We start from the raw sequence: 56790 nt of genomic DNA, 5'->3' as shown, positions 1-56790 counted from the left end.
CCGTCACCACCGCGTTCTGGCTGGGGAACAGGTCCCGGACACGGTCCGGGCCGCCCGGACCGGTCAGGTCGGCGACCACGACCAGCAGCACCAGCGGCACGGCCGCCCCGACCGTGCCCACCACGCCGAGCAGGTCGGCCCGCCAGGGCCGGTACCGCCGGGCCACCACCGCCGCCACCACCGCCACCGCGGCGATCAGCACCCAGCCGCGCAGCACCGACACCGCGGCCAGCGCCGCTTCGGCCACCCCGGGGGTACGCCGGGCGGCGAACCAGTCGGCGGCCAGCCCGTCGAGCACCCCGAGCCCGCTGTGCCGGACCACCGCCTCCAGCAACGCGGCCACCGCCAGCCCCACGCCGAACAGCAGCGCCAGCCCGAGCGCCAGGTTGATCAGCAGTGTCCAGACCGGGCCGACCCGCATGCCGACCAGGAAGAACAGCACCCCGTAGCGGGACCGCAGCCAGCGCAGCGGCGGCAACGCGGCGGCGCGCGCCGCCAGCGCCCGGACCGGATCCGGGTTACGGCCCAGCCAGCGACCGCCCAGCACCACGCCGAGCAGGCACACCAGCAGCGCCAGCACCGCCCCGGTGGCGCGGCCCAGCAGCTCCGACACCCGCTCGTACGACTCGCCGGCCAGGTAGCCGGCCAGCACCGAGCCGCCGACCCAACTCGCCACGCCGGCCAGGTTCCACGGCGCGAACCGCCGGTACGGCATCCCGGCCCCGCCGGCCAGCCGGGGCGCCAGCGTGCGGGCAAAGGCGATCCAGCGGGCGGCCATCATGCCGCGCCCACCCAGCCGCTCCAGCAACTCCTCGGCACGCCGCCAGCGGTGCGGCCCGATCCGGGCGCCGAGCCCGGAGGCGCGCAACCGGGGCCCGTACCGCCGCCCGGCACGGTAGGCGAGTGTGTCTCCGATCACGGCGGCGGCCATCATGGCCACCAGCGCGGGGGCGAGCCGCAGCGTCCCCGCGTACGCTAGGAAGCCGACCAGCAGCAGGGTCGCCTCGCCCGGCACCAGCAGCCCGAAGATCACCGCGGTCTCTCCCGCGACGATCGTCGCGGCGACCAGGTAGATCAGCAGCGGCGGCAGCTCCTGCAGCCAGTTCAGCAGGTCAGGCATTCGGCACCCCGCACGGGAGCCAGCATGCCAGTCGCTGGAACGGTCGGCACAGCACTTTCGACACAGATCCGGGCCATCTCGGGGTGACCCCGAGGCGTGCCCCGGCAACCGCAGACAGGAGTATGGAGGGTATGCAGCTTCGCACCGACCTCCGCAACGTCGCCATCATCGCCCACGTAGACCACGGCAAGACGACCCTGGTCGACGCCATGTTGCGGCAGGCCGGCGCCTACGGCGCCCGCGGCGAGGACACCGAGCGGGTCATGGACTCGGGGGACCTCGAGCGGGAAAAGGGCATCACCATCCTGGCCAAGAACACCGGCGTGCGATACCTCCCGGCGGACGGCTCCGACCCGGTGACGATCAACATCATCGACACCCCCGGCCACGCCGACTTCGGCGGCGAGGTGGAGCGCGGCCTGACCATGGTCGACGGCGTGGTGCTCCTGGTCGACGCCAGTGAGGGCCCGCTGCCACAGACCCGGTTCGTGCTCCGCAAGGCGCTGCGCGCCCGGCTGCCGATCATCCTGGTGATCAACAAGGTGGACCGGCCGGACTCCCGGATCAAGGAGGTCGTGGACGACACCTACGAGCTCTTCCTCGACCTGGACGCCGACGAGGAGCAGATCGACTTCCCGATCGTCTACGCCTGCGCCCGCGACGGCATCGCCTCGCTCACCCAGCCGGCCGACGGCTCGGTGCCCGGCGACAGCACCTCGCTGGAGCCGCTGTTCCGCACCCTGCTCGACACCATCCCGCCGCCCTCCTACGACGAGGACGCGCCGTTGCAGGCGCACGTCACCAACCTGGACGCCTCGCCGTTCCTCGGCCGGCTGGCGCTGTGCCGGGTCCGCCAGGGCACGATCAGCAAGGGGCAGACCGTGGCCTGGTGCCGCACCGACGGCAGCAGCCAGCGGGTCCGCATCTCCGAGCTGCTGATGACCGAGGGCCTGGAGCGCAAGCCGGCCGACTCCGCCGGGCCGGGCGACATCATCGCCGTCGCCGGCATCCCGGAGATCATGATCGGTGAGACGCTCGCCGACGCCGAGAACCCGGTCCCACTGCCGTTGATCACGGTGGACGAGCCGGCCATCTCGATGACCATCGGCACCAACACCTCGCCGCTGGTCGGCCGGGTCAAGGGCGCCAAGGTCACCGCCCGGATGGTCAAGGACCGGCTCGACAAGGAGCTGGTCGGCAACGTCTCGCTGCGGGTGCTGCCCACCGAGCGGCCGGACGCCTGGGAGGTGCAGGGCCGTGGCGAGCTGGCCCTGGCCATCCTGGTCGAGCAGATGCGCCGCGAGTCCTACGAGCTGACCGTCGGCAAGCCGCAGGTGGTCACCCGGGAGATCGACGGCAAGACCTGCGAGCCGGTCGAGCGGCTGACCATCGACGCCCCGGAGGAATACCTCGGCGCGATCACCCAGCTGCTGGCCACCCGCAAGGGCCGGATGGAGCAGCTGGTCAACCACGGCACCGGCTGGATCCGGATGGAGTGGCTGGTCCCGGCGCGCGGCCTGATCGGCTTCCGCACCGAGTTCCTCACCGACACCCGGGGCACCGGCATCCTGCACCACGTCTTCGAGTCGTACGAGCCGTGGTTCGGCGAGCTGCGCACCCGCCAGAACGGTTCGCTGGTCGCCGACCGGGCCGGGGCGGTCACCTCGTTCGCCATGATCAACCTTCAGGAGCGGGGCCAGCTCTTCGTCGAGCCGACCACCGAGGTGTACGAGGGCATGATCGTCGGGGAGAACTCCCGCTCCGACGACATGGACGTCAACATCACCAAGGAGAAGAAGCTCACCAACATGCGGGCCTCGACCTCCGACGAGACCGAGAAGCTGATCCCGCCGCGCAAGCTGTCGCTGGAGCAGGCCCTCGAGTTCTGCCGCGAGGACGAGTGCGTCGAGGTCACCCCGGTCGCGGTGCGCATCCGCAAGGTGGTGCTGGACCAGCAGCAGCGCGGCCGGGCCGCCGCCCGCCGCAAGCACGCCGGCTGACCCACCCGCACTACCCCGCAGTCGCACGTCCACGGAAAGAGTGGCTGTTCCGCGCGGAACAGCCACTCTTTCCGTGAATCAGTGCTCCCTGACGGGGTGGGGTTTGGTGGCGGAGAGGGCCAGGACGTCGGGGATGGGGGTCGAGCCGGACTCGACCACCCGGTCGAGGAGCAGGCCGGCGGCGGTGACGGCGGTGAGCAGGTCGGCCAGGGGCAGGTGCCAGGCGCCCACCCGGGCCCGCACCCCGGTGGGGTTCCACGACCGGACCGTGCGCTCCCGCTCGGCGTACCCGCCGTCGATCACGATGTGCTCCGGGTCGGTCCGGTCGGCGAACGCGCCGCAGAAGCACGGATGCACCCCGACGTGCACCAGCCGGCCGCCCGGCGCCAGCACCCGGGCCGCCTCGGCGATCGCCGCCGGATAGTCCGGCATGTCGGTGTGCGCCAGCACGCAGACCGCGGCCGGCACCGCGCCGCCGGCCAGCGGCAGCGCGGTGGCGTCGCCCCGGGCCACCGGCAGCCGGGCCCGGGCGTGCCGCAACTGCCCGGCCGACAGGTCGACGCCCACCGGCGTCCAGCCGAGCCGACGCAGCTCGGCGGCGTGCGCCCCGGTGCCGCAGCACAGGTCCAGGCACCGACCCGGGCCGGCGCCCAACAGCTCCGCCAGCACCGACCGGACCCGGTCCATGTACGGGGCCGAGGTGTCGGTGGCGTACTCCTCGTACCAGTCCGCGATCTCGTCGTACCGGGCGGTCGTCATTCCCGCACGCTAGCCCCGGGCAGGGTGGCGGCGCAGCCCCGCGCCCACCACGAAGATCCGCTACGGTCACCTGCATGACCTGGGACGAGCTCGACGCCCACCTGGACAAGGTGCCCGGCACCGTCTCCGCGTACGTGGGGCGTCCCGGAGCCCGCCCCACCTGGACCCGGCGGGCCGACGCCACCCACTACGCGGCGAGCACCATGAAGGTCGCCGTGCTGGTGGCGCTGCACCGGGCCGCCGAGTCCGGCCGGCTCGACCTGGACGCGCCGGTGCCGGTGCGCAACGCGTTCGACTCCGCGCTGCCCGGCGCGCCCCGCTTCGCCAACAACCGCGACTACGACAACGACGAGGCGGTCTGGGACCGGGTCGGCGGCGTCGCGCCGCTGCGCTGGCTCGCCGAACGGATGATCGTCCGCTCCAGCAACCTGGCCACCAACCTCTGCGTCGGCCGGGTCGGGCTGCCGGCCGTGGCGCAGGCGTGGTCGCTGGCCGGCGCGCGGCACAGCGTCACCGGCCGCGGCATCGAGGACTTCGCCGCCCGCGACGCCGGCATCGACAACCTGGTCACCGCCGCCGACCTGGCCGCGCTGCTCGGCGAGCTGGCGCTCGGCGCCACCCGGCCCGGCCCGCTCGCCTCGCCGGCCGGCTGCGCCGCCATGCTCGACGTGCTCACCGCCCAGGAACACCGCGAGGACCTGGCCGCCGGGCTGCCCGACGGCACCCGCGTCGCGCACAAGAACGGCTGGGTACGCGGCGTCCGCCACGGCGCCGGCGTGGTGTTCCCGGACGACGCGCCGCCGTACCAGATCGTGGTCTGCACGACCACCGACCTGGCCGACGGCGGCGCGGACGGCGAGCAGGTCGAGGACGACGCCTGCCGGCTCATCGCGCACGTCTCCGCGCAGGTCTGGGCGGCCCGGCACGACCTCGCCGGCTGACGCCGGCCGCTACTCCAGCAACTGCTCCCGCAACGCGGCCCGCACGTCGTCGGTCACCCCCAGACCGTCGCGCAGGTACGCCTCGAACGACCCGTGCACCCGGCGCACCTCGTCGTAGGCGGCGTCCAGGTACTCCGGGCGCACCTCCAGCAGCGTGCGCGCCGCCGCCGGGTCGAGGTCCGGCCGGCGCCGCGTCATCGCCGCCAACAGCACCTCCCGCAGGCTCTCGGTCAGCTCGTTGTGCCGCAGGTAGTCGGCCCGGATCGCCGGCTCCGCCACCCCCAGCGCGGTCAGCAGCACCACCGACAGCCAGCCGGTGCGGTCCTTGCCGGCGGAGCAGTGGAACAGCAGCGGCAGGTTCGCGCCGTCCGCGGCCAGCCGCACCGCCGCGCCGAACCCGGCCCGCGCCGGCTCTCCGGTGACGAACCACCGGTAGATCGCCGTCATCGCCCCCGGCATGCCCTCGCGGGCCAGTTCCGCGTACGCGTCCAGGTCGTGGCCCTGCAACACCGCCGAGACGTAGGTGAACACCGGGTGGGCCGCGTCGTACACCGGCAGGTGCACGACCCGGGGCTCGCCCGCCAGCCGGTCCGGTGGGGCCACCTCCTGCTCCTGCGCCGCGCGCAGGTCCACCACACACGCCGGGCCGAGCTTGCCCAGCACCGGCAGGTCGTCATCGGTGAGCCGGCCCAGCGCCGCGGTGCGGACGAGCCGCCCGGCGCGTACCCGCCGTCCGTCGGTGGTCGGCAACCCGCCCAGGTCACGGGCGTTCGGCGCGCCCACCAGCTCCCAGTCCCGCCCGGTCATCGGCCCTCCCCTGCTCGCCGCCAGTTGCCTATAGGGTGCCCCACATGACGATCGCGGCGGTACGCACCCACCGGCTCTCGGCGCCCTTACACACGCCCTTCGTCACCGCGCTGCGCAGCACCACCACGGTGGAGACCCTGATCGTCGAGGTCGTGGACAGCGACGGTCGCTCGGGGTTCGGCGAGGCCCCGCAGGTGTGGCAGGTCACCGGCGCGTCGATCGGCGGCGCCGAGGCGTGCGTACGCGAACTGCTCGCGCCGCTGCTGACCGGCCGGAACGCCGACGACCTCCAGGCCCGCTGCGCGCAGGTGCGCCGTGCGGTGGTGGGCAACGAGTCCGCGAAGGCGGCCGTCGACGTGGCGCTGCACGACCTGGCCGCGCGGCGGCTCGGCGTACCCCTGGTGCGCCTGCTCGGCGGCACCGCGCTGCGCGTGCCGACGGACGTCACGCTGGCCGCGGGCGACGCGGTCGACCTGGCCGCGGCGGCCGGCCGGCGGCGCGCCGAGGGATTCACGACGCTCAAGCTCAAGGTCGGCACCGACGCCCGCGGCGACCTGGAGCGGGTCCGCTCGGTGCGCGCCGCCGTCGGCCCGGACGTGCGGATCCGGCTGGACGCCAACCAGGGCTGGACGCCGCGCGAGGCGGTCCGGGTGATCCGGGGCATCTCCGACGCCGGGCTCGACGTCGAGCTGGTCGAGCAGCCGGTGCACCGCCGCGACCTGGACGGGCTGGCGTGGGTCAGCGACCGGGTGGACGTGCCGATCCTCGCCGACGAGTCGGTGTTCGACGTGCGCGACCTGGTCGAGGTGATCCGGCGCCGGGCGGCCGACATGGTCAACGTCAAGCTGGCCAAGTGCGGTGGCCTGCAGGCGGCCCGCACCCTGCTCGACCTGGCCGCCGCGCACGGCATGGGCACGATCGTCGGCTCGATGATGGAGGGACCGATCGGCGTGGGCGCGGCCGCCAGCCTGGTCGCCGCCTCCGGCACCACGGCCGTGTCGGACCTCGACGCCGCCTGGTGGCTCGCCTGGTCGCCGGTCACCGGCGGGATCCGGTACGAGGGCGCGAACGTGCTGCTGCCGGACGCTCCGGGGCTCGGCATCACCGACGTGAGTGAAGCTAACGTTCAGCGCCGCAGTTGAGTGTCGTTGGTTTTTTTCATAGGGTCGCCCACAGGAGCGTGGGAGGAGGGGTGCGGATGGCGCCTCAACCGGGCCACCAGGCCGTCGTCCGGGTCCCGGTGGCGACCCTGTGGAAATCCGCCGATGCGGTCCGCCCGATCGACGAGCCCGCCCTGCGCGACTCCCCCGACGTGGCCGCCTGGGTCGCCGGGATGGACCATGAACAGCAGGTCGGCGACTGCGTCCTGACCCAGTTGCTGCTCGGCGAGGCGGTGCTGGTCACCGACGCCGGGCCGGACGGCTGGGTCCGGGTGGTCGCCCTCGGGCAGCCCGCCGCCAAGCTGGACCCCCGCGGCTACCCGGGCTGGATGCGGGCCGCCCACCTCAGCGCGCCCGCCGACGCCGAGCCGACCGCGCCCGCGCTGGTGGTCGACGTCCGCCGCACCACCCTGCACGAGGCCGCGGACGGACCGCCGGCGCTCGCCGGGGTGGTCCTGGGCACCCGCCTCACCTCCGCCGGAAGGCCGACCGACGGCTGGCGGCCGGTCCGGGCACCCGGCCGGACGGACGCGCTCTGGGCCCCGGAGGGCGACCTCGTGCCGCTGCCCGCCGAGCGGCCCGAGGCCAAGGAGGTGCTCGCGGTCGCCGAGCGGCTGCGTGACCTGGTCTACGTCTGGGGCGGGCGGTCCACCGACGGCATCGACTGCTCCGGACTGGTCCACCTGGCCTGGCGGCGGTACGGCGTCACGCTGCCCCGCGACGCCGACGACCAGGCCGAGGCGACCATCCCGCTGGCGCTCGACGACGAGCGCCCCGGCGACCTCTACTTCTTCGCCCGCCCCGGCCGGCGGATCCACCACGTGGGCATCGTCTCGGCCGAGCCGCACGGCGGCCGGCGCCGGATGCTGCACGCCTGCTACCGCACCCGCCGCGTGGTCGAGGAGGAACTGCCCCCGGCCCGGGTCGACACGCTGGTCGGCGCGCACCGGATCTGACCGCCGAACGGCCGCGGGGGCGTTCCCGACCGGCGGAAACGCCCCCGACGAAGCCGGTCGGTCAGCGGCGCGCCTCGGCCAACTCCCGGCGCCGGTCCCGCGACGACTTCATCAGGCTCGCCGCCGTGGCCACGGCCAGGGTGCCGAGGATGACGGTCAGCGACAGCCAGATCGGGATGTGCGGGGCCCAGCCGACGTGCTCGCCGCCGTTGATGAACGGCAGGTTGTTGTCGGCCAGCGCCTCCAGCACCAGCTTGACCCCGATGAAGCCGAGCACCACGGCCAGCCCGTAGCTGAGGTAGATGAGCCGGTCCAGCAGACCGCCCAGCAGGAAGTAGAGCTGCCGGAGCCCCATCAGCGCGAACACGTTCGCGGTGAAGACCAGGTAGGGCTCCTGGGTGATGCCGAAGATCGCCGGGATCGAGTCGAGCGCGAAGATGAGGTCGGTGGTGCCGATCGCGATCATCACGATCAGCATCGGGGTGAACAGCCGGCGGCCGTCCTGGTGGGTGGTCATCCGCGCCCCGTCGAAGTCCCGGGACAGCGGCAGCGCCTTGCGGCTCCACCGGATCAGCAGGTTCTCGCTGAACTCGTCCTCGTCCGGCTCGCCCTGTCGGGCCAGGTTCACCGCCGTGTAGATCAGGAACGCGCCGAAGATGTAGAAAACCCAGGAGAACTGGGAGATCAGCGCCGCGCCGGCCGCGATGAACCCACCCCGCATGACCAGCGCCAGGATGATGCCGACGAGCAGCACCTTCTGCTGGTACTGCCGGGGCACCCCGAAGCGCGCCATGATGATGACGAAGACGAAGAGGTTGTCCACCGAGAGGCTGTACTCGGTGAGCCATCCGGTGTAGAACTGCCCGGCCACGCTCGGCCCGGCGGTCAGCCAGAGCACCACGCCGAAGAGCAGCGCCAGCCCGACGTAGAAGCCGACCCACAGGCTTGACTCACGGACGCTGGGCTCGTGCGGGCGGCGGCCGATGATGAACAGGTCGGCCAACAGGACCGCGATCATCGCGGTCAGGGTTACCGCCCACACCAATGCGGACACGTTCAAATCCATCCTCCGGCAGACACGCAGCGTCGGGCACACCGTACGCCGGGTGTGGGGCCGGGGTGCGTCGACGCTGACTGTGGTGACTGTCGGAGGTCTCTTCCGCCGGGACCCGTGGGCTCCGACCGACGGAGCCGGGTCGAGCGACCGGTGGGGTGCTGGCGCTCTTCCGTGCTGACGACTCCGTCGCGGGGGAATACTCCCCTCCTCGGCCGCCATTGTTCACCATCGCACCCGGGTGGCGCATCTCCGGGCGCCGATCGTTCGCTGTCACGTGCCACGCCTCACGTCACACCGCGCAGCGCATCCTAGGAGGCTAGCTCCATTCCCCTCGTTGGCCGACTCCGTTTCGGCGAGGTGGCTACCTCAGGGCCAGGTCGACGGCACCACCTCGCCGACCTGGTGTTGATCATGCGGGAATCTGCCATCACGGCGAGACAGACCGGCGGCCACGGCGGTCAGCGACCCGGACAGGTGGTTCCCATCAGCAGCGAGGCATCGGGGTGGCGGGCAGCACCGGGTCGGCGAAGGACCAGCCGGCGGCGAGCAGGGCGTCGCAGGCGGCGATCGCGGCGGCCAGCCGTTCCTCGTGCGTACCGCGTAACTCGACGACCGGCACCCCGCTACCGGACAGCTCCGCGCGGAACCGGCCGGTCATCCACGCCCGCAGGTGCTCACCGTCGCGCAGGCCGTCGTCGGCGAAGGGCACCCCCTCGTGGTCGGTGAGCAGATAGAGCGCCGGACGGCGGGCGGCCGCGCGTACCGCGGCAGCGGACGACCCGAGGTAGCGCTCCTCCCAGACCGCGGTGGCCCGGGCGTCGGTGTCACCGAACAGCAGCGGGCCGCTCACCCGCGCCGCCGCGTCCTCGGTGGCCTGCTGCTCGCGTACGACCTCGACGAAGTCGGCCCGGTCCCAGGTGACGTCGAAGACCGTCGCGTCCGGCCGGCACCGGCGCAACGCGGCGAGCTTGCGTTCGGTCAGCTCGCGGCCGTACTCGGGCACCCAGGCGGTGCGGTAGTGCGCGGCGAGCGCCCGCGCCATGGTCGTGGTGCCGGTGGACTCGGCGCCGACCACCACCACCCGCCGGACCAGCCACGCCCGTACCGGCGGGCTCAGCCACCGCCAGTGCGCCGCCGGGTCCGCGCGCACCGCGGTGCCGGAGACCGGCACGGCCAGCCGCCGCGGATCCACGTCGACCGCGACCGCCCCGAACCGGCGGGCCAACTCCTCGCCGTACGCCTCGGAGGAGAAGACGGCATCCACCGGCGCGCCGCCGAGCGCGTCGGCGAACACCGCACAGTGCAGCTCCCATACCGCCGGGTCGGCGTAGTCGACCGGGTGGTCGTCGTACCGACCGACGAACCGCACCCACGGGGTGCCGGCATGGACCTCGCGCAGCCAGTCCAGCCGCAGGTCCAGCGGAATCGACTCCCGTCGGGACGGCGCCACCACCACGGTCACCGCCGCGCACCGGGCCGCGGCGGCCTCGACGAGCGCGTGGTGCCCGGCGTGCGGCGGGTAGAACTTGCCGACCACCAGGCCGTGCCGGAACCGCCGGTTCGTCCCGGTCGCGCTCACGCGACCACCTGAGTTCGCGACTGCGGGGCTCGCAAACCCGCGCGCCGGCGCAGGTCCGCGCGCCAGGCCCGCAACCCGATCACGCAGAGGGCCAGGAAGATCAGGTAGAGGCCGCCGGTCAGCCAGAGTCCCTTGTACGCGTAGAGCGGGATGTAGATCAGGTCGGCGGCGATCCAGAGCCACCAGCTCTCCACCAGCTTGCGGGTCTGGCCGTAGGTGGCCAGCAGCGACAGCGCGGTGGTGACCGCGTCGGCCAGCGGGACGGTGGAGTCGGTGGCCCGGTCCAGGAACACCCACAGGCCGCCGGTGAGCAGCAGACCGGCCACACCCAGCGCCCACCACTCCCGCCGTCCGGTGCGGGCCACCGTGAGCCGGCTGCGCCGGTCACCGCCGAAGAGCCAGTGCCACCAGCCGTAGACCCCGAGCGCCACGTAGACGATCTGCAGCCCGGCGTCGGCGTACAGGCCGGCGGTCCAGAACAGCAGCATCAGCAGCAGCACGTTGGCGATGCCGATCGGCCAGTTCGCGATGTGCTGGCGGGCGACCAGCCAGACGTTGACCACGCCGGTGACGAAGCCGAGCAGCTCGGCCCAGGTGGTGCCGGCGCCCCACACGCTGAACGCGGTGCCGGTGAGCCAGTCGAGCATGGTGTCCTCCCCCGCCGCCGGTGCCACGGTGGAGGCCGGTGCCTTGGTGGAGGGACGTGGCCCGCCCGAGCGCACCCGGAGCGTACCGGTGGACCCGGGCATGGGAGGCTTCGGGAATGGTTCTTGAGGTCGCGCTGATCGACGTGACGCCCGGACAAGAGGACGACTTCGCCGCCGCCTACGCGCAGGCGCGTCCGATCCTCGCCGGCAGCGAGGGATGCCGCTCGGTGCGGATGACCCGCGGGGTGGAGTCACCCACCCGGTTCGTGCTGTTGGTCGAGTGGGACTCGGTCGAGGCGCACGACGTCAACTTCCGGCAGACCGAGCGCTTCGGGCAGTGGCGCGGGCTGATCGGGCCCTACTTCGCCGGCCCGCCGCTGGTCGAGCACTTCGTCGACGTGCCGGCCTGAACTGTCGTACGCCTCACGTAGCCTGCGCGCGACGCGCGGTCACCGGTCCCGACGGGCATCGGGGGCGCCGGGCCCGGTGGGCGCGCGGCGACCTCACTCCAGCTCGTGCGGGTCACGCTGCCGGGGCACCGGTGGGGTGCCGAGTCGCCGGGTCAGCAGCTCGACCGTGGCGTCCTCCGGCAGCGCCACGGCGAGCAGCCGCTCGATCACCTGCTCGTAGCGGGCCACGTCGGCCTCGGCGACCAGGCGCAGGTCGGTGGTGAGCGTCTCCACCAGCACGGTGCGCGGGTCGTCCGGGTCGGGGTAGGCGTAGTAGGAGAACGGCGCCAGCGGGTGCAGGTCGTCACCGGACGAGGCGCCGCCGGGCAGCACCCGGACCGTGACGTGCGACCGCTCGGCCAGCACCAGCAGGTGGCGCACCTGCTCCCGCCACACCTCGGTCGGCAGGCCGGCCGGCTCGCAGGCCCGCTCGTCGAGCAGCGCGGTGTAGTGCGGGGGCTCCGGCCGGACCAGCAGCTCCTGGCGCACGGCCCGGGCGCGGACGTCGGCCTCCACGTCCACCTCGCTGGCGAGCGACGCGCCGGCCGCCACCCGCAGCCGGGCGTACGCCGGGGTCTGCAGCAGGCCGGGCACGAGCGCCGGCTGGTATTCCACGATGCGTTCGGCGCCCGCCTCCAGCTCCGCGTACGCCCGCTGCCGCTCGCCCATCTCGCCCAGCGCCTTGGACCAGCCGCGCCCGGTGGCGGCGTCGCGGGCGATGACGATCAGGTCGTCGCGTTGGTGCGGCGGCACCTCGTAGACGTCGAGCAGATCGAGGATGTCGGCCAGGTCGGGGCGGCTCTGGCCCAGCTCGATGCGGGACAGCTTGGACGTGGACGCCCAGCCGAGCCGAACACAGACCTGCTCGAGCGTGAGCGACTCACGGCGGCGCAGCCGGCGCAGCTCGACGCCGAGCCGCACCCGCCGGACGACAGGACTTGCTGACAACGGCATGCGCGCCTCCCGGTGGGAGCGTACGCATGACCATCACGCACGGCAATACCTCGCTCGCGCAGAGCGACAAACGGTCGTCACCGCACCCCGGCGGCGTCCATCCCCCGCAGCTCCTTCTTGAGGTCGGAGACCTCGTCGCGGATGCGCGCCGCCAGCTCGAACTGGAGCTCCCGCGCGGCGGCCAGCATCTGGTCGTTGAGCTCCTGGATGAGGTTGGCCAGGTCGGCCCGGGCCATCCCCTCGCGGGACGGAGTCGCCGCGCCACCCCGGCCGCCCCGGCTACGGGTCTCCTTGACCGGCGCCTTGCCCCGGGACAGCTGCCTCGCGGCGCCGCCGACGGTGGTGTTCTCGGTGTCCTCCGCCTCGCGGTAGATGTCGTCGAGGATGTCGTGGATCTTCTTGCGCAGCGGCTCGGGGCTGATCCCGTGGGCCTCGTTGTGCGCGATCTGCTTGGCCCGACGCCTGTCGGTCTCGTCGATCGCGGACGCCATCGACGGGGTGATCTTGTCGGCGTACATGTGGACCTGGCCGGAGACGTTACGGGCCGCGCGGCCGATGGTCTGGATCAGCGACCGCCCGCTGCGCAGGAACCCCTCCTTGTCGGCGTCGAGGATCGCCACCAGGGAGACCTCGGGCAGGTCGAGGCCCTCCCGGAGCAGGTTGATGCCGACCAGCACGTCGTAGTCGCCCTTGCGCAGCTCGCGCAGCAGCTCGACCCGGCGCAGCGTGTCCACCTCGGAGTGCAGGTAGCGCACCCGGATGCCGTTCTCCAGGAGGTAGTCGGAGAGATCCTCGGCCATCTTCTTGGTCAGCGTGGTGACCAGCACCCGCTCGTTGCGCTCGGTGCGCAGCTTGATCTCGTGCATGAGGTCGTCGATCTGCCCCTTGGTCGGCTTCACCACCACCTCGGGGTCGATCAGGCCGGTCGGCCGGATCACCTGCTCGACGAACTCGCCCTGGGCCTGCTCCAGCTCCCAGGGGCCGGGAGTCGCGGAGAGGAAGACCGACTGGCCCACCCGCTCCAGGTATTCGTCGAAGCGAAGCGGCCGGTTGTCGGCGGCGCTTGGCAGCCGGAAGCCGTGGTCGATCAGCATCCGCTTGCGGGAGGCGTCGCCCTCGTACATGCCGCCGATCTGCGGGATGGTCACGTGCGACTCGTCGACCACAGTGAGGAAGTCGTCGGGGAAGTAGTCGAGCAGGCAGTGCGGCGGGCTGCCGGGCAGCCGGCCGTCCATGTGCATCGAGTAGTTCTCGATGCCGGAGCAGAAGCCGACCTGCCGCATCATCTCGATGTCGTAGGTGGTGCGCATGCGCAGCCGCTGCGCCTCCAGCAGCTTGCCCTGCCGGTCCAGCTCGGCCAGCCGGTCGGCCAGCTCGACCTCGATGTCGCGGATCGCCCGCTCCATCCGCTCCGGGCCGGCCGCGTAGTGCGTCGCCGGGAAGATCACCAGGCTGTCGACCTCACGGACCACGTCGCCGGTCAGCGGGTTGAGGTAGTAGAGCTTCTCGATCTCGTCACCGAACAGCTCGATCCGGACGGCCAGTTCCTCGTAGGCCGGGATGATCTCCAGCGTGTCGCCGCGGACCCGGAAGGTGCCGCGCTGGAAGGCCATGTCGTTGCGGGTGTACTGGATGTCGACCAGCCGGCGCAGCAACTGGTCGCGGTCGAGCTCCTGCCCCACCTTGGCCCGCACCGCGCGGTCGAGGTATTCCTCCGGTGTGCCCAGGCCGTAGATCGCCGACACGGTGGCGACGACGATGACGTCGCGCCGGGTGAGCAGCGACATGGTCGCCGAGTGTCGCAGCCGCTCGACCTCCTCGTTGATCGAGGAGTCCTTCTCGATGTAGGTGTCGGTCTGCGGGATGTAGGCCTCGGGCTGGTAGTAGTCGTAGTAGGAGACGAAGTATTCGACCGCGTTGTGCGGCAGCAGCTCAGCGAACTCCTTGGCCAGCTGCGCGGCGAGGGTCTTGTTGGGCGCGAGCACCAGGGTGGGCCGCTGCAACCGCTCGACCAGCCACGCCGTGGTGGCGCTCTTGCCGGTGCCGGTCGCGCCGAGCAGCACCGTGTTGCGGTCGCCACGCCGCACACGACGCTCAAGGTCGTCGATGGCCGCCGGCTGGTCACCGGCCGGCTGGAACTCGCTGACGACCTGGAAGCGGCCGTCGAGCCGGGGAATGTCGAGCGCCATGACACCAACCGTACGCCCGCGGTCCGACACTTCCTCCGCGACCACGGACCGTCCCTGATCGGCTTCGATATTCCCATTGTGTGGCTCATCTCACCGGACTACCCTCGTACCGTAGGCCGCTCGCGGCGGCCGACCGGGCAGGTGGCCGCCCCCTCGCGGGGCCCGGCCGCCCCCGGCGCCAGGGGCCGCAGCACCCGGGACGACCGGCGTGCGCGCCCACGGTGGTCGCGCTGACGCGCTCACCGGCCGCCGCGAGCGCCCCTGCACGTCACCCGAAACCCCATTCTCGCGTTCTCCACTCGTGGGGACCTCTCCCGATCGCCGGCCGCGACGCGACCGCGCGCCCGGCGGCGGCGCGCCCACCCCGGCCCAGGAGCCGGGCCGGCAGCGCGCCGCGGGACGCCCCCACCGGCTCACCGCCCGTGGCGGTAGCGACCAACCGGTGCCGCGCGAGCCGGGTCGGGGTCACCGCCGGGCCCGCTCCAACACCCCGGACCGACCCGCCACCGGCCGCCGCCGGCGGACCGATCCCACCGCCGGCCGTCCGCCGGCCGCCACCGCCCGACCGGGTGACGACCCCGCGCTGGACGGCGCGGACGACCCGCCGGAGCGCCCGACCCGACGGCGGGCCACCCTCGCCGCGCTCGTGGTGGCCGCCGCCGCCTCGGCGGCCGTCCTGGTCGCCGGTCTGCCGGGCCGATCGCCGGAGCGGCCCACCCCGGCCGGCGAGGAGCGCCCGCTGAGCGCGGCCGAGGCGGAACGGGTGGCCGCGCTGCGGGTCACCAACCTGCGTGACGTCCGCGCCGGCGTCCGGGTCACCGTCGGCGCCGGCCGGGACCGGACCGACGTGCTCGGCTGGGTCGACTGGGCCCGGCCGCTGGTCTACCTGGACGTCGGCGGTCCCGGCGCGGGGGCCGACCGGGGTCTCGTCCAGGCCACCGCGTCAGCCCTGCTGGTACGCCCCGACCCGGCCGCGCTCCCCACCCCCGCGCGTCCCCCGCTGGTGCCGCCGGGCGACCGGTGGCGGCTCCGGGAACCCTCCGCCGGGCACGGCCTCTCCGCCGTCCGGGACCTGTTGCTCGGACTCGGCGCGGACCGGGTCGACCCGGCCGGGCGGGAGGGCCGCTGGCTGCGCCGGGAAAGCCTCGCGGGCGTACCGGTGGACGTGCTCCGAGCCCCGCTGGCGACCCCGGCCGGCGACCCCCGGCCGACGCTCTGGGTCGACCGGGACGCCCGGCTGCACCGGCTGAGCGGCCGGCTGCCCGACGGCACGGCGGTCACGGTCGACCTGGTCCGCGCGGACCGACCCACACCGCACCCGGTGGACGCGCTCGGCGGCCGCCCCGGCCAGCCCCGGGCGCTGACCGACGACGAGGCCGGCCGGCTGGCCCGGCTGCCCGCCCGGCTGCGGGCCACCGGCAGCGCGACCGTGTCCGCGGCGGCCCCGCTCGGCCCGTCCGCCAACCTGGCCGGCGCCGGCACGCTGAGCTGGACGACGGCCTCGGCGTCGGTCACGGTGACCGACGAGGACACCGGCCGACGCACCCGGCGGCACGTCGGGACCGGCCCGGTGGCTCACCCGCAGACCTCCCCCGACCATCCCGGGGCACCGTCGCCCCCGGCGCCCGCCGACGAGCTGGACCGGCTGCTCGCCGCCGCGCTGCGGGCCGGCCTGCACCCCCCGGGCGAGCCGGCGGTGCGGATCCGGGAGGACCAGACCGCCGACCGCACGGTCGACGTCGTCGAGGTGGCGGACGGCATGCGCTGGTGGCTCGACCGGACCGGGCTGGCGCACCGGCTGGAACTGCGCACCAGCCGAGGCGTCTGGATCCACCTCGACCTCTTCCCCGTCCCCTGAGGCTCGCTGACGGGCGGGGGCGCGTCAGGGCCGCCAGCCGGTCCGGGTGGCCCACTCCTCGGCCCGCAGGTGCTCCTCGTCGAACCAGGGATCGGCGAGCGTGCCCTGCTCGGCGCTCTCCGGGGCGGCGGCCACCAGGTCGCGCTTGACCTGGAGGTACGCGGACCGCCGCGCCGGGTCGGCACGGAGGTGGTCGCGCATCAGCAACGCGTGGCGCCAGCCGGCCGAGCCGGCCGCCCGCAGGTGCAGGAGCACCGGACGGCCCGGGTCGGCGCCGGCGTGCATCCGCTTCGCCCAGTGCACGCGGTCGGCGCGGCGCGGCGCGTCCCACCACTCGCCGGGCAGCCGGGGGAAGCCCGCCTCGGCCAACCGGTCGGCGAGCGGGCCGTCCGCCTCCGCAAGCGAGGGCACGGTCAGCTGGATGTCGATGACGTCCGGGGCGGCCAGGCCGGGCACGGCGGTGGAGCCGACGTGGTCCACCCGGAGGTCGGCGCCGGCGACGTGGCGGATCCGGGCGGCCAGCCGGGCGTACTGCTCGGGCCAGGTCGGGTCGGGCTCGGCGAGCGTCGACCGGTCGGGCCGGACCGGGTGCCGCTCGCGGACGTTGCGTTCGTAGGGCAGCAGCCGGTCCCGCCAGAGGTCGTCCACCGCGCCGTGCAGGTCGGCCAGCGTGCCGTCGTTGGTGAGCAGCACGTCCGCGGCCGCCTGCCGACGGGCGTCGTCGGCCTGCGCGGCGATCCGCCGCTCGGCCTCGGCCGGATCCATGCCCCGGTCGCGCGACAGCCGCGCCAACCGGATGGGCACCGCCGTCTGCACCACCAGCACCAGGTGGTACGTCGGGGCGAGCCCCACCTCGACCAGCAGCGGCACGTCGTTGACCACCACCGCGTCGGCGGGCGCGGCGGCGACCAGCTCGGCCGCCCGCGCGCGCACCCGTGGGTGGGTGATCGCCTCCAGCCGGCGGCGTGCCGCCTCGTCGCCGAAGACCAGGGCGCCCAGCGCGGCCCGGTCCAGCGCGCCGTCGCCGCCGAGAACCCGGTCGGAGAACGCGGCGACCACCTCGGCCAGCCCGTCGGTGCCGGGGGCGACGACCTCGCGGGCGATCCGGTCCGAGTCGACGACCACCGCGCCGAGCGCCGCGAGACGGCTCGCCACCGCGCTCTTGCCGGACCCGATGCCGCCCGTCAGCCCCACCTTCAGCATCCGGACAGTCAACCCGATCGCACTGCCCGTGCCAAACCGGCCGCACCGGCCCGGAACGACCGCGGGCCCCGCCCCCGGCGCTCCGCTGGTGCGGAACGCGGGGACGGGGCCCGTCGTCAGAGCTGGTCCGTCCGTACGGACGGGACCGGCGTCAGCGACCGGTCACTTGCCGCCGGCGAGCTTCTCCCGCAGCGCGGCGAGCGCCTCGTCGGTGGCCAGCGTGCCGGCCGGCTCCTCGGCCTGCCGGCTCGGGGCCGACGAGGTCGAGGAGGTCGAGGAGGTCGAGGAGGTGGCGGGCGGAGCCGGGTTGGCAGCGGCCTCGGCGTCGGCGGCGCGGGAGGTCTGCACCTGCTTGGTGTGGGCCTCCCAACGCTGACGCGCCTCGGCGTACTGGTTCTCCCAGGTTTCCCGCTGCTTGTCGTAGCCCTCGAGCCACTCGCCCGTCTCCGGGTCGAAGCCCTCGGGGTAGATGTAGTTGCCCTCGTTGTCGTAGGTGGCAGCCATGCCGTAGAGGGTCGGGTCGAAGTGCTCCTCGCCCTCGACGAAGCCCTCGTTGGCCTGCTTGAGCGACAGCGAGATCCGGCGGCGCTCCAGGTCGATGTCGATGACCTTGACCATGACCTCGGAGCCGACCTGCACGACCTGCTCCGGGATCTCCACGTGGCGCTCGGCCAGCTCGGAGATGTGGACCAGGCCCTCGATGCCGTCGTCCACCCGGACGAACGCGCCGAACGGCACCAGCTTGGTGACCTTACCCGGCACGATCTGCTGGATCGCGTGGGTGCGGGCGAACTGACGCCACGGGTCCTCCTGCGTCGCCTTCAGCGACAGCGAGACCCGCTCGCGGTCCAGGTCGACGTCCAGGACCTCGACCTCGACCTCCTGGCCCACCTCGACGACCTCGGACGGGTGGTCGATGTGCTTCCAGGACAGCTCGGAGACGTGCACGAGGCCGTCCACGCCGCCCAGGTCGACGAACGCGCCGAAGTTGACGATCGACGAGACGACGCCCTTGCGGACCTGGCCCTTCTGCAGCTTGTTGAGGAACTCGGTGCGCACCTCGGACTGCGTCTGCTCCAGCCACGCCCGGCGGGACAGGACCACGTTGTTGCGGTTCTTGTCCAGCTCGATGATCTTGGCCTCGAGCTCCCGGCCGACGTACGGCTGCAGGTCACGCACCCGCCGCATCTCGACGAGCGACGCGGGCAGGAAGCCACGGAGGCCGATGTCGAGGATGAGACCACCCTTGACGACCTCGATGACCGAGCCGCGGACGACACCGTCCTCGTCCTTGATCTTCTCGATCGTGCCCCAGGCCCGCTCGTACTGCGCCCGCTTCTTGGAGAGGATCAGCCGACCCTCCTTGTCCTCCTTCTGGAGGACGAGGGCCTCGATGTGGTCGCCGACCGAAACCACCTCGGCCGGGTCCACGTCGTGCTTGATCGACAGCTCCCGAGAGGGGATCACGCCCTCGGTCTTGTAGCCGATGTCGAGCAGGACCTCGTCCCGATCGACCTTGACGACGGTGCCTTCGACAATGTCGCCGTCGTTGAAGTACTTGATGGTCTCGTCGATAGCGGCGAGGAAAGCTTCCTCAGAGCCGAGATCGTCGTGCGTGACCTTGTTGGCGCTCGAGGTGGCCTCGATGCTGCTCGTCATGTGGGCGGTTGCTCCGGTCGGATGGGTTGTCACAGCGGGCATGGGTGTCGCGGTGACTCTTCCGCGCCAGCGGATCCGTCGCCGGGCACACCGAACGATCGACGCGAGAAGATCATTAGTGGCTCCGGTGACCGAGCACCTGCTCCCTGCCGAGGCACACGATCCGCGAGCGCATCGTCTAGCCTACCCGCTGCATTACCACAGCGTGCAAGCCCTCCCGGGTCGGTGCGAGCTCATCGGCTGCGAAAGCGGAGATTTCGCGCGGTAAGGTGCCACCGAAGTCTCGTCCGTCACATCCGTCCCGGCCGCAACACGCCGGACCCGGTCGCGCCACCCACCCGCACCGGCCCTAGCGTGGACGGGTGGACGACGACAGGGTGACCCGCCGGCGGGTCGACGCCGCCGAGATCCGCCGCGCCAACCGCGGCTGGTGGGACACCGACGCCGACGCCTACCAGGCCGAGCACGGCACGTTCCTCGGCGAGGTCGACTTCGTCTGGTGCCCGGAGGGCCTGCGCGAGGCCGACGCCCGGCTGCTCGGCGACGTCACCGGCCGGCGGATCCTCGAACTCGGCGCCGGCGCGGCCGCCGCCGCCCGCTGGCTCGCCGCCGAGGGCGCCCGACCGGTCGCCGTGGACCTGTCCGCCGGCATGTTGCGGCACGCCGCCGAGGCCGCCGACCGGACCGGGGTACGCGTGCCGCTGGTCCAGGCCGACGCGCTGGCCCTGCCCTTCGCCGACGCCGCCTTCGACACCGTCTGCACCGCGTTCGGCGCGATCCCGTTCGTGGACGACTCCGCGGCGGCGATGCGCGAGGTGGCCCGGGTGCTGCGCCCCGGCGGCCGCTGGGTCTTCTCGGTCACCCACCCGATGCGCTGGATCTTCCTCGACGACCCGGGCCAGGGCGGGCTGACCGCCGTGCACTCGTACTTCGACCGCTCCCCCTATGTCGAGCAGGACGCGCACGGCGTGGCCACCTACGTGGAGCAGCACCGCACGCTCGGCGACCGGGTCCGGGAGCTGGTCGGCGCCGGCTTCCGCCTGCTGGACCTGGTGGAGCCGGAGTGGCCGGCCGGGCACGAGGGGATCTGGGGCCAGTGGAGCCCGCTGCGCGGCCGGCTCTTCCCCGGCACCGCGATCTTCGTGGCGGAGAAGCCCGCGGCCTGAGCGCGCGTCGCACCTCCGGTGCGGCACGGACGCCGCCACCCGGCGGTACGCTCGCCGCATGAGCGCCGAGCCCATCCCGACATCACCTGGCCCCTGGTGTCCGGACCCGATGCGGCAGCAGCGTGCGGACTACACGCTGGAGGACCTGCTCACCCTGCCGGACGACGCCCCCCGCGTCGAACTCGTCGACGGAGTAATCCAGGTGACACCCTCCCCCACCCTGGGCCACCAGACCATCGCCAGCCTGCTCTGGCTCTGGCTCCGGTCCCACGCACCGACGCACCTTCAAGCATCCCTCGCTGTCGGCGTCGGGCTCAGCCCGAACACCAGCCGACAGCCGGACGTGCTGCTCCACCACGCCGGGCTGCCGAACGACCGGTCCCGGTTGCGGCCGGCCGACGTCGTGCTGGCCGTGGAGATCGTCTCGCCCGGCACCCGGCGGGTGGACCGGTTCGCCAAGCCCGGTGAGTACGCCGCCGCCGGCATCCCGTTCTACTGGCGGATCGAGCAGGACCCGGTGCACCTCTACGCGTACCGCCTCGGTGACCGGATCGGCCCGGGCGGCGAGCGCCAGTACGAGCTGGTCGCCGACGGCAGCGAGGTCATCGAGCTGACCGAGCCCTTCGTGCTCAAGCTGCCGATCGCCGAGATCCGGCCCTGACCGCCGGCGGCCGTTACTCGACGTCGACGGCGGGTAACCGGGCGGCATGGCCGAGAAGGAGTTCCGCGCCGGCGACCACGTCTCCTGGGCCAGCCACAGCGGCCGGGCGTACGGCGTGGTCAAGGAGAAGCTGACCGAACGCACCCACGTCCGTGGTCACCCGGTGAACGCCTCGCCGGAGCAGCCGCAGTACCGGATCACCAACGACGACTCCGGCCGCGACGTCGCCCACCGACCGGAGGTGCTGCGCGATGAGCCGCAGTGAGGACCCGCAGCAGACGTACCGGGAGTTCACCGACGCGGTGAACATGAAGCCGGCCGAGCTGACCCGCTGGCTGGAGACCGACGAGTCCAAGCACGTCGGCTGGCACAAGCCGGGCACGAAGGGCGGCGAATCGGTCGGGCACGACTCCGGCCGCCGGATCGTGGACCTGCTGCGCCGCAAGCGCGACCAGCTCACCGACGCCGACTACAAGCACATGCGCAAGGTGATCGGGTACGTGCACCGGCACCTCGCCCAGCGGCCCTCCGGTGACGTCCGGGACACCCGCTGGCGCTGGTCGCTGATGAACTGGGGGCACGACCCGCTCAAGGGTTGACGTCGCGCGTCTATCGCTGAACGGACACGGCGGTGGTCAGTGGTCGGCGCTGTTCCAGTCGCGGCCCTCGCCCACCGACACCTCCATCGGCACCGACAGCGGGTGGGCCGCGCCCATCTCCCTGCGCACCAACGCCTCCAGCGCCTCCCGCTCCCCCGGCGCGACCTCGAAGACCAGCTCGTCGTGCACCTGCAACAGCATCCGGGAGCGCAGCCCCGCGTCGCGCAGCGCGGCGTCGACGCGCAGCATGGCGACCTTGATGATGTCGGCCGCCGAGCCCTGGATCGGGGCGTTCAGCGCCATCCGCTCGGCCATCTCCCGGCGCTGCCGGTTGTCGCTGACCAGGTCGGGCAGGTAGCGGCGGCGGCCCAGGATGGTGGAGGTGTAGCCGTCCTGCCGCGCCCGGGCCACCACCTCCTGGAGGTAGTCGCGGACCCCGCCGAACCCGGCGAAGTAGTTCTCCATCAGCCCGCGCGCCTCCTCGGCGGTGATGCCGAGCTGCTGGGACAGGCCGAACGCGCTCAGCCCGTAGGCCAGGCCGTAGTTCATCGCCTTGATCTTGCGGCGTTGGTCGGCGGTGACCGCGCCGACCTCGACGGTGAAGACCGAGGACGCGGTGGCGGCGTGGAAGTCGTGCCCGGAGTTGAACGCCTCGACCAGCGCCTCGTCGGCGGACAGGTGCGCCATGATCCGCATCTCGATCTGGCTGTAGTCGGCGGTGAGCAGGCATTCGTAGCCCTCGCCGACGACGAACGCGCGGCGGATCCGACGCCCCTCCTCGGTGCGGATCGGGATGTTCTGCAGGTTGGGCTCGGTGGACGAGAGCCGCCCCGTCGCGGCCACCGTCTGGTTGAACGTGGTGTGGATCCGGCCGTCGTCGGAAACCGACTTGAGCAGCCCGTCGACTGTCGACTTGAGCTTGGCCACGTCGCGGTGGCGCAGCAGGTGGTGCAGCAGCGGGTGCTCGGTCTGGGCGTACAGCCACTGCAGGGCGTCCGCGTCGGTGGTGTAGCCGGTCTTGATCCGCTTGGTCTTGGGCAGCGCCAGCTCGGTGAAGAGGATCTCCTGCAACTGCTTGGGCGAGCCCAGGTTGAACTCCCGGCCGACCACCCCGTAGGCGCTCTGCGCGGCGGCCTTCACCTCGGCGGCGAAGTGCGCCTCCAACTCGGAGAGGTAGTCGGTGTCGGCGGCGATGCCGGTGCGCTCCATGTCGGCGAGCACCCGCATCAGCGGCAGCTCCACCTCGGCCATCAGCCGGGCGGACTGCTCGCCGTCGCGGGACAGCTCGGCGTCGATCGCGTCGGCCAGGTCGAGCGTGGCCCGGGCCTGGAGCATCAGGTTCTGCTCGGCCGCGCCCTCGTCGCCGAACCCGTCCAGGGTGAGCTGGCCGGTCTCCGGCGCGTCGACCCGCAGCTCCCGGTGCAGGTAACGCAGGGCCAGGTCGGTGAGGTCGTAGGAGCGCTGGTCGGGGCGGGCCAGGTAGGCGGCGATCTGGGTGTCGCGGGCGATGCCCTGCAGATCCCAGCCGTGCGCGGCGAACGCCAGCACCGCCGGCTTGCTGTCGTGCAGCACCTTCGGGCGCTCGGCGTCGGCCAGCCAGCCGGCCAGGGCGGACTCGTCGCCGGCGTCCAGCCGGCTCGGGTCGAACCAGGCGGCCGCGCCGCCGGCGGTGGCCAGCGCCATGCCGGTCACGGCCGCGGTGTGCCGCCGGTTGGGGCCGGTGTCGAGGGTGGCGGCCAGGCCGACCGGCGCGCCGGTCGGGGCGTGCGTGTCCAGCCAGCCGGCGAGCGCGCCCGGCTCGGTCAGCACCTCGCCGGCCAGCTCGAAGCCGGCCTCGGCCTCCGGCTCGACGGCCTCGAGGTATTGGTAGAGCCGGTCGCGCAGGATGCGGAACTGCAGCGTGTCGAAGACCTGGTGCACGGCCTCCCGGTCCCAGCCCTGCCAGCGGGCGTCTTCCGGGCGCACCGGCAGCTCCAGGTCGGTGACCAGGCAGTTGATCTCGTAGTTGCGGATCACGTCGGAGAGGCGCTCGCGCAGGCTGTCGCCGGCCTTGCCCTTGATCTCGTCGGCGCGGGCCACCACGCCCTCGACCCCGTCGTACAGGTTGATCCACTTGGCCGCGGTCTTCGGGCCGACGCCGGGGACACCGGGCAGGTTGTCGCTGGTCTCGCCGACAAGCGCGGCCAGGTCGCGGTAGCGGCCGGGGGTGACGCCGTACTTCGCCTCGATCGCCGCCGGGTCCATCCGGGCCAGGTCGGAGACGCCCTTGCGGGGGTAGAGCACGGTGACCTGGTCGCCGACGAGCTGGAACGCGTCCCGGTCGCCGGAGGTGATCAGCACGTCCATGCCCTGGTCACGGGCCTGGCAGGCGAGCGTGGCGATGACGTCGTCGGCCTCGTAGCCCTCCTTCTCCACCACCGGCACCCGCAGCGCCGCGAGGACCTCCTTGACCAGGCTCACCTGGCCCTTGAAGTCGGTCGGGGTCTCGCTGCGGCCGGCCTTGTACTCGGCATATCTGTCGGTGCGGAAGGAGCGGCGGGAGACGTCGAACGCGACCACGATGTGGGTCGGCTGCTCGTCACGCAACACGTTGATCAACATCGAGGTGAAGCCGTAGACGGCGTTCGTCGGCTGCCCCGTGGTGGTGGAGAAGTTTTCCACCGGCAGGGCGAAGAAGGCCCGGTATGCCAGGGAGTGTCCGTCGACGAGGAGCAGGCGCGGCGTCGTAGCTGTCACGGCAGCGACTCTAGTCCGTACGCCCGACAAGCTCGGCCTCCGGTGCGGCGCGTGCCGCACCGGAGGCCGAGGTCAGAGCACCTTGGCCAGGAACGCCTTGGTCCGCTCGTGCCGCGGCGCCGCGATCACCTCGCGCGGGTCGCCCTGCTCGACGACCACGCCGCCGTCCATGAAGACCAGGTGGTCGCCGACCTCGCGGGCGAAGCCGATCTCGTGGGTCACCACGATCATCGTCATGCCGTCGCGGGCCAGGTCCTTCATCGTGTCCAGCACCTCACCCACCAGCTCCGGGTCGAGCGCGCTGGTCGGCTCGTCGAAGAGCATCAGCTTCGGCTGCATCGCCAGCGCCCGGGCGATCGCCACCCGCTGCTGCTGGCCGCCGGAGAGCTGACCCGGGTACGCGCCGAGCTTGTCGCCCAGTCCCACCCGCTCCAGCAGCTGCGCGGCCCGCTCCCGGGCCTGCGCCTTCTTCGACTGGCGCAGCAGCACCGGCGCCTCGCAGACGTTGCCCAGCGCGGTCATGTGCGGGAAGAGGTTGAACCGCTGGAACACCATGCCGATCACCCGGCGCTGCGCGGCCACCTCCTTGTCCCGCATCTCGTGCAGCTTCCCGCCGCGCTCCCGGTAGCCGATCAGGTCGCCGTCCACCCAGATCCGGCCGGCGTCGATCTTCTCCAGGTGGTTGATGCAGCGTAGGAACGTGGACTTGCCGGAGCCGGAGGGCCCGAGCAGGCAGGACACCTCGCCGGCGCGGACCTCCAGGTCGATGCCCTTGAGCACCTCCAGCGGCCCGAACGACTTGTGCACCTGCTCGGCCCGCACCATCAGCTCGGACTCGGCGGCCGGCGCGGTCGGCTGCGTGGGCACGATCAGCTCGGTCACGGTGCCCCCACCCCTCCGCCGCCGCCTCCACCGGTCTCCGCGGCCAGCGTCCGCAGCCGCGCCCTGGCCCGTTGCGTGGGCCCGTAGCCCTTGCCGAAGTGGCGCTCCAGGAAATACTGGCCGACCAGCAGGATGCTGGTCAGGAACAGGTACCAGAGGCAGGCCGCGACGTACATCGGGAAGATCTGGAAGGTGCGCTTGCCGACGGCGTCGAGCTGGAAGAACAGCTCCACGCTCACCGGCACGTAGAGCAGCAACGACGTGTCCTTGAGCATGGCGATGGTCTCGTTGCCGGTCGGCGGGATGATCACCCGCATCGCCTGCGGCAGCACCACCCGCCGCAGCAACTGGCCCCGGCTCAGACCGAGCGCCTGGGCCGCCTCGGTCTGCCCCTCGTCCACCGACTGGATGCCGGCCCGCACGATCTCCGCCATGTAGGCGGCCTCGGAGAGCGCGAGCCCGAGCAGGCCGGCCATGAAGCCGGTGAGGATGTCGCGGGACGAGAACCCGAACAACCGCAGTTGCAGGTTGTCGATGCCGAACAACTGACCGAGCTGGGTGTCGAACGGCACGCCGAACTCGACCCGGCTCCACAGGATCCCGATGTTGCCGAAGACGGCCAGCAGCACCAGCCGTGGCACGGCCCGGAAGAACCAGGTGTAGAGCCAGGCCACGCCGCGCAGGATCGGGTTGTCGGAGAGTCGCATCACCGCGATCACCACGCCGAGCGTGACGCCGATCAGCATCGCGCTGACCGTCATCAGCACGGTGCCGCGCAGCAGTCCCTCGATGATCGGTGGCCGGAACATCTTGTCGACCATGAAGGACCAGTTGAAGGCCTGGTTGGTCACCAACAGGTGGACGAACATCGCGGTCAGCACGGCGAGCACCGCCACCGCGACCCATCGTCCCGGGTGCCGTACGGGCACGGCCTTGATCGGTTCCGGCCGTGCCCGCGCGGTTGTCGCTTCCTCGGTGGTCATGTCGTCACGGGTTGATCGCGGGATCCGTGATCGCGCCGTCCCCCACCTTCCACTTGTCCAGCACCTGCTTGTAGGAGCCGTCGGTGACCAGCGCCTTGGTGGCGTCGCGCACCGCCTCGGCGAACTGCGCCTGCTCCTTGGCCACCACGTAGCCGTACGGGGCCGCCTCGTACTGCTTGTCCAGCAGTTCCAGGGCGTCGTTGGACTGGGTCACCGCGTACACCCCGACCGGGTAGTCGGCGAGCATCGCGTCGTCCTTGCCGGACACGACCGCGGCGGTGGCCGCGTCCTGGCCCGGGAACTGGTCGACGCTGATCGCCGGCTTGCCGGCGTCGGTGCAGGTCTTGGAGCGCTTCTGGATGTCCTCGACCTGGACCGTGTCCTTCTGCACCGCGATCTTCTTGCCGCAGGCGTTGTCCAGGCTGATCCCGGCCGGGTTGCCCTTCTTGGTCACCCACTGGGTGCCGACCTGGAAGTAGCTGACCATGTTGGCCTGGCCCTTGCGTTCGTCGTTGATGGTGAACGACGAGACGCCGACCTCGTACTTGCCCGAGTTGACGCCGTTGATGATGTCGCCGAACGGCGCCGAGACGAACTCCGCCTTCAGGCCGAGCTTGGCCGCCACGGCGGTGAACAGCTCGACGTCGAAGCCGATGACGGTCTTGCCGTCGGAGTCGAGGAACTCGGCCGGGGCGTACGTGGAGTCGGTGCCGACCACGATCTTGCCGTCCGACTTGATCGCGTCCGGCACCTTGGCGGCCAGCGCGGCGTCGACGGACGACGAGGCGCTGGGTCCGCCGCCGGGCTGCTCGGTGCTCTCCTCCTCACCGCAGGCGGCGAGGGAGAGCAGGAGGACAGCCGCGCCGGCGACGCCGAGCGCCGCCCGCCGGCCGGGGTTGGGGTGGAACATGGGGTACTCCTTTACGAGGGGGGCGTCGGTCAGGCCACGCCGAGATAGGCCTCTTTGACCGAGGGGTCGTGCAGCAGGTCCGCGCCGGTGCCGCTCTTGACGATCCGGCCGGTCTCCAGCACGTACGCCCGGTGCGCGCGGGCCAGGGCCTGCTGGGCGTTCTGCTCCACCAGCAGGACGGTGGTGCCCTGCTGGTTGATCTCCGTGATGATGGTGAAGATCTGCTGGATCAGCATCGGCGCGAGACCCATCGACGGCTCGTCGAGCAGCAGCAGCTTCGGCCGGCTCATCAGCGCCCGGCCGACCGCGAGCATCTGCTGCTCGCCGCCGGAGAGGGTGCCGCCGAGCTGCTTGCGCCGCTCGGCCAGTCGCGGGAACAGGTCCAGCACCCGCGCCAGGTCCTGCGCGATGCCGGCCCTGTCCCGCCGGGTGTACGCGCCCATGTCGAGGTTCTCCAGCACCGACATGCCGGGGAAGATGCCCCGACCCTCGGGCGCCTGGCACAGCCCGCGCCGGACCCGCAGGTCGGCCCGGAGCTTGGTGATGTCCTCACCGGCGAACTTGATGGTGCCGGAGGCGACCGGCCGGATGCCGGAGATCGCCCGCATGGTGGTGGACTTGCCGGCGCCGTTCGCGCCGATCAGCGCGACGATCTCGCCCTCGTCCACGGTCAGGCTGATGCCGTGCAGCGCCTGGATCCGCCCGTAGAGCAGGCTCACGTCCTCGATCTCAAGCAGCATCGTCCGGCACCCCCAGGTACGCCGCGACCACCTTCGGGTTGTCCCGCACCTCGGCGGGCAACCCCTCGGCGATCTTCTTTCCGAACTCCAGGACCACGAGCCGGTCGGTCACGCCCATCACCAGGCGCATGTCGTGCTCGATCAGCAGCACCGTCACGCCGGTGTCGCGGATCTGCCGGATGAGCTGGAGCAGCTCCTCCTTCTCCGCCGGGTTGAAGCCGGCGGCCGGCTCGTCCAGGCAGAGCAGCACCGGGTCGGTGGCCAGCGCCCGCGCGATCTCCAGCCGCCGCTGCTCGCCGTAGGAGAGGTTGCGGGCGAACTCGTGCATCCGCTTGCGGATGCCGACGAACTCCAGCAGGCGCTCGGCCTTCTCCCGCCCCTCGCGCTCCTCCTTCCAGTGCCGCGGCAGCCGCAGCAACGCGGAGACCACGCTGGTCTTGTGGTGCGCGTCCGCGCCGACCTGGACGTTCTCCAGCGCGGTCATCTCCGGGAAGAGCCGGATGTTCTGGAACGTGCGGGCCATGCCCATCCGGGTGATCTGGTGGCGCTTCTTGCCGCTGATCTTCTCGCCCCGGAACCGGATCTGCCCCTCGGTGGGCTGGTAGATGCCGGTCATCGCGTTGAAGCAGGTGGTCTTGCCCGCGCCGTTGGGCCCGATCAGCCCGAGGATCTCGCCCTTGTAGAGGGTGAAGTCCACGTCGTTGAGGGCCACCACGCCGCCGAAGCGCAGCGTGACGTGGTCGACCTCCAGCAGCGGCTCCCGCTCGCGTACCGTCTCGACCGCGGGCGCCGCGGCCTGGGCCGGAACGGCCGGGGTCTGTTCGGTGTCACTCACCGACGATCACCTCCTTGCGGCGGTCCTTGAACTCCGCCGCTCGTCGCCGGTTGGGGATCAGACCCTGCGGGCGGAAGATCATCATGATCACGAGCACCAGGCCGAAGAAGAGGAACCGGTACTCGTACAGCTCGATGCCGAACAACTCGATGCCGCGGAACCGCTCGATCATGTACGCCACCAGGCCGCCGCCGACCATCGCGCCGACGATGTTGCCCGAGCCGCCGAAGATGACCGCGGCCAGGATGATGATCGAGTTGAGCAGCTCGAAGTTCTGCGAGTTGACGAAGTTCTGCTTGCCGGCGAACAACGCCCCGGCCAGGCCGGCGATCGCCGCGCCGGAGGCGAACGCCCACAGCTTGAACTTGAACGTGGGCACACCCATCAGCTGGGCCGCGTCCTCGTCCTCCCGGATCGAGATCCAGGCCCGGCCGACCCGGCTGTGGGTCAGGTTCCGCACCCCGATCACCACCAGGATGATCAGCGTGAGCACCAGCCAGTAGTAGGGGCGGGCGTCGAGCACGCCGAAGAACGGCTTGCCGTCGGCGTACTTGCCCGGCGGGTGCGGGATCTCGCTGAAGCCCCGCTGCCCCTTGAGGAACGGGGAGCTGACCGCCGCGATCCGGATCATCTCGGCGAACCCGAGCGTCACCAGCGCCAGGTAGTCGCCGCGCAGACGCAGCGTCGGCGTGCCCAGCATGACGCCGGAGACCATGGTCATGGCGATCGCGATGGGCACCACCACCAGCCACGGCCACAGCGTCTTGAGGTCGCTGCTCGGCGACGTCAGCACCGCGACGGTGTAGGCGCCGACCGCGAAGAAGCCGAAGTAGCCGAGGTCGAGCAGGCCGGCGAAACCGACCACGATGTTCAGCCCGACCGCCAGCAGCACGTAGATCGAGACGGTGAAGAGCACCTGGGTGAAGTTCGCCCCGGGCGTCGGGATCGGCCCGAGGTACTGGTAGAACTCCTTGTTCGGCAACGCGTAGAAGAACACGATGACCGCGGCCAGCAGCACCCAGCGCACCCAGCGCGGGGCGTGGCGCCAGCGCTCGGAGATCGCCGCCCGGCCCTGCCGCAGCTTGTCCACCGCCGTCTCCCGCCGCTCCGGCGGGTCAATGGTGGTCGTCATGCGCGTGCCCTCCCCAGTGATTCGCCCAGCAGACCCGTCGGGCGGAACATCAGCAGCACGACCAGCACCGCGAACGCGGCGAAGTCCTTCCACTGACTGCCGAACAGGCCGGAGGCGTAGTTCTCCACGACGCCCAGCAGCAGGCCGCCGATCAACGCGCCGCGCAGGTTGCCGATGCCGCCGAGCACCGCCGCGGTGAACGCCTTGAGGCCCAGCAGGAAGCCGACGCTGTAGGTGAGCGTCTGGATCCGTACGTCGTAGAGCAGGCCCGCGACACCGGCCATGCTGCCGCCGGCAATGAAGACCATCAGGATGATCCGGTCCTTGTTGACGCCCATCAGGGCCGCCGTGTTGGCGTCCTGCGCCACCGCCCGGATACCGCGGCCGGTGCGGCTGCGGTTGATGAACTGGTCCAGCGCGAACATCATCACCAGCGCGGCGCCGATGGTGAGCAGCTGGATGCTGTCGATCGGCACCCCCGCCACGTGGAACAGCGGCTTCGAGCTGACCAGCGACGGCGCGCCCTGCGGCAGGCGCCGGGTGTAGACGCCGAACGCCTCGGAGATCGCGATCGAGGCGCCGATGGCGGTGATCAGGAACGCCAGCGGTGGGGCGTTGCGCCTGCGCAGCGGCCGGTACGCCACCCGCTCGATCACCGTGGCGGTGCCGGCCGAGGCGATGGCCGCCACGATCATCGCGACCAGCAGATAGAACAGGATCGAGCCGACGCCGCTGACCTGGGAGTTCTGGTCGAGACCGAAACCGTTCCAGGTCCAGATCGCGGCGAACGCGCCCGCGATGAACACCTCGGAGTGGGCGAAGTTGATGAGCCTGAGCACGCCGTAGACAAGCGTGTAGCCGAGCGCGACCAGGGCGTAGATCGCACCCTGTGTCAGGCCGGTCGTGGTGAGTTCCCCGAAGTTGGAGAACAGTCCGTCGAAGTTCAAGGGAGGGACGCTCCGTCGCTGAAGAGAAAAAGAAGGTGCGGCCGGGAGCCAGCTCCCGGCCGCACCCGCGATTCACAACTCAATCGCCAGTCGCAGCGATCGACGATCAGGACTTGGGGATCTCCTGGTCCGGGACGACCTTGCCGCCCTGCACCTTGAACGCCCAGACCTTGACCTGCGCCGGGTCCAGCTCGCCGCCCTCGACGAACTTGTAGCTGGCGGCCACGCCCTCGCCGCTGTAGCCCTTGACGAACTCCAGCAGGTCGGTGCGGGTGGTCTTGCCGGCCTTGATGCCCGCCAGCAGGATGTTCGCGGCGTCGTACGCGGTGTCGCTGTAGGTGCCCGGGTCGGTGCCGTTCAGGGCCTTGAAGTCGGCGGCGAAGCTGCCCCGGGCCTCGGTGGCCGGCTGGCAGGGGCAGGTGAGGATGGTGCCTTCGGCGGCGGCCGCACCGGCGGAGGTGATGTACGCGCCGTCGTTCACGCCGTCACCGGCGACCAGCGGAGCGGTGACCCCGGCAGCGGTGAGCTGCTTGCGGATCAGGCCGGCCTCCTGGTAGTAGCCGCCGTAGAAGACCGCCTTGACGTTCGCGGCCTTGACCTTGGTGACCACGCCGGAGAACTCGGTCTGCTTGCCCTCGCCCTGGACCTTGTCGCTGTCCACGACGGAGGCGCCGAGCACCTTCTTGACCTCGTCGGCCAGACCGGCGCCGTACGCCGACTGGTCGTCGATGACGTAGACCCGGTCGGCCTTGAGCACGTTCTTGATGTAGACGCCGGCGGCGGGGCCCTGGCTCAGGTCGTTGCCGACGCCGCGGAAGAAGGTCTTCCAACCCTTCTTGGCCAGGGTCGGGTTGGTCGCGGAGGCGGTGATGGTGACCAGACCGGCCTCGTTGAACAGCGGACCGGCGGCCTCCGACTCACCCGAGTAGGCCGGGCCGACGATACCGAGGATCTTGGTGTCGTCGATCGCCTTCTGGGCCAGCCCGGGCGCCTGGTCCGGGCTGCCCTGCGAGTCGAGCTCGGCGAGCTCCACCTTGCAGTCGGCGTTCTCCTTGTTGTACTTGTCGACCGCCAGCTTGACGCCGTTCTTCTCGTTGATGCCCAGCGCGGCCGAGCTACCGGTCAGTGCGCCGAAGAAAGCGATCTTGCTCCCGCAGGCGCTGCCCCCGGAACCCTCATCGTCGCTGCCGCTGGAACAAGCGGTACCACCGGCGACGAGCGCCAGCATGGCGACCCCGCCGATCACCCGTGCGAGCTTCTGCCTCAAGGCCCGAACCCTCCTCCGTCCATGGTCCGAACCACCCGCTGCGGATTGGCACTTGCGGGGGCGGACGAACCAGACCGTCGTCGCCGGTCTGGGCCGGGACGTTATCCCACCGGCGAGCGATGGCGTAAGACCCGGAAAGCGGGGTTGACCGAACCGTTACACGCCGTGGCGGATTTCCGACGCTTGCCGTAAGAACCGAAGGCGTCGTAAGGCTTTCGCCGAGGTTTCCTCGGTAACGGGTCAAACAGGCCTCACCCGCTACTCATCGACGTTCGGCAACGCCGCCCACCAGGCACGGGAGCTTTTTCCGTCATCCGCGACCACCACCAGCCCGACATCGCCCGCGGACACCGCCAACGCCGCGTCGCCGCGCGCCGGCACCGGCGTCGGCACGATCACCGGCCGCCACGACACGCCCCCGTCACCCGATATCCACACCCGGCGATCCGCGCCGTCCCCGGTCACCGCGACCAGCCGCCCGCCGGTCGCCACCAGGCCGGTCACCGACGACACCCCCGGCCCGGCCGTGCCGAACCCGCCGACCCGCCGCCACCCGTCCGACCCACCGGCCAGCGACCGCCACACCGCGAAGCCGTCACGGACCGGCCCCACCGCCGTCGGCACGCCGTCGCCCAGCACCACCACCCGCTGCGCCGCCCCACCGGCGTCCGCCGGCAGCGCCGCCCGCCGCCACGACCGGCCGTCCGCCGACGACCAGGCCAGCGGCGTCAACGCCGTGCCGCCCGCCGGCAGCAACGACCCCACCACCAGCCAGCCCGCACCCAGCGCCACCGCGTCGTACGCCGCCGTCCGGCCCCGGCCGTCGCCGGCCAGCTCCGCGACCCCCTCGCGCACCACGAACCCGCCGGCGTCCGGCGACGTCCACACCGCCGCGCCGTCCGTGCGCGCCCCGGCGATCAACCAGCCGCCCGGACCGGCCGCCAGCCGCGACGCGCTCACCGCGCGCGGCCCGCCGAACAGCTCGAACGCCGCCGGCACCTCCCGCAACGGCCCGCCCGGCCGCCACACCCATGACCCGGTACGCGGATTGCCGTGCACGCCACCCGTCTTCGCCCCGAGCGCCGCCATGCCGTCGTCGCGACACGCGACCGCGTAGAGCACGTGCTGACGGCCGTAGAACGTCTGCGCCCGCACCGGCAACGCCGACCAGGACGTACCGTCCGAACTGGACCAGGCCGCCGGCCGGGTCTCCCCCGCCGCGTCGACGAGCCCGCCGACGGCGTACCAACGGCCGGCGCAGCGCGCCGCGTCGCGCAACAGCGGGCGACCCGCGGGCCCCGCCGGCACGGGCAGCTCGACCGCCCGCCAGGCCGGGCGCACCGGGGCCGGCCCGGCCGGCCTCTCCGGCGCCGACCGGCCGGCGGCGAGCAGCACCGCGACACCGGCCACCACGACGAACACCGACCTCAGGCGCGGAAGAGGCATGGATCCGATCCTATCGATCGGTCGCTCCCCCGCTCGGCGGTCAGGAGGCGGGCTGCTGCGCCACCTCACCGCCGGCGGTCTCGGCGAGGATCCGCTCGGCGACCTCCTTCATGGTCATCCGGTGGTCCATCGCGGTGCGCTGGATCCACTTGAAGGCCTGCGGCTCGGTCATGCCATAGGTGGTCATCAGCGCGCCCTTGGCCCGCTCGACGGTCTTGCGGATCTCCAGCCGGTCGGTCAGGCCGGCCACCTCGGCCTCCAGCGCGGAGATCTCCGAGTAGCGGGACAGCGCGATCTCCACCGCCGGCACCAGGTCGCTCTTCTGGAACGGCTTCACCAGGTAGGCCATCGCGCCGGCCGCCCGGGCCCGCTCGACCAGGTCGCGCTGACTGAACGCGGTCAGGATGATCACGGGGGCGATGCGCGCGCCGGCGATCCGCTCGGCGGCGGCCAGCCCATCCATGATCGGCATCTTGATGTCGAGGATGACCAGATCCGGCTTGAGCTCCTCGGCGAGCTTGACGGCGGTCTCTCCGTCGCCGGCCTCGCCGACCACCTCGTAGCCCTCCTCGACAAGCATCTCGGCCAGGTCCAGCCGGATCAGCGCCTCGTCCTCGGCGATCAGAACGCGCTTGCGCTCGGCGTCCGCCTGCATCTCGCCCACGAGCCACTCCCACCAGTTCGAACCGGGCACCCGCCATGCCGGGTGTCGCCGCCCTCAGCCTAGCGGGTAGGCTGTCGAGGCCGAATCACGGAACGCCCTCGTAGCCCAACTGGCAGCAGGCAATGGATTCAAACTCCATACAGTGTGGGTTCGAATCCCACCGAGGGCACCAGAAATGTCATACAGGCGTTCGACCATGGGCCTGTGCATCCACCCGAAATTCGCGCCAAGGCGCGACGTCTCTACCTCGGCGGCGCAACTGTGGCCGAGGTGGCGCGGACCGTGGGGCTCTCCTACCCGACCGTCCGCCACTGGTGCAAGGATCGACCAGAGCCGAAGCAGCATGGCACGGCGCTGCGATGTTTTCGCTGTCGCGAGGGTGTCCGCGCTCCGACAGATCCGGCGGCCTACGCCTACCTCCTCGGCCTCTATCTCGGCGACGGGCATCTCGTCACCCGGGCCCGGGTCCCGGTGCTCCGCATCTCCTGCAGCGACTGCTGGCCGGGTCTGATCGAGGCGTGTGACGACGCCATGCGAGCGGTGCTGGCCGAGAAGGTGCAGCGCGTCCAGCAGCAGGGCTGCGTCAACGTGCAGAGCTACGGCAAGCACTGGCCGTGCCTCCTGCCGCAGCACGGGCCCGGCAAGAAGCACGAGCGCCCGATCGTCCTGACCGACTGGCAGCGAACCATCGTCGAAGCCCACCCAGGTCACTTCCTGCGGGGCCTCTTCCACTCCGACGGCTGCCGGGTCAGCAACCGGGTCACGGTGCGCGGAAAGCGATACGTCTACCCGCGCTACATGTTCGTCAACGAATCCACCGACATCATGGGCCTCTGTCAGTGGGCACTCGACCTGCTCGGCATCGCCTGGCGGATGAACCGCCGCAACTCACTGTCGGTGGCCCGGCGGGAGGCGGTCGCCGCGCTGGACCGGCACGTCGGCCCGAAGTCCTGACCGGACGGCGCGCTGTGGGCAGGACGCCGGCGGCGCTCCCGGTCCGGCGGCCGTTGCCGGCACCGCCCCGGCGCGGGTCAGATCGACGCGAGCGCCCGTGCCAGGTCCGCGCGCAGGTCCTCCGGGTCCTCCAGGCCGACCGACACCCGCAGCAGCGCGCCGCACGGCTTCGCGTCGCCCTCGACCGGCCGGTGGGTGAGCGAGGCCGGGTGCTGGATCAGCGTGTCGATGCCGCCGAGCGAGACGGCGTGGGTGATCAGCTCGCAGGCGCCGGCGACCGTGGCCGCGGCGGGCGCGCCGCCGCGTACCTCGAAGGCGAGCAGGCTGCCGCCGCCGGACATCTGGCGGCCGACCAGGCCGGCCGGGTCGTGCCGGGACGGGTGGTGGACCCGCTCGACGGCGGGGTGGCCGGCCAGCCAGGCGGCCAGCTTCTCCGCGCCGGCCTGCTGGGCGCGGACCCGCAGCGGGAGGGTCTGCAGGCCGCGGTGCAGCAGGTAGGCGCCGAGCGGGTGCAGGACGGCGCCGGTGACGGCGCGGACCTGGCGCAGCCGGGCGGCCCAGTCGGGCGCGCAGGCGACGACGCCGGCGAGGACGTCGCCGTGGCCGCCGATGCTCTTGGTGGCGCTGTGCAGCACGAGCGCGGCGCCGTGCCGGGCGGGCTGCTGGAGCACGGGGGTGGCGACGGTGTTGTCGACAAGCAGCGGTACGTCGCCGGCGGCGGTGGCGAGCGCGGCGATGTCGACCAGGTCGAGGGTGGGGTTGGCCGGCGTCTCGACGACGACCAGGGCGGTGTCGGGGCGGATCGCGGCGGCGACGTCGGTCGCGCGGGCCCAGGTGACCTCGGTGCCGAGCAGGCCGCTGGCGAGGACGTGGTCGGTGCCGCCGTAGAGCGGGCGGACGGCGACGACGTGGCGCTTGCCGTCGCGGGTGGCGGCGAGCAGGGTGGCGGTGAGCGCGGCCATGCCGCTGGCGAACGCGACCGCCTCGGCGGTGTCTTCGAGCTGGGCGAGGGCGGTCTCGAAGCGGGCCACGGTGGGGTTCCAGAGCCGCTGGTAGACGGCGCTGCCGCCGGCCGGGAGCGGGTTGCCGGTGGCGAGCGTCTCGTAGGCGTCGCCGCCGTCGGCCACCGAGGGCAGCGGGTTGGTGGTGGAGAGGTCGATGGGCGGGACGTGGACGCCGAGGCCGGCGAGGTCGTCACGCCCGGCGTGCACGGCTGCGGTGTCCAGGGCGGTCATGCCCGGAAGCGTCGAACATGATGGCGGGATGAGGCAATAGCGGCGAAGAAGATTCTGATGATCTCGCTTCCGTCCGACGCATCTTCGGTGGAGGATGGCGGCATGCCTCTCGCACCGAACGATGTGCGGTCGTTCTCCGGCCTCGACGACGTCGACCGCGCGATCCTCACCGAGCTGACCGCCGACGGGCGGCTGCCCAACAACGCGCTCGCCGAGCGGGTGGGGGTGGCCCCGTCGACGTGTCTGACCCGTACCCGGGCGCTGCGCGAGTGCGGGGCGATCCGCGGGTTCCACGCGGACGTCGACCCGGCGGCGGTGGGGCTGCCGTTGCAGGCGCTGGTGTCGGTGCGGTTGACGGCGCACGAGCGGGCCGCGGTGGACGCGTTCCGGGCCCGGTCGGTGCGGCTGCCGGGGGTGGTGTCGGTGTTCCACGTGGCCGGCGCGGAGGACTACGTGCTGCACGTGCGGGCGGCGTCCGGGGACGCGCTGCGGGACTTCGTGCTCGACCACCTGGCGGTGGATCCGGCGGTGCGGCACACCGAGACCAGTCTCATCTTCGAGCAGGCCCGGGGTATGGGCTGAGCCACCGACGGAACAAATCCGGCACCGGGCGGGTTGCACCGTGACGTGATCGACGTACCGATGTCTGTTCTTGACCTTGCCCCGGTGGCCGCGACCGGCAGTGCCGGTGAGGCGCTGCGGCACACCACCGAGCTGGCCCGGCGCACCGAGGAGCTGGGCTACCGCCGGTTCTGGGTCGCCGAGCACCACAACATGCCGGCGATCGCCAGTTCGGCGCCGGCGGTGCTGCTCGCCCACCTGGCCGCGAACACTTCCACGATCCGGTTGGGCTCGGGCGGGGTGATGCTGCCCAACCACGCGCCGCTGGTGGTGGCGGAGCAGTTCGGCACCCTCGACGCGCTGCACCCGGGCCGGATCGACCTGGGGATCGGGCGGGCGCCCGGCACCGACCAGGTGACCGCGTTGGCGTTGCGCCGCACCATGGAGGGTCTGTCCGCCGAGCACTTCCCGCGCGAGCTGGCCGACCTGATGAACTACTTCAGCGGCGCCGAGCCGGGCCCGATCACCGCGACGCCGGGGCGCGGGCAGTCGCCGCAGGTGTGGCTGCTCGGGTCGAGTGGGTTCAGCGCCCAGCTCGCCGGCCTGCTCGGGTTGCCGTTCTCGTTCGCGCACCACTTCAGCTCGCAGCACACGATCCCGGCGTTGCAGCTCTACCGGCAGCACTTCCGGCCGTCGCAGTGGCTGGACCGGCCGTACGCGATGGTGGCGGTCAACGCGGTCTGCGCGGAGACCGACGAGCGGGCGGAGTGGCTGGCCGGGCCGGCCGGGTTGTCGTTCCTGAAGCTGCGGTCGGGGCGGCCGGAGCCGCTGGTCACGCCGGAGGAGGCGGCGGCCTATCCGTACTCGGAGCTGGAGCGGGAGTTCGTCGCGCAGCGCCGCGACGGTCAGGCGACGGGCTCGCCGGAGACGGTGGCCCGGCAGCTCGGGACGCTGCTGGAGCGCACCGGCGCGGACGAGCTGATGCTGACCTCGATGGTCTACGACGTGGACGACCGGGTCCGCTCGTTCGAGCTGATCGCCGAGAAGGTGGCCGGCGGCCTGCGCCGGGAAGGCTGAAACACGCTCTTCATAGCGACGTCACCGCAGCGTCGCGTGGGACGCATAACTTGGTCCCCGGTGGTGGTACGGCATTCCCGGTCGGGACGGGTCGGGAATGCTGCGGTGTGGTGCACCGGGTCGCCGGCTGAGCGGATTCCGCGGCCGGCGACCCGGTGCCTTCGTTTCGGCTCAGCGCAGGTAGATGTTCGGCGCGGCCGGCGTGCTCATGCCGTCACCGAGGTGGAAGCCCGGGTGCGGCGGCTGGTTGTAGGCGGTGTTCTGCCAGGCGACGGCGACCCGGTACTGCGGGTCGTGCATCAGGGTCGGCAGGCGCAGGCCGGTGGTGACGGGCGTGCTGTAGATGCGTAGCGCGCTGCTGTCGGCGGTGCGCCAGACCACCTCCTCGCGCCAGTCGCCGAGGATGTCGCCGGATAGCGCCGGGGTGGACTTGGTGCCGTTGTTGGACGCGACGTTGCTGCCGGTGAGCAGCCGGGTCTCGCCGCCGGTGCCGTACTTGTCGATCTTCGTGGCGTCGAGCAGTTCGCGAACCGGGTCGCCGTCCCACCAGATCAGGAAGTTCGCCGAGGACGGCTTGCGGCCCACGTTCTGCCCGCGCGTGTTGAGCAGGCCGTCGGCCGCCGACGACCAGGACTCCGCGCCGGGGCTGCCGGCCCAGACGTCGTCGGAGACGCCGCGACCGTTGTCGCCGTTCGGGGCGGTCTGCCACAGGATCTGGCCGGTGCGCGCGTCGGACATCCACGAGCTGGGCTTGCTGCCGTCCTCGTCGACCTTGAAGACCTCCAGGCCGGCGCGGCTCGGGTCGAGGTCGCCGACGTGCAGCGCGTCGCCGTGCCCGTTGCCGGTGGAGTAGAGCAGCCGGCCGTTGTCGTCGATGGTGGCGGCCCCGTACACGATCTCCTGGCGGCCGTCGTTGTCCACGTCGGCGACGGAGAGCTGGTGGTTGCCCTGGCCGGCGGCGGCGCCGTTGCCGGAGGCGTTGGAGTCGAACGTCCAGCGCTTGCGCAGCGTGCCGTCGCGGAAGTCCCAGGCCGCGATCACGGCCCGGGTGTAGTAGCCCCGCGCCATGATCAGCGAGGGGCGTTGCCCGTCCAGGTAGGCGGTGCCGGCGAGGAACCGGTCCACCCGGTTGCCGTACGAGTCGCCCCAGGACGAGACGGTGCCGCGCGGCGGGTCGTAGTCGACGGTGGACAGTGCCGCGCCGGTGCGGCCGTCGAACATGGTCAGGTACTCGGGGCCGGCGAGCACGTAGCCACTGGAGTTGCGGTGGTCGGCCGACGACGAGCCGATCACCTGGCCGGTGCCGGAGCGGGTGCCGTCGGCGGTCTTCATGGCCACCTCGGCGTCCCCGTCGCCGTCGTAGTCGTAGACCTGGAACTGGGTGTAGTGGGCGCCGGCGCGGATGTTGCGGCCCAGGTCGATCCGCCACAGCCGGGCGCCGGTGAGGGTGTAGGCGTCGACGTAGACGTTGCCGGTGTAGCCGGACTGGGAGTTGTCCTTGGCGTTGGACGGGTCCCACTTGAGCACGAACTCGTAGCGGCCGTCGCCGTCGAGGTCACCCACGCTGGCGTCGTTGGCCGAGTAGGTGTACGCCTCACCGCTCGGCGTGGTGCCCCCGGGTGGGGCCTGGATCGGCACGTCCAGGTAGCCGTTCGCGAACTGCAGCGCCGGGGCGGACGCCGCCTGCTCGGCGCCGTCCACCACGGCCCGCACGGTGTACGCGGACCCGGCGGCCGCGCCGCTGTCCAGGTACGTGGTGGCGCCGGTGATCGGACTTCCGTTGACCTTGGTGGTGCCCCGGTAGAGGTTGAAGGACACTCCTGAGGTCTCGGTGCCGAGCAGCCGCCAGGAGACGAGGTTCCCGCTGCCGGAACGGACGCTGACCAACCCTCGGTCGAGCTTCTCCATCTGCTTGGCGCCCGCCGGCGGCGTGGTCGGCGGCGGCGTGGTCGGCGGCGGCGTGGTCGGCGGCGGCGTGGTGGGCGGTGGCGTGGTCGGGCCGGACGTCGGCGGCGTCGAGGTCGGCGGCGCGCCGGTGCAGGTGGTGCCGTTGAGCGTGAACGCGGAGGGCACCGGGTTGGCGGCGTTGTTCCAGGAGCCGTTGAAGCCGAAGTTCGCGCTGCCGCCGGTGCCGAGGGCGGCGTTGTAGCCGGCGTCGCGAGCGGTGACCTGGGTGCCGGACTGGCTGACCGTGGCGTTCCAGGCCTGGACGATTTGCTGACCGGCGGCGAAGCTCCAGCCGAGCGTCCAGCCGTTGACCGGATCGCCGAGGTTGGTCACGGTGACGTCGGCGCCGAAGCCGCCGCTCCACTGGTTGGTGATCCGGTAGTCGACCCGGCAGGCGGCGGCCGCCGCCTCGGCGGTCACCGCGGTGAGCGCGCCGGCCGTCAGGGTGGCCGCCGAGGCCGCGGCGAGCAGCGCGAGCCGACGTGAGGTGGTGTGGTGCACGGGGTTGCCTTTCGCGAAGGTCGGGCACGCGGCGACGCCGGCCTGCCCGGACCGGCGGGAGTGCACGCGCCCTGACGCGACGGGACGCCGACATATCGACGTCTATGATTAGGCTCCGCGCCCCGCCAGCGTAGCCACCGCCGCACACCCCCACAAGCACGGACCGGGCGTCGGACCGGCTCGCAGGGCGGGCACGGCATCCCACGCGCGGCGCCCGGCGGAACCCCGCTCCTCGCCGACCACCCCGCGTAACGCCACCACAGCACAAGTCACTGCAGGGCGACACGCCGAGGAGCGCCGCGCGGGAGAGCAGCGCGCCGCGCCGGCTTCCCGAAGCGACGAGACGCGCCCACCGGCCCCGGCGGAGGCTCAGCTCTCGACGGCGGCGGCGAGCCGCCTCGACTCCCCCGACTCGGCGGACGGAGCCGGAGCGTCGGCCACCGCGGCGGACGGAGCCGGAGCGTCGGCCACCGCGGCGGACGGAGCCGGAGCGTCGGCCACCGCGGCGGGTGGAGCCAGGGCGTCGTCGGCCGGCGCCGAGGCGAGCGCCGCGTCGACCGTGGCGCGGGCCCGGCGGGCACGACGCAACGCCCGCACCGCCAGCACCACGGCGGCCACCCAGCCGGCGCCGAGCGCGGCGTAGACCAGGGCCGGCACCGGGCCGCCCAGCTCGCCGGCGCGCAGCAGGGTGCGGGCGTTGGTCAGCACGATCACGCCGCCGATGACGGCGCCGAGCACCTGGGCCGGCACGATGCGGACCAGCCAGGCCGCGATCGGCGCGGCGATCAGGCCGCCGACCAGGAGCGCGGCCACGGTGGGCAGCAGGAAACCCTCGGAGCCGAGACCGATCAGGAAGCCGACGCTGGCCGCGCCGGCCACCACGAACTCGGAGGTGTCCACCGAGCCGATGACCTTGCGCGGCTCCATCCGGCCGGAGACCAGCAGGGCCGGGGTGGCGACCGGGCCCCAGCCGCCACCGCCGGTGGCGTCGACGAAGCCGGCGACCAGGCCGAGCGGGGCGAGGAAACGGCTACGCAGCCGGCCGCCGGCGCGGTTGGCGCGCAACGGCCGGGAGAAGCGGATCAGCAGGTACGCGCCGAGGGTGAACAGGATGGCGGCCATCCAGGGCGCGGCCGACTCGGTGGAGATGGAGCTGAGGAACGTGGCGCCGGCGAACGCGCCGATCGCGCCGGGCAGCGCGATCCGGCCGACCACCTTCCAGTCGACGTTGCCGAAGCGCCAGTGCGACACGCCTGCGGCGAGCGTGGTGCCGATCTCGGCGAGGTGCACCGAGGCGGAGGCGGCGGCCGGCGCGACCCCGGCGACGAGCAGCAGGGTCGAGGAGGTCAGCCCGTACGCCATGCCGAGCGCGCCGTCGACCAGTTGCGCGAGAAGCCCGACGAGGGCGAGAACCAGCAGCTTGCGCACGAGCGCCCCCAGACTTTACGGCATCTCCTATCAACTTGGTCGACAATGCGGCACGGAGGCGCCCCCGGTCAAGTCCCCCATCCGGTTGGTGGGACACGCCGGACGGCCCGCGAGAGGGAGCCGCGAGAGCCCGATGCCGGCGGTCAGCTCCAGGCGCGCGGGTCGGCGGCCAGCTCGTTGACCCGGCCGGGCAGCGTGCCGGCGGCCACGTCGGCGATGGTGACCAGCTCCAGGATCTCCCGCTCGCTGGCCCGCAGCGCGATCCACACCTCCTGCAACGCGCGGGCCGCGCCCTGGTAGCCGAGCTGCTCCGGCCGCTGGCCGCGGACGTGCGCGAGCGGCCCGTCGATCACCCGGATCACCTCGGCCAGGGAGATCTCCGCGGCCGGACGGGCCAACCAGTAACCCCCCTCGGGGCCACGCTGGGCGTGCACGATGCCGCCCCGGCGCAGCTGGAGCAGGATGCTCTCGAGGAACTTCGGCGGAATGTCCTGCGAGCGGGCGACCTGTTCGGCGGTCACCGGCCGGCTCCGCCCGGAGGTCGTGCCCTCGGCGACCGAGGCCAGCTCGGCGGCCGCACGGAGGGCGTAGTCGACCCGGGCGGATAGGCGCATGCCGGCAAGGTTAGTCGCCTGCTCAGCCGCCCGGTCTCCCACCCCTCGGCCGAACGGTCACGGTTGTCTGCTCAGTCGCCGACCCGGCGCAGCAGACCCTCCTGCACGGCACTGGCGATGTGCCGGCCGTCAGTGGTGAACATCCGGCCGGTGGCCAGGCCCCGGGCGCCCGACGCGGACGGGCTCCAGCAGTCGTAGAGGAACCACTCGTCGGCCCGGAAGGACCGGTGGAACCAGAGCGCGTGGTCGAGGCTCGCGCCGACCACGCCGCCCGGCCCCCACACCTCGCCGTGCACCGACAGCACCGAGTCGAGCAGCGTCAGGTCGGAGGCGTACGCCAGCGCGCACGCGTGCAGCAGCGGATCGTCGGGCAGCTTGCCGTCGATGCGCATCCAGACCCGCTGGTGCGGCTCGGCCGGGCGGTCACCGGGGCGCACCCAGCCGGGCTCGCCGACGTAGCGGACGTCGATCGGGCGCGGGATCTGACCCCAGATGCCGAGCCGCTCCGGATAGCGGGCGAGCCGGTCGGCCATGGTCGGCACGTCGTCCGGACCGGGCACGTCGGGCGGGACCGGGGCGTGGTGGTCCAGCCCTTCCTCCTGCCGCTGGAACGAGGCCGACATGAAGAAGATCGGCTCGTCGTGCTGCAACGCCACCGAGCGGCGCACCGAGAAGGAGCGGCCGTCGCGGACGTTCTCCACCTGGTATTCGATCGGCTCGGCCGGGTCGCCGGGCCGCACGAAGTAGCCGTGCAGCGAGTGCACGGCGCGCTCCGGGTCGACCGTGCGGCCGGCCGCCACCAGCGCCTGGCCGGCGACCTGGCCACCGTAGACCCGCTGCGGGCCCACCGGCGGGCTCATCCCGCGGAAGGCCATCTCGCCGGTCCGCGCGAGGTCCAGCACCTCCAGGAGCTGGTCGACCGCCGCCTGCCCGGTCGCCGCCGGAGCCTCACTCACCGCACGACCCCCGGTCGACGTCGCCCGACCCGCCTCACTGGAGGGCCCGGGCCGCCGCGGCGTCGACCAGCGAACCGAGCTGGTGCACGCGCAACGTGTTGGTGGAGCCGGGGGTGCCGGGCGGGCTGCCGGCCACGATCACCACGTAGTCGCCCGGGTTGGCCCGGTTGAGGCCCAACAGCGCCTGGTCGACCTGGCGGAACATGTCGTCGGTGTGCTGGACGAACGGCATCAGGAACGTCTCCACGCCCCAGCAGAGCGCGAGCTGGTTGCGCACCTCCGGCACCGGGGTGAAGGCCAGCAGCGGCAGGTCGCAGTGCAGCCGGCTGAGCCGCTTGACGGTGTCACCGGTCTGCGAGAACGCGACCATGGCCTTGGCGCCGATGGCCCGGGCGATCGACGACGCGGCGACGGTGAGCGCGCCGCCGTGCGTACGCGGGTCGTGCTGGAGCCGGGGCACGGCGATCGAGCCGGCCTCGGTGGTGGTGACGATCTTGGCCATGGTGCTGACGGTGAGCACCGGATACTTGCCGACGCTGGTCTCGCCGGAGAGCATCACCGCGTCCGCGCCGTCGAGCACCGCGTTGGCCACGTCGGAGGCCTCGGCGCGGGTCGGGCGGGAGTTCTCGATCATGGAATCGAGCATCTGGGTGGCCACGATGACCGGCTTGGCGTTCTCCCGGCAGAGCTGCACGGCGCGCTTCTGCACCAGCGGGACCTGGTCCAGCGGCAGCTCCACGCCGAGGTCGCCGCGGGCGACCATGACGCCGTCGAAGGCCAGCACGATCGCCTCCAGGTGGTCCACCGCCTCCGGCTTCTCGACCTTGGCCAGGACCGGGCGGCGCACGCCCTCCTCGTCCATGATCGAGTGGACCAGCTTGATGTCGTCCGGTGAGCGGACGAAGGAGAGCGCGACCAGGTCGACGCCGAGGCCGAGGGCGAAGCGCAGGTCCTCGGCGTCCTTGTCGGACATGGCCGGGACGCTGACCGCCACGTTCGGCAGCGAGATGCCCTTGTTGTTGGAGACCGGGCCGCCCTCGGTGACCAGGCAGCGGATGTCGTTGCCGGTGACGTCGCTGACCTCGACCGCGACCCGGCCGTCGTCGATCAGCAGCCGGTCGCCCGGCTTCACCTCCTGCGGCAGCTTGCGGTAGGTGCAGGAGACGCGGTCCTTGGTGCCGACGATCTCGTCGCTGGTGATCACCACGGAGTCGCCGGTGCGCCACTCGTGCGGCCCGTCGGCGAAACGGCCGAGACGGATCTTGGGGCCCTGGAGGTCGGCGAGCACCGCGACCGGCTGCCCGGCCGCCTCCGCCGCCTCCCGGACCATCCGGCAGACCGACTCGTGGTCGGCGTGACTGCCGTGGCTGAAGTTGAGCCTCGCCACGTTCATGCCGGCCTCGACGAGCCCCCGGATGCGCTCCGGGGACGAGGTGGCGGGGCCGAGAGTGCAGACGATCTTCACGCGGCGGGTCACGCCCATCAGGCTAGTCTCTCCTCCGGATCGACCTGCCGGCCGACCCCTTGCGGACTGCGGAACAGTTGTCCAACGACGCGCGAAGAAACCCGCGCGGGCGGGCGGTAGGCGTACCGCACCGGAACGTCGTGTGTGGCGGGCATCGGCGACCGCGCGGCGGAAATCGTACCGCTCGCCGTCACCGGTCGACGGGGTGCTCCCGGGGATCCCGCCCGCCCGCCTCGCCGCGGGGCGCCGGCGGGCCGGCCGGCGGCAGCGTGGGCACGGCCGAGAACACCCGGTGCGGGTCGTACTCGCGCTTGGCCCGGCGCAGCCGGTCCCAGTTCGGGCCGTAGGCGAGGCGGACCCGGTCGATCTCCTCCGGCGCGAGCAGGTTCGGGTAGCCGCCGGGCAGCGCGTGCGGGGCCAGGGCTGCGCCGGTGCGCTCGGCCCACGCCCGGTGCGGCGCCGGATCGTCGCCCGGCGTCCAGACCGCGATGACCTCGGCCATCAGGTGGTCGGCGCGCAGGCCGAACGCGGTCTCTCCCAACCCGACCCGGCTGGCCGCGCCGTGGAAGTGGTGCAGCGCGATCGCCGACCACGGCGACGAGACGGCCCCGGCCGCGGCGGTCAGCGCGGCCACCACCGGCTCGTCCACCCGGGCCAACCACCGGGTACGCAGCAGGTAGTGGTTGCCGTCCGCCATCCCGCCGTCGAACAGGCGCAGCGCGTCCTCGTACGCCAGCGGGGTCACCTGGTCGACCAGCGGCGTGCCGAGCGCGCGCAGCCGGTCCACCGCGGCCCGGCCGGCCGCCGGGTCGCCGGTGTGGAACGGGGCGAGGAAGACCACCGGCTCCCCCGCCGGGCCGGGCAGGAAACCGCCCATCACCGTCAACTCGTCCGGCGCGTCCCGCACCGCCGCGCCGTAGCCGCGCAGCACCGCCGTCGCCTGCCCCAGCGGGAACAACAGCATGCCGGCGAGCACGGTGGTGAGGCGGTGGGTGCGGTAGCGCAGCGCGGTGACCACCCCGAAGTTGCCGCCGCCGCCGCGCAGCGCCCAGTACAGCTCGCGCTCGTGGTGCGCGTCGGCGGTCACCCGCCGGCCGTCGGCGAGCACCACCTCGGCGCCGAGCAGGTTGTCCAGCGCCAGCCCGAAGCGTCCGCAGAGCGGGCCGTAGCCGCCGGCCAGGGTCAGCCCGGCCATCCCGACCGCGCGCACCACGCCGGTGGGGACGACCCGGTCGTACGGCCGCAGGGCGGCCAGCACGTCGGCGGCCGTCGCCCCGCCGCCCACGGTGACCACCCCGGTGTCGGGGTCGTGGTCCACCCGGCGCAGCGCGGTGAGGTCGACGACCAGGCCGCCGTCGCGCAGCGCCCGGCCGGCCCAGTCGTGGCCGCCGGCGCGCGCCGACAGCGGCAGGTGGCAGCGCCGGGCGACGCGGACCGCCAGGGCGACCTCGTCGGCGTCCCGCACGCGGGCGACCAGCGCCGGGGTCGCGCCCGGTGCGCCGTTCCAGAGTCGTACGGCGGCCGGGAAGCCGGCGTCGGCCGGGGTGAGCAGGCGGTCGCCGAGCGTCTCGCGGAGCAGGCCGGCGGCGCGCGGAACATCCGGGGCGGAGGTCATGGCGGACTCCTCGGCCGACCCCGGGCCGGCGGCGCCGGGACGGGCCGGGGTCGCTGCTGCGCCGGACCGTAGCACCGCCGGCACGCGACCGCCGTCGCCCTCGCGACAGTGCCTCAGCTCTCCGTCTTGACCAGCGGGAACTCCAACGATCCGGCCGGGCAGAGGAAGGTGAGCACCTCCACCCGGTAGAGCCCGGCCTGCACCGCCGGGTCGGCCGCCATGACGCTGCGCACGTCGTCCACCGAGCCGGTGCGGGCCAGCCCGAACCCGATCGGCGGATCCGGTTCGCGGGCCGGACCGTCCACCGAGCCGTCGACCAGCACGATGCCGCGCCGCTGCAACGCCTGCATGTGCCGCAGGTGCTCGGACTGCAACCGCCGCACGGTCTCCTCCGGCAGGGCCCGGCCGGAGGGCCCGGGGTAGAGCACGATGCACTCGTACGTGTCCAGCGCGAAGTCGAGCCGGGGCGTCGCGCCCATGCGCACCTCCTGCGACGGCGTCCCGCCCAGCCTCGCACGGCGTCCCGGCCGCCGTGGGCGCTCGCGACAACTGGCCCGACCCGGCCGACCGGTTGCCGACGCGGCGGGCCGTTCGCCCGCCGCCCGGGTCCCAACCGGATCGACGATCGCCCGGCGTCCCAGGCCGCTGGTACGTTTCCCGGTACTGCCGAGCCCAGCCCCAGCGGAGGTTCCGGGTGAGCGACACTCCGCCCGACGGCGTCCGGTGGCCGGACGCCGTCGCCGCCACCGGCGGGGGCGCGGGCGCGGCGATCACGGCACGTGACTGGTCCGACACGCCGCTCGGCCCGATCGACGACTGGCCGCAGAGCCTGCGCACCGCGCTGGCGCTCTGCCTGCACTCCCCCGCCCCGACCGTGCTGTGGTGGGGCGACGGGCCGCTTCCGCTGCCCAACGACGCGTACCGGCGGCTGCTCGGGCCGGGCCGGGACGCCGCGCCCGGCCGGCCGGGCGCCGAGGTGTGGCCGGGCGACTGGGACGCGCTCGCCCCGCTGCTGGCCGGCGTACGCGCGGGCCGGGGCGCCGCGGACAGCCCGGACGTGCCGGTGCGACGCGCGCCCGAGGACGCCGGCGAGGACCACTGGTTCACCTTCACGCACAGCCCGGTGACCGACGAGTCGGGCCTTCCGGCGGGGGTGCTCACGGTCGGCGCCGAAACCACCGCGCGGGTGGTCGGCGCGGGGCGGTTGCGGCTGCTCACCGCGCTGGGCGCCGCGCTGGCCGACGTCACCGACCCGGAGGAGGTGGCCCGGCGGGCGGTCAAGACGCTGGCCGGTGCCGCCCCGGTTCCGTTCGTCCAGCTCCACCTCGCCACGCCGAACGGCACACGGCTGGCGGCCGCGGACGGGGTCGAGAACCCGCCCGGCCCGGTCGACGGGTGGCCGCTGGCCGAGGTCCTGGCCGACGGCACGCCCCGACTGGTGCCCCCGGCCGGCGACCGACCGGCCGACCCGGTGGTGGCCGTGCTGCCGGTGCCCGACCCCGGCGCCGCCGCGCCGGCCGGGGTCCTGGTCGCCGCGCTGGACCCGCGCCGCCCGGTCGACGCCGACCAGCGGGCGTTCGTCGAGCTGCTGGCCAGGCAGATCGGCGCCGCGCTGGCGGTCGCCCGGGCGCACCGTCACCGGTCCGCGGACCGCGCCGAGCTGCGGCTGTCCCGGGTGCTTTCGGACCGCGCGCTGCGGCGGGCGGAGGCGCTGGCCAGGTTGGCCGGGGCGCTCAGCTCGGCGCGGGGCCGGGAGGCTGTCGTGGAGGTGCTGACCACTGTCGTCCCGACCGTGGTGGACGCCGTCGCGCTGCGGGTGGCGATCGCGTCGCCCGGCCGGGCCGTGCTCGACGTGGCCGGCGACGACGCGCCTGCCGGGCCGCTGCCGATCGACGCCGACGTCCCGCTGGCCCGGGCGGTACGCGACGACGCGGTGCTGCCGCTGGCCGGCGCGGACGGCCGACCGACCGGTCTCTGCCTACCGCTGCGCTCCGGTGACGGCGGCACGCTCGGCGCCCTGGAGATGCGCTGGGTCGGCCCGGTCGCCGACGACGAGGCGCTGCGCAACCTGCTCGACGCGGTGGCGGCGCTGTGCAGCCAGGCGCTGCAGCGGGCCGAGCTGACCGGGTCGGCGCAGGCGATGGCCGGGTTCGCCGCCCGGCTGAGCGTGACCCGCTCCACCGCCGAGGCGATCGAGGTGATCCTGGACGCCGCCACCACCGCGCTCGGCGCCGAGCTGCCCGGCCTGGCCATGCGGGCCGAGGGCCGCCGGGTCCGGCTCTGGCACCACGACGACGTCCCGGGCACGCTGGCCGCCACGTTCCACGACCTGAGCGTCGACGACCCGCGTCCGATCGTGCGCGCGCTGCGCGACGGGGAACGCATCGTGCTGCGTGACCGCGCCGACTTCGCCGCCCGGTTCCCCGGCCTGCCCGACCCGGTCGGCGGGCACGGCCTGGTGACCACCGTGGCACTGCCGCTGTTCGGCGCCGGGCACCGCCCGATCGCCTCGCTGGGCTTCGGCTGGCGGCGGGAGCGCCCGCTGCGCGACACCGACCTGGCGCTGCTGGACACCGTCGCCGACCTGTGCGAGCAGACGTTGGAGCGGGTCCGGCTGGCCGCCGCCGAGCACAACCTGGTGACCCGCCTGGCCGGCCGGCTGCGCAGCTCGGCGCTGACCACGCCGCGCGGGATGGAGGTGGCCACCCGCTACCGACCGGCGATGAGCGGCCTGCACCTGGGCGGCGACTGGTACGACCTGGTGCGGCAGGACGGCGACCGGCTGGCCGTGGTGGTCGGCGACGTGGTCGGGCACCAGGTCGAGGCCGCCGCCGACATGGCCCAGCTGCGCACCATGCTGAACACGCTGATCCGGTTGGGCGTGCCGCTGGAGGAGGTCTTCCTCCGGCTCACCGAGCTGCTCGGCGTCGGCTTCCTCGGGACCTGCCTGGTCGTGGTGGTCGATCCGGTGGCCCGTACGGCGCGCGTGGCCCGGGCCGGGCATCCGCATCCGGTGCTGCTGCCGGCCGGGCAGCCGCCGCGCGCCGTGCGGACCGCGCACGCCCTGCCGCTGGGCATGGTGGACCAGCCGATGACGGTCACCACCATCGCGTTCTCCCCGGGCGACGTGCTGGTCGCGTACACCGACGGGCTGGTGGAGCGACGCGGCCGGCCGTACGACGAGGGTGTCGCGGCGCTGTACCGGTCGTTGGTCGCGGTGCGCGACGAGCCGGTGGAGGCGATCGCGGACGCGCTGCTGCACGACCTGGCCGGCTCCGAGGACGACCAGGCGCTGGTGGTGCTGCGGCACCTCGGCTGACAAGGCTTCGGTCGCGCCGGGGCACCCGGAGGAGAACGTGGCGGCGGCCTGACCGGCCCTCTATGCGTGGCGTGATCGAGAAACTACGGTGGGAAGGATTCTCGTGAGTGGGGGTCCTCAGTGGTGGAATTCGACTACGTCGTCGTGGGCGCCGGCGCGGCGGGCTGCGTGCTGGCCGACCGGCTGACCGAGGACCCGGGCACCCGGGTGCTGTTGCTCGAGGCCGGCGGCTGGGACCGCAGCCCGTTCGTCCGGGTGCCGAAGGCGTTCTCCCGGCTGATGGACGATCCGCGCACCGCCTGGCACTACCCGGCGACGATCGGGCCGGACCGGCGGGAGACCTGGCAACGCGGCCGGATGGTCGGCGGCTCGACCTCGGTCAACGGCATGATCTGGAGCCGCGGCGCGGCCCGGGACTGGGACGCGCTGGCACCGCTGGGCTGGGGCTGGTCGGCGGTGCGGCCGGCGTTCCAGCGGCTGGAGGACCATCCGCTGGGGCCCGCGCCGCACCGGGGCGTCGGTGGGCCGGTGCGGCTCTCCGTCGCCACCGGCACCGATCCGCTGGCCGAGGAGATGGTGGCCACCGGGGCGGAGCTGGGCTGGCGGCCGGTCGACGACCTGGACGCCGACGACGACGAGCGGATCGGCTATCCGACCGCGACCATCCACCGCGGACGCCGGGTCAGCGCCGCCGACGCGTTCCTGCACCCGGCCCGGCGCCGCGCCAACCTGACCGTCGCGGTCGGCGCGGTCGTGCTGCGGGTGCTGGTCGAGGGCGGCCGGGCGGTCGGCGTACGGGTGGCGCACCGGGGCCGGGAGGTCGAGCACCGGGCGGCCGGCGAGGTGATCCTCGCCGCGGGCGCCCTGGCCACCCCGCAGTTGTTGCAGGTCTCCGGCATCGGGCCGGCCGACACGCTGCGCGCCGCCGGCGTGCCGGTGCTGCTCGACCGTCCCCGGGTGGGCGCCGGCCTGCGGGAGCACCGGTCGATCGCGTTGCAGTACCGGCTCGCCGGGCCGGGCGGCCACAACGCCCGGCTCGGGACCCCGCTCGGGCAGGCCCGCGCGGCGGTGCGCTGGCTGCTCACCCGCGGCGGCCCGCTGGCCCTGCCGGTGCTGGACGTGGCCGCCCACGTGAAGTCCCGCCCGGATCTGGACCGCCCGGACGGCCACCTGCTGATGGCGCCGTTCTCGGCCGCGCCGCCCCGCCCGGGCCGGGCGCTGGAGCTGGAGCGGGAGCCGGGCGTGATGTGCCTGGGCACGGTGACCCGGCCGGACAGCGAGGGCAGCCTCGCCGTCACCGACCCGGACCCGCGCGTCCCGCCGGCGATCGTGGCGAACTATCTCGCCACCGAGCACGACCGGCGGGCGGCGGTGGACCTGTTCCGCCGGATGCGGGAGTTCTTCGGCACCGGGCCGATCGCCGAGCGGATCCACGCGGAGACGGTCCCCGGCCCGGCGACCCGGACCGACGAGGAGATCGTCGAGGCGGCCGTGGCGCGCGGCTACTGCGGCTACCACGCGATCGGCACCTGCGCGATGGGCGCGGACGACGACCACGTGGTCGATGCCGAGCTGCGGGTGCGCGGCGTCGACGGGCTGCGGGTGGTGGACGCCTCGGTGCTGCCGGTGATGGTGGCGGGCTGGACGAGCGCCCCGGTGACGGCGCTGGCCTGGCGGGCCGCCGACCTGATCCGGGGCCGCGCCGACGGGTGAGCGTGTTCGTTCCGGGCCCGCCCGGGGGCGGGCCCGGAACGGCTCAGACCGCGAGGCAGTTCGGCCGGATCGCGGCGCCCGCGAGGGTCTGCCGCACCGCCGTGTAGGTGGTGCCGTCGAGGACCAGGCCGAGGTGGCCGACGACCCGCAGCGGGCACCACGCCTGCACCAGGACGTTCGTCGCGCCGTCGGCGAGCACGGCGTTGTCGACCGGCCGGACCAGCTCGTCCTGCCAGGTGCGCAGCGTGGTCCAGCGGACCGGTCCGGGGGTGTCGTCGCCGGCGTTCAGGTCGGCCAGGAAGCTGGACCCGATGGTCATCTGCTGGCAGGCGACGATGCCGGCGCAGCTGCCCAGCCCGACGAAGTTGACGATGTTGGCGACGTAGGTGCCGTACTGCGGGCTGCCGAGGCTGACGTACTGGTCGACCTTGTCGGCGCCGCCGAGGAACTTGACGTACCAGCGGCTGACCAGGCCACCCTCGGAGTGGGTGACCAGGTCGACCCGGCTCGCGCCGGTGGCGGCGCGGACCTGGTCCAGGTAGGACGACAGCGCCCGGGCGGACTCGCGGATGTCGCCGAGGCCGAGGTTGGGCAGTTGGTAGATGGAGACCCGGTAGCCGTCGGCGCGCAGCCGGGCGGCGATCGGCTCGTAGGCGATGGAGATCCCGATCAGGCCGCCTACCACGACGACCGGGTCGGCGGCCGCGGCGGCGGCCCGCTCGGCGGCGGTGACGGTGCTGACGGGGGTGTCGGCAACGGTGGTGGTGACGGCGCTCGGCCGGGTGGTGGGCGCGGCGGCGTGGGCGGCGGTGGCCGGCACGAGCAGGGCGGTGGCGGCGGTGGTGGCCAGGATCGTTCGGAGCAGCATGGGCTGCACCTCCGATGGGAGGCACCCGGTCGGAACCGGGAGGGACGGGTGGGATCCGATCGATCGTGGGAACGATGATGCGTGGCCGATTTCACACACGTCAATGAAAAGTTACGCGCCGGTAACCCGTTGTTACGCAGGGCGCGTGAATCCCCAAATGGGACGGACGGCGGCGCCCCGGGCGGCCGGCGCGGATGGCATGCTGGGCGCCGTGTCCGCTCCACCGCCAGCCGTGTCCGCCGCACCGCCGCCGGAGAAGCCGCTCCGGGTGATGCCCTGGTGGCTCGCGCTGCTCGGGCTGCTACTGGCCGTCGGTCTCGGCTGGCTGGCGCTCGACCGGTTGCTCGCCGAGGCCGACCGGGCCGTCCAGCCCGACACCCGGGCCACGCTACGCGTCGACGCCATCCGCACCGGCCTCACCGTGGTCGCCGGCACCGGCGGCGGGCTGGCGCTGCTCCTCGCCGCCCGTCGACAGTGGATCAGCGAGCGCGGCCAGCGACACCAGGAGGCCGTCGCCGCCCGCGACCAGGCGCACCGCGACCGGGTGCAGGCGCACGCCGAGACGGTCGCCGAGACCGCGACGCGGCACCAGGAGCGCCAGGCCACCGCCGCCGAGCACGACGCCGTCGAGCGCCGGCTCACCGAGCTGTACGTCCGCGCGATCGAGCTGGTCGGCAGCGACAACCCGGCGGTACGCCTCGGCGGCCTGCACGCCCTGGAACGCCTCGGTCAGGACAACCCGGAGCAGCGGGCGACCACCGTGGCGGTGCTCTGCGCGTACCTCCGGATGCCGGCCCCCGACGACCCGCGCGAGACCGAGGTGCGCCGCACCGCGCAGCGGACGCTCACCCGGCACCTGCGGGCCGACCAGGAGAGCTGGTGGCCCGGCGTCACGCTGGACCTGACCGGCGCCCGGCTGGACGGCTTCGACGCCGCCGGCTGCACCCTGGCGGACCTCGACCTCACCGGCGCGGTCTGCACCGGCACCACCAGCTTCGCCGGCGCGGTCGTGCACGGCCGACTGCGGCTGACCGCCGAGTTCGCCGACGTCGTGTTCGACGACCTCACCGGCGACGCCGAACTCGTGCTGGACGACGCCCGGATCACCGGCCGGGCCAGCTTCGACCGGGCCGACCTCGGTGGCACGCTGTCCTGCCGGGGAACGAGCTTCGGTCAGGCGTCCTTCCACGCCGCCACGCTGCGGCAGCCGAGCAGCTTCGACCGGGCCACGTTCGCCGGCACCGCCACCTTCCGCAAGGCGACGTTCCTGGGCGGACTGTCCATGGAGCACACCACCTTCGGCGCGTACGCGGGCTTCCGCCGGGCACACTTCGCCGACCTGGCGCTGTTCCGCTGGACCGAGTTCGGCGCGGAGGCGTGGTTCGAGGGCGCGCGCTTCGAGGGCGGCACCAACTTCGGCCGGGCCGTGTTCCACGGTCGAGCCCGCTTCGAGGGCGCCTCTCTGGCCCGCCGGCCGCTGGTCGACCAGGCCCGCGCGTCGACGTCCGCCACCCACGTCTGGCCCCCGGACGTCACCGTCACCCGGCGCGACGACGACTGGCTCGTGCTCACCGACCCGTGACGGCTGGTCAGTTGCCCAGGGCCTGGACCTTGGCGATGGTTTCCTGCACGTGCTGGCGGGCCGGCCCGCCGCCCTGCGCGGCCTGGGCGAGCGCCTGCCGGTAGGCGTCGATGACCCCGATCAGCGGCCCCGCCGTCGCGCCTTCGAGCGCGCCGGCGACCAGCGCCCGCGCCTCGGCAGCGTCCTGCGCGGCGGCGGCCGTGCGGGCCTTCGCCTCGTCCAGCTTCTGTGCCGCCGCCGCCAGCCTGGCGATGACCTCCGCAGCACTCACAAAGCCCTCCCCTGTCCACCTCACGCCACCCTACCGCCCACCCCACGCCGTCCCACCCCACCGCGCCCCACCCCACCCCGCCATGCTCACAGTCAGCGGAGGAGGCGGAAGAGGAGCAGGTAGAGGCAGAACAGGGACGGCGAGACCAGCGCGCAGATGACGAAGCCGAGCGGGACGTAGCGACCCGGCGGGGACTCGGCGTCGGCCAGCACCGGCCGGCCCCAGCGGGCCAGCACGAACTGGCCGGCCACGAAGGACATCAGCGGCACCCCCGCGCAGGACAGCGCCGCCACCAGGTCCAGCCCGGACACCGGCAGCGGCGAGCCGACCAACGCGACCAACATGAACAGCGAGCCGACCAGCGCGCACCCGACGTAGACCGCGACCGCCCGGGCCGGCGCCGACCAGGTGGGCAGCAGCGCCGGCCGCCGCGCCAGCGCCTCGGTCTCCTGCCCGTGCCGGTCGGCCTCGTCGGCCAGCCGCCCGGCCGTCGCCAGCTCTGCCGCCGGATCTCCGGGGTACGCCCCGACGCCCGGCCGCCCCGGCGCGGCGGCTCCGCCGCCGATCCCCCCGTCCCCCGGTCCGGGTCCGACGCCCGTCACGGGTCCGCCCCCCGGTCCGGGTCCCACGGCCGTCGCGGGTCCGGTCCCCGGTCCCGGTCCGGCACTCGCCGGGGGTCCGGGGACCGCTCCGGGACCCGCGCCCGGTGCGGGTCCGGCCGGCGGCGGCGCGTCCGGGACCGACCCCATCGGTACGCCGACGGCCTCCCCGAGCCGGTCGAGATGCGCGCCCTGGGCGGCCAGCCGCTGACCGAGCGTGTCCACCCCGGACTGGAGACCACGCCGCCGCTCCGCCTCGGCCGCGATCGCCCGCTCCCCGCCGCGCTGCCGGGTGGACAGCTCCCGGATCAGCGCCGCGTACTCGTCGAACCCACTCATGAGTTGTCCCGCTCGTCGGCGAACGGCACGATCAGTGCGGTGCGGTGGTCGTGCCGGTCGACCAGCAGGGCGCGGCCCTCGCGCGGCGTCCAGGCGAGGTCGTGCGCACCCAGGTGCAGGCCCAGGTCGGCGGCCGGCACGTTCAACGCGACCAGGCCGGTCATGTCGTCGCGGTGCCCGCTGCCGCCGAGGTCGTCGGCGAGCCGGCGCAGCCCGCGCCACCAGCCGAGCACGTGCACGCCGCGCGCCGGGCCGTGCCGCAGCACCGCGCGCAGGTCGTCGTGGCCGGAGCGGAACGTGCCGGGGTCGGTGGCGGCCAGCGTGCCGGCGGCGGCGTCCATCCCGAACGCCACCAGATAGGTGCGGCCCGCCCCGGGGGCGTCGCCGGCCAGCTCGGCGAGGAGCGCGCGCAGCGCGTCGACGTCGAGCCGGCGGACCGGGTGGCCGGCGGCGGCCAGCGTCATGGCCAGGTCGTCGGCGAGGTCGGTGGTGCCCGGGGCCAGCGGCGCGAGCAGGAACCGGGCGGTGCCCGGGGCGTGCTGCCGGGCCAGCGACAGTGCGGCGCAGCGGAGCAGCTCCGCCCCGGTGGCGGCGGTGCCGACCACGGCCAGGTGCCGGCCGGGGCTGGCGTCGAGGGCGAACCCGGCCGGGCTGCCGGCGACGTCCACGACGCGGCCGACCAGGGCGTACGGCGGGTCGGCGCCGGGCGCCAGCGCGGCCCAGGCGGGGTCGTCGGCGAGCCGGGGCGTCTCGTGGCCGCGGAAGACCGACGGCGGTCGGGACCCCTCCGGCCGGGCGGCGTGCAGCTCGTGGCGCAGCGCCGCGAGGTCGGTCGCGGCGGCGTGCGCGTCCGGGAAGCGCACCTCGACGTCGGCGCCGGGCGCGCCGGCGGCGGTGTTCACCACGGCGGTGCCGACGGTCAGCCCGCGAGCGGCGTCGTTACGGGGGTCCAGCACGGCGTCCCCGCCGGGCAGCGCGATGCGCAGCGGGAACTGGCCGAAGATCGCCTCCGCCCGGCCGTAGAGTGCCTCGATGCCGGTGGTGCTCTGGCTGGCCAGCACCAGGTGCAGGCCGTACGAGCGGCCCTTGCGGGCCAGCTCCTCGATCAGGTCGACCGCCTGCCGGGCCAGCGCGTCGTTGCCGGCGAACAGCACGTGGAACTCGTCGACGACGGTGACGATCCGGGGCGGCCGGGCGTTCGGCGGCAGGTCGGCGAGCCGGCTGACGCCGTGGCGCTTGAGCAGGTCGGCCCGGCGGGTCAGCTCGGCGCGCAGCTCCCGGAGCACGGCCACGCCGTACTCGCGGTCGGACTCGATGCCGACCGCGCGGGCGTGCGGCAGCCACGACGGGTCGCGCGGGGTGGGCACGAACTCGGTGAAGCTGACGCCCTCCTTGAAGTCGAGCAGCATCAGCCGCAGCTCGGCCGGGGAGTAGCGGGCG

Annotated in this window: 48 protein-coding genes, 1 tRNA gene and 1 pseudogene (2 of these 50 only partly in view); 17 read left to right on the top strand and 33 right to left on the bottom strand. The window is 73.3% G+C overall.

Annotated elements, in window-relative coordinates; translation table 11 throughout:
* Window positions 1–1120 carry the 5' portion of a DedA family protein gene (locus ACGFI2_RS12485; RefSeq protein ID WP_393514907.1) on the bottom strand. It extends 428 nt beyond the left edge of the window, so only the first 1120 of its 1548 coding nucleotides appear in the window; the start codon lies at window positions 1118–1120; its stop codon lies beyond the left edge, outside the window.
* A gap of 131 nt (window positions 1121–1251) precedes the next feature.
* Here ACGFI2_RS12485 and typA point away from each other — a divergent pair, with 131 nt between their 5' ends.
* Window positions 1252–3120, top strand: coding sequence for a translational GTPase TypA (typA, locus tag ACGFI2_RS12480; protein ID WP_393514904.1), 1869 nt, complete (start codon window positions 1252–1254; stop codon window positions 3118–3120).
* Window positions 3121–3198: 78 nt separating this feature from the next.
* On the opposite strand, the gene ACGFI2_RS12475 is transcribed toward typA, so the two are convergent.
* On the bottom strand, window positions 3199–3879 hold the full coding sequence (locus ACGFI2_RS12475) for a class I SAM-dependent methyltransferase (RefSeq protein ID WP_393514901.1): 681 nt from the start codon (window positions 3877–3879) through the stop codon (window positions 3199–3201).
* 74 nt (window positions 3880–3953) lie between these two features.
* Here ACGFI2_RS12475 and ACGFI2_RS12470 point away from each other — a divergent pair, with 74 nt between their 5' ends.
* Window positions 3954–4820, top strand: a complete 867-nt coding sequence (locus ACGFI2_RS12470; RefSeq protein ID WP_393514898.1) for a serine hydrolase — start codon at window positions 3954–3956, stop codon at window positions 4818–4820.
* A gap of 9 nt (window positions 4821–4829) precedes the next feature.
* On the opposite strand, the gene ACGFI2_RS12465 is transcribed toward ACGFI2_RS12470, so the two are convergent.
* Window positions 4830–5627 (bottom strand): tyrosine-protein phosphatase, encoded by a 798-nt coding sequence (locus ACGFI2_RS12465; RefSeq protein ID WP_393514895.1) that lies wholly within the window; start codon window positions 5625–5627, stop codon window positions 4830–4832.
* A 44-nt stretch (window positions 5628–5671) separates the two neighbouring features.
* Between ACGFI2_RS12465 and ACGFI2_RS12460 the strand changes: the two genes are divergently transcribed.
* The gene (locus ACGFI2_RS12460; protein ID WP_393514892.1) at window positions 5672–6769 is read left to right on the top strand and encodes a mandelate racemase/muconate lactonizing enzyme family protein; all 1098 of its coding nucleotides are present in this window, start codon (window positions 5672–5674) and stop codon (window positions 6767–6769) included.
* Between the two features lie 56 nt (window positions 6770–6825).
* On the top strand, window positions 6826–7743 hold the full coding sequence (locus tag ACGFI2_RS12455; RefSeq protein ID WP_393514889.1) for an NlpC/P60 family protein: 918 nt from the start codon (window positions 6826–6828) through the stop codon (window positions 7741–7743).
* 61 nt (window positions 7744–7804) lie between these two features.
* On the opposite strand, the gene ACGFI2_RS12450 is transcribed toward ACGFI2_RS12455, so the two are convergent.
* The 3 genes from ACGFI2_RS12450 to pnuC all read right to left on the bottom strand — a co-directional run bounded on the left by ACGFI2_RS12450 (window position 7805) and on the right by pnuC (window position 11026).
* A complete protein-coding gene (locus tag ACGFI2_RS12450) occupies window positions 7805–8803 on the bottom strand; it encodes a TerC family protein (protein WP_393514886.1) in 999 nt (332 codons plus the stop codon).
* Between the two features lie 481 nt (window positions 8804–9284).
* Window positions 9285–10379, bottom strand: a complete 1095-nt coding sequence (locus tag ACGFI2_RS12445; protein WP_393514883.1) for an AAA family ATPase — start codon at window positions 10377–10379, stop codon at window positions 9285–9287.
* The gene (gene pnuC / locus ACGFI2_RS12440) at window positions 10376–11026 is read right to left on the bottom strand and encodes a nicotinamide riboside transporter PnuC (protein ID WP_393514881.1); all 651 of its coding nucleotides are present in this window, start codon (window positions 11024–11026) and stop codon (window positions 10376–10378) included. The genes ACGFI2_RS12445 and pnuC overlap by 4 nt, the downstream gene beginning before the upstream one ends.
* Window positions 11027–11142: 116 nt before the next feature.
* Between pnuC and ACGFI2_RS12435 the strand changes: the two genes are divergently transcribed.
* Window positions 11143–11436, top strand: coding sequence for an antibiotic biosynthesis monooxygenase family protein (locus tag ACGFI2_RS12435; RefSeq protein WP_393514878.1), 294 nt, complete (start codon window positions 11143–11145; stop codon window positions 11434–11436).
* A 93-nt stretch (window positions 11437–11529) separates the two neighbouring features.
* Here ACGFI2_RS12435 and ACGFI2_RS12430 read toward each other — a convergent pair whose 3' ends face one another.
* Both ACGFI2_RS12430 and uvrB read right to left on the bottom strand, forming a co-directional pair.
* Window positions 11530–12429, bottom strand: a complete 900-nt coding sequence (locus tag ACGFI2_RS12430) for a DUF5753 domain-containing protein (protein ID WP_393514875.1) — start codon at window positions 12427–12429, stop codon at window positions 11530–11532.
* Window positions 12430–12506: 77 nt separating this feature from the next.
* A complete protein-coding gene (gene uvrB / locus ACGFI2_RS12425; protein WP_393514872.1) occupies window positions 12507–14618 on the bottom strand; it encodes an excinuclease ABC subunit UvrB in 2112 nt (703 codons plus the stop codon).
* 442 nt (window positions 14619–15060) lie between these two features.
* Here uvrB and ACGFI2_RS12420 point away from each other — a divergent pair, with 442 nt between their 5' ends.
* Entirely contained in the window at window positions 15061–16476 is a 1416-nt protein-coding gene (locus ACGFI2_RS12420; protein WP_393514869.1) for a hypothetical protein, read from the top strand.
* Between the two features lie 24 nt (window positions 16477–16500).
* Here ACGFI2_RS12420 and coaE read toward each other — a convergent pair whose 3' ends face one another.
* Complete coding sequence (coaE, locus tag ACGFI2_RS12415) at window positions 16501–17679, bottom strand: dephospho-CoA kinase (protein WP_393514866.1); 1179 nt, start codon at window positions 17677–17679, stop codon at window positions 16501–16503.
* A 162-nt stretch (window positions 17680–17841) separates the two neighbouring features.
* Entirely contained in the window at window positions 17842–19380 is a 1539-nt protein-coding gene (gene rpsA, locus ACGFI2_RS12410; RefSeq protein ID WP_393514863.1) for a 30S ribosomal protein S1, read from the bottom strand.
* Window positions 19381–19700: 320 nt separating this feature from the next.
* Here rpsA and ACGFI2_RS12405 point away from each other — a divergent pair, with 320 nt between their 5' ends.
* From ACGFI2_RS12405 to ACGFI2_RS12390, 4 genes and pseudogenes are all read left to right on the top strand, one after another.
* On the top strand, window positions 19701–20504 hold the full coding sequence (locus ACGFI2_RS12405) for a class I SAM-dependent methyltransferase (RefSeq protein WP_393514860.1): 804 nt from the start codon (window positions 19701–19703) through the stop codon (window positions 20502–20504).
* Between the two features lie 58 nt (window positions 20505–20562).
* Entirely contained in the window at window positions 20563–21165 is a 603-nt protein-coding gene (locus ACGFI2_RS12400; RefSeq protein ID WP_393514857.1) for a Uma2 family endonuclease, read from the top strand.
* Between the two features lie 46 nt (window positions 21166–21211).
* A complete protein-coding gene (locus ACGFI2_RS12395) occupies window positions 21212–21430 on the top strand; it encodes a DUF2945 domain-containing protein (protein ID WP_269690806.1) in 219 nt (72 codons plus the stop codon).
* Window positions 21417–21761, top strand: a pseudogene (locus ACGFI2_RS12390) (DUF3140 domain-containing protein); the annotation flags it as partial. The gene ACGFI2_RS12395 and the pseudogene ACGFI2_RS12390, both read left to right, overlap by 14 nt.
* 39 nt (window positions 21762–21800) lie before the next feature.
* On the opposite strand, the gene polA reads toward ACGFI2_RS12390, so the two are convergent.
* The 11 genes from polA to ACGFI2_RS12335 all read right to left on the bottom strand — a co-directional run bounded on the left by polA (window position 21801) and on the right by ACGFI2_RS12335 (window position 34306).
* Complete coding sequence (gene polA / locus ACGFI2_RS12385; protein WP_393514854.1) at window positions 21801–24500, bottom strand: DNA polymerase I; 2700 nt, start codon at window positions 24498–24500, stop codon at window positions 21801–21803.
* Between the two features lie 72 nt (window positions 24501–24572).
* Window positions 24573–25325 carry an amino acid ABC transporter ATP-binding protein gene (locus ACGFI2_RS12380; protein ID WP_393515002.1) on the bottom strand — a complete coding sequence of 251 codons (753 nt, stop codon included), beginning with the start codon at window positions 25323–25325 and terminating at the stop codon, window positions 24573–24575.
* Window positions 25326–25378: 53 nt separating this feature from the next.
* Entirely contained in the window at window positions 25379–26365 is a 987-nt protein-coding gene (locus tag ACGFI2_RS12375; protein WP_393514851.1) for an amino acid ABC transporter permease, read from the bottom strand.
* 4 nt (window positions 26366–26369) lie between these two features.
* Complete coding sequence (locus ACGFI2_RS12370) at window positions 26370–27275, bottom strand: ABC transporter substrate-binding protein (protein ID WP_393514848.1); 906 nt, start codon at window positions 27273–27275, stop codon at window positions 26370–26372.
* Window positions 27276–27304: 29 nt separating this feature from the next.
* Window positions 27305–28015, bottom strand: a complete 711-nt coding sequence (locus ACGFI2_RS12365; RefSeq protein ID WP_393514845.1) for an ABC transporter ATP-binding protein — start codon at window positions 28013–28015, stop codon at window positions 27305–27307.
* Window positions 28005–28850, bottom strand: a complete 846-nt coding sequence (locus ACGFI2_RS12360; RefSeq protein ID WP_393514842.1) for an ABC transporter ATP-binding protein — start codon at window positions 28848–28850, stop codon at window positions 28005–28007. Before ACGFI2_RS12360 ends, ACGFI2_RS12365 begins: the two co-directional genes overlap by 11 nt.
* The gene (locus ACGFI2_RS12355; RefSeq protein ID WP_393514839.1) at window positions 28843–29982 is read right to left on the bottom strand and encodes a branched-chain amino acid ABC transporter permease; all 1140 of its coding nucleotides are present in this window, start codon (window positions 29980–29982) and stop codon (window positions 28843–28845) included. The genes ACGFI2_RS12360 and ACGFI2_RS12355 overlap by 8 nt, the downstream gene beginning before the upstream one ends.
* Window positions 29979–30929 (bottom strand): branched-chain amino acid ABC transporter permease, encoded by a 951-nt coding sequence (locus tag ACGFI2_RS12350; RefSeq protein ID WP_393514836.1) that lies wholly within the window; start codon window positions 30927–30929, stop codon window positions 29979–29981. Before ACGFI2_RS12350 ends, ACGFI2_RS12355 begins: the two co-directional genes overlap by 4 nt.
* 106 nt (window positions 30930–31035) lie before the next feature.
* On the bottom strand, window positions 31036–32196 hold the full coding sequence (locus tag ACGFI2_RS12345; protein ID WP_393514833.1) for a branched-chain amino acid ABC transporter substrate-binding protein: 1161 nt from the start codon (window positions 32194–32196) through the stop codon (window positions 31036–31038).
* Window positions 32197–32454: 258 nt separating this feature from the next.
* Window positions 32455–33642 carry a hypothetical protein gene (locus ACGFI2_RS12340; RefSeq protein ID WP_393514830.1) on the bottom strand — a complete coding sequence of 396 codons (1188 nt, stop codon included), beginning with the start codon at window positions 33640–33642 and terminating at the stop codon, window positions 32455–32457.
* 40 nt (window positions 33643–33682) lie between these two features.
* A complete protein-coding gene (locus ACGFI2_RS12335) occupies window positions 33683–34306 on the bottom strand; it encodes an ANTAR domain-containing response regulator (RefSeq protein WP_393514827.1) in 624 nt (207 codons plus the stop codon).
* A gap of 94 nt (window positions 34307–34400) precedes the next feature.
* On the opposite strand from ACGFI2_RS12335, the gene ACGFI2_RS12330 reads away from it, so the two are divergent.
* Both ACGFI2_RS12330 and ACGFI2_RS12325 read left to right on the top strand, forming a co-directional pair.
* A tRNA-Leu gene (locus ACGFI2_RS12330) sits at window positions 34401–34478 on the top strand.
* Between the two features lie 32 nt (window positions 34479–34510).
* A complete protein-coding gene (locus tag ACGFI2_RS12325; protein ID WP_393514824.1) occupies window positions 34511–35260 on the top strand; it encodes a transcriptional regulator in 750 nt (249 codons plus the stop codon).
* 77 nt (window positions 35261–35337) lie between these two features.
* Here ACGFI2_RS12325 and ACGFI2_RS12320 read toward each other — a convergent pair whose 3' ends face one another.
* Window positions 35338–36495: a trans-sulfuration enzyme family protein gene (locus ACGFI2_RS12320; RefSeq protein ID WP_393514821.1), complete on the bottom strand. Its 1158-nt coding sequence runs from the start codon at window positions 36493–36495 to the stop codon at window positions 35338–35340.
* A 102-nt stretch (window positions 36496–36597) separates the two neighbouring features.
* On the opposite strand from ACGFI2_RS12320, the gene ACGFI2_RS12315 reads away from it, so the two are divergent.
* Complete coding sequence (locus ACGFI2_RS12315; RefSeq protein WP_393514818.1) at window positions 36598–37077, top strand: Lrp/AsnC family transcriptional regulator; 480 nt, start codon at window positions 36598–36600, stop codon at window positions 37075–37077.
* A gap of 60 nt (window positions 37078–37137) precedes the next feature.
* The gene (locus tag ACGFI2_RS12310) at window positions 37138–38133 is read left to right on the top strand and encodes an LLM class flavin-dependent oxidoreductase (RefSeq protein WP_393514815.1); all 996 of its coding nucleotides are present in this window, start codon (window positions 37138–37140) and stop codon (window positions 38131–38133) included.
* 171 nt (window positions 38134–38304) lie between these two features.
* Here the strand turns inward: ACGFI2_RS12310 and ACGFI2_RS12305 are convergent, their stop codons facing one another.
* From ACGFI2_RS12305 to ACGFI2_RS12275, 7 genes are all read right to left on the bottom strand, one after another.
* Entirely contained in the window at window positions 38305–40581 is a 2277-nt protein-coding gene (locus tag ACGFI2_RS12305) for a cellulose binding domain-containing protein (protein WP_393514812.1), read from the bottom strand.
* A gap of 369 nt (window positions 40582–40950) precedes the next feature.
* Window positions 40951–42009 (bottom strand): sulfite exporter TauE/SafE family protein, encoded by a 1059-nt coding sequence (locus ACGFI2_RS12300; RefSeq protein ID WP_393514809.1) that lies wholly within the window; start codon window positions 42007–42009, stop codon window positions 40951–40953.
* 143 nt (window positions 42010–42152) lie between these two features.
* Window positions 42153–42623, bottom strand: coding sequence for an RrF2 family transcriptional regulator (locus ACGFI2_RS12295; protein ID WP_393514806.1), 471 nt, complete (start codon window positions 42621–42623; stop codon window positions 42153–42155).
* Window positions 42624–42694: 71 nt separating this feature from the next.
* Window positions 42695–43579, bottom strand: a complete 885-nt coding sequence (locus ACGFI2_RS12290) for an acyl-CoA thioesterase (RefSeq protein WP_393514803.1) — start codon at window positions 43577–43579, stop codon at window positions 42695–42697.
* 34 nt (window positions 43580–43613) lie between these two features.
* On the bottom strand, window positions 43614–45062 hold the full coding sequence (pyk, locus tag ACGFI2_RS12285; RefSeq protein ID WP_393514800.1) for a pyruvate kinase: 1449 nt from the start codon (window positions 45060–45062) through the stop codon (window positions 43614–43616).
* 172 nt (window positions 45063–45234) lie between these two features.
* Window positions 45235–46659: an FAD-binding oxidoreductase gene (locus ACGFI2_RS12280; RefSeq protein WP_393514798.1), complete on the bottom strand. Its 1425-nt coding sequence runs from the start codon at window positions 46657–46659 to the stop codon at window positions 45235–45237.
* Between the two features lie 113 nt (window positions 46660–46772).
* The gene (locus ACGFI2_RS12275) at window positions 46773–47138 is read right to left on the bottom strand and encodes a YciI family protein (RefSeq protein ID WP_393514795.1); all 366 of its coding nucleotides are present in this window, start codon (window positions 47136–47138) and stop codon (window positions 46773–46775) included.
* Between the two features lie 215 nt (window positions 47139–47353).
* Between ACGFI2_RS12275 and ACGFI2_RS12270 the strand changes: the two genes are divergently transcribed.
* Both ACGFI2_RS12270 and ACGFI2_RS12265 read left to right on the top strand, forming a co-directional pair.
* Window positions 47354–49978: a SpoIIE family protein phosphatase gene (locus ACGFI2_RS12270; protein ID WP_393514792.1), complete on the top strand. Its 2625-nt coding sequence runs from the start codon at window positions 47354–47356 to the stop codon at window positions 49976–49978.
* Between the two features lie 123 nt (window positions 49979–50101).
* Window positions 50102–51691 carry a GMC family oxidoreductase gene (locus ACGFI2_RS12265; protein WP_393514789.1) on the top strand — a complete coding sequence of 530 codons (1590 nt, stop codon included), beginning with the start codon at window positions 50102–50104 and terminating at the stop codon, window positions 51689–51691.
* A 43-nt stretch (window positions 51692–51734) separates the two neighbouring features.
* Here the strand turns inward: ACGFI2_RS12265 and ACGFI2_RS12260 are convergent, their stop codons facing one another.
* A complete protein-coding gene (locus ACGFI2_RS12260; RefSeq protein ID WP_393514786.1) occupies window positions 51735–52559 on the bottom strand; it encodes a lipase family alpha/beta hydrolase in 825 nt (274 codons plus the stop codon).
* A gap of 211 nt (window positions 52560–52770) precedes the next feature.
* On the opposite strand from ACGFI2_RS12260, the gene ACGFI2_RS12255 reads away from it, so the two are divergent.
* Window positions 52771–54141 carry a pentapeptide repeat-containing protein gene (locus tag ACGFI2_RS12255; RefSeq protein ID WP_393514783.1) on the top strand — a complete coding sequence of 457 codons (1371 nt, stop codon included), beginning with the start codon at window positions 52771–52773 and terminating at the stop codon, window positions 54139–54141.
* A gap of 7 nt (window positions 54142–54148) precedes the next feature.
* On the opposite strand, the gene ACGFI2_RS12250 is transcribed toward ACGFI2_RS12255, so the two are convergent.
* The 3 genes from ACGFI2_RS12250 to ACGFI2_RS12240 all read right to left on the bottom strand — a co-directional run.
* Window positions 54149–54412 (bottom strand): DUF6244 family protein, encoded by a 264-nt coding sequence (locus tag ACGFI2_RS12250; RefSeq protein WP_393514780.1) that lies wholly within the window; start codon window positions 54410–54412, stop codon window positions 54149–54151.
* Window positions 54413–54504: 92 nt separating this feature from the next.
* On the bottom strand, window positions 54505–55350 hold the full coding sequence (locus ACGFI2_RS12245) for a hypothetical protein (RefSeq protein ID WP_393514777.1): 846 nt from the start codon (window positions 55348–55350) through the stop codon (window positions 54505–54507).
* Window positions 55347–56790 carry the 3' portion of an FtsK/SpoIIIE domain-containing protein gene (locus ACGFI2_RS12240; protein WP_393514774.1) on the bottom strand. 1124 nt of this gene lie beyond the right edge of the window, so only the last 1444 of its 2568 coding nucleotides appear in the window; the start codon falls outside the window, past its right edge; the stop codon is at window positions 55347–55349. Before ACGFI2_RS12240 ends, ACGFI2_RS12245 begins: the two co-directional genes overlap by 4 nt.

It is taken from the genome of Micromonospora sp. NPDC049282 (assembly GCF_043197045.1).
GTDB lineage: Bacteria > Actinomycetota > Actinomycetes > Mycobacteriales > Micromonosporaceae > Micromonospora.
Note: the sequence above shows the minus strand (reverse complement) of the source record. Positions and strands in the feature narration are given on the sequence as shown.

What these genes read in the sequence shown, in the direction of transcription:
- ACGFI2_RS12460 (WP_393514892.1), top strand. Translation starts at nt 5,672, where the DNA reads ATGACGATCGCGGCGGTACGCACCCACCGGCTCTCGGCGCCCTTACAC.
- ACGFI2_RS12295 (WP_393514806.1), bottom strand. Translation starts at nt 42,623, where the DNA reads ATGCGCCTATCCGCCCGGGTCGACTACGCCCTCCGTGCGGCCGCCGAG.
- ACGFI2_RS12260 (WP_393514786.1), bottom strand. Translation starts at nt 52,559, where the DNA reads ATGCTGCTCCGAACGATCCTGGCCACCACCGCCGCCACCGCCCTGCTC.
- ACGFI2_RS12375 (WP_393514851.1), bottom strand. Translation starts at nt 26,365, where the DNA reads ATGACCACCGAGGAAGCGACAACCGCGCGGGCACGGCCGGAACCGATC.
- ACGFI2_RS12340 (WP_393514830.1), bottom strand. Translation starts at nt 33,642, where the DNA reads ATGCCTCTTCCGCGCCTGAGGTCGGTGTTCGTCGTGGTGGCCGGTGTC.
- pyk (WP_393514800.1), bottom strand. Translation starts at nt 45,062, where the DNA reads ATGGGCGTGACCCGCCGCGTGAAGATCGTCTGCACTCTCGGCCCCGCC.
- rpsA (WP_393514863.1), bottom strand. Translation starts at nt 19,380, where the DNA reads ATGCCCGCTGTGACAACCCATCCGACCGGAGCAACCGCCCACATGACG.
- uvrB (WP_393514872.1), bottom strand. Translation starts at nt 14,618, where the DNA reads ATGGCGCTCGACATTCCCCGGCTCGACGGCCGCTTCCAGGTCGTCAGC.
- ACGFI2_RS12430 (WP_393514875.1), bottom strand. Translation starts at nt 12,429, where the DNA reads ATGCCGTTGTCAGCAAGTCCTGTCGTCCGGCGGGTGCGGCTCGGCGTC.
- ACGFI2_RS12370 (WP_393514848.1), bottom strand. Translation starts at nt 27,275, where the DNA reads ATGTTCCACCCCAACCCCGGCCGGCGGGCGGCGCTCGGCGTCGCCGGC.
- ACGFI2_RS12380 (WP_393515002.1), bottom strand. Translation starts at nt 25,325, where the DNA reads ATGGTGCGGGCCGAGCAGGTGCACAAGTCGTTCGGGCCGCTGGAGGTG.
- ACGFI2_RS12245 (WP_393514777.1), bottom strand. Translation starts at nt 55,350, where the DNA reads ATGAGTGGGTTCGACGAGTACGCGGCGCTGATCCGGGAGCTGTCCACC.
- ACGFI2_RS12465 (WP_393514895.1), bottom strand. Translation starts at nt 5,627, where the DNA reads ATGACCGGGCGGGACTGGGAGCTGGTGGGCGCGCCGAACGCCCGTGAC.
- ACGFI2_RS12310 (WP_393514815.1), top strand. Translation starts at nt 37,138, where the DNA reads ATGTCTGTTCTTGACCTTGCCCCGGTGGCCGCGACCGGCAGTGCCGGT.
- typA (WP_393514904.1), top strand. Translation starts at nt 1,252, where the DNA reads ATGCAGCTTCGCACCGACCTCCGCAACGTCGCCATCATCGCCCACGTA.
- coaE (WP_393514866.1), bottom strand. Translation starts at nt 17,679, where the DNA reads ATGCTGAAGGTGGGGCTGACGGGCGGCATCGGGTCCGGCAAGAGCGCG.
- ACGFI2_RS12400 (WP_393514857.1), top strand. Translation starts at nt 20,563, where the DNA reads ATGAGCGCCGAGCCCATCCCGACATCACCTGGCCCCTGGTGTCCGGAC.
- ACGFI2_RS12475 (WP_393514901.1), bottom strand. Translation starts at nt 3,879, where the DNA reads ATGACGACCGCCCGGTACGACGAGATCGCGGACTGGTACGAGGAGTAC.
- ACGFI2_RS12455 (WP_393514889.1), top strand. Translation starts at nt 6,826, where the DNA reads ATGGCGCCTCAACCGGGCCACCAGGCCGTCGTCCGGGTCCCGGTGGCG.
- ACGFI2_RS12315 (WP_393514818.1), top strand. Translation starts at nt 36,598, where the DNA reads ATGCCTCTCGCACCGAACGATGTGCGGTCGTTCTCCGGCCTCGACGAC.
- ACGFI2_RS12280 (WP_393514798.1), bottom strand. Translation starts at nt 46,659, where the DNA reads ATGACCTCCGCCCCGGATGTTCCGCGCGCCGCCGGCCTGCTCCGCGAG.
- ACGFI2_RS12470 (WP_393514898.1), top strand. Translation starts at nt 3,954, where the DNA reads ATGACCTGGGACGAGCTCGACGCCCACCTGGACAAGGTGCCCGGCACC.
- ACGFI2_RS12355 (WP_393514839.1), bottom strand. Translation starts at nt 29,982, where the DNA reads ATGACGACCACCATTGACCCGCCGGAGCGGCGGGAGACGGCGGTGGAC.
- ACGFI2_RS12395 (WP_269690806.1), top strand. Translation starts at nt 21,212, where the DNA reads ATGGCCGAGAAGGAGTTCCGCGCCGGCGACCACGTCTCCTGGGCCAGC.
- ACGFI2_RS12275 (WP_393514795.1), bottom strand. Translation starts at nt 47,138, where the DNA reads ATGGGCGCGACGCCCCGGCTCGACTTCGCGCTGGACACGTACGAGTGC.
- pnuC (WP_393514881.1), bottom strand. Translation starts at nt 11,026, where the DNA reads ATGCTCGACTGGCTCACCGGCACCGCGTTCAGCGTGTGGGGCGCCGGC.
- ACGFI2_RS12365 (WP_393514845.1), bottom strand. Translation starts at nt 28,015, where the DNA reads ATGCTGCTTGAGATCGAGGACGTGAGCCTGCTCTACGGGCGGATCCAG.
- ACGFI2_RS12320 (WP_393514821.1), bottom strand. Translation starts at nt 36,495, where the DNA reads ATGACCGCCCTGGACACCGCAGCCGTGCACGCCGGGCGTGACGACCTC.
- ACGFI2_RS12435 (WP_393514878.1), top strand. Translation starts at nt 11,143, where the DNA reads ATGGTTCTTGAGGTCGCGCTGATCGACGTGACGCCCGGACAAGAGGAC.